A 56,361-nucleotide genomic window follows, 5' to 3' on the forward strand; every position below is an offset into this window, starting at 1 on the left:
CACGCCGGACTCCGGCTTCCTGGGCACCACGAGCTTCACGTACACGGTGTCGGACGGCAACGGCGGCACGGCCACGGGCACCGTCACGGTGACGGTGATCGACACCAACAACCCGCCCACCGCGGCCAACGACAGCCTCACGGTGGCGGAGGACAGCGGCTACACCTCCATCGAGGTCCTGTTCAATGACTCGAGCGATCCGGACACGGGCGAGACGCTGACGGTGACGGCGGTGTCCACTCCGGCGAACGGCTCGGTGCTGTTCACGGCGGAGCGGGTCCGGTTCAAGCCGGATCCGGATTTCACCGGCACCACGAGCTTCACGTACACGGTGTCGGATGGCCGGGGCGGTACGGCCACGGCGACGGTGGATGTCACGGTGACGGCGGTGAACGACGCGCCCGTGAACCTGGTCGCCGGTCCGCAGACGACGTCCGAGGACACGGCGCTGGTCTTCTCCTCGCTGAGGGCCATGGCGGTGTCGGATGTGGATGCGGTGACGGGCGAGCTGCGCGTCACCCTCGAGGCCACGGCGGGCACTCTCACGCTCAGTGGCACCACGGGCCTGACGTTCCTTTCCGGGGACGGGACGGCGGACACGGAGATGTCGTTCTCGGGCACGCTCGCGGACATCAACGCGGCCCTGGTGGATCTCACCTTCACGCCGGACGCGGGCTTCTCGGGTTCGGGCTCCATCACGCTGACGTCCAATGACCAGGGCAACGCGGGCGCTGGTGGTCCGCTGGAAGATACCGACACGGTCAGCATCACCATCGGGGCCGTCAACGACGCGCCGGTGGTGGGCGCGCCGGGACCGCAGACGTTGCCGGAGGATGGCTCCCTCGTGTTCTCCGCGGCTGGAGGCAATGCCTTCTCGGTGTCCGATGAGGACGTGGGCGCCGGGTCGCTGCGTGTGACGCTCTCGGTGTCCCATGGCACGCTCTGGTTGGCGAGCCCCAGCGGGCTGAGCTTCTCGACGGGTGACGGCTCGGACGACGCGGCGGTGACCTTCACCGGTGCGCTCGACGACGTGCGGCGCGCGCTGGAGGGTCTGCGCTTCCAGCCCACGGCCTCGTACAACGGTGCGGCCAGCCTCGTGCTCACCGTGGATGACCAGGGGAACACCGGCAGTGGCGGGGCGAAGTCTGCCAGTGCCACGGTGGACCTCACCGTGACGCCGGTGAACGACCTGCCCACGGCGAACGGTGACGACCTGGTGGTGGATGAGGACAGCGGGGCCACCGTGGTGGACGTGCTGGCCAATGACTCGAGCGCGCCGGACGTGGGCGAGACGCTCACCGTCATCTCCGTCACTTCGCCGGCTCATGGCACGGTGACGTTGACGGGTGGAGTGGTGAGCTACCAGCCGAACGCGAACTACAACGGCTCGGACTCGTTCACGTACACGGTGTCGGATGGCAATGGCGGCACGGCCACGGCCACCGTCACGGTGTCCGTCAACCCGGTCAACGACGCGCCGACGGGGAACGCGGACGTGTTCACGGTGAATGCCGGGCGCGGGACCCTCGTGCTGCCCGTGCTCGCCAATGACTCGAGCGCTCCGGACAGCGGCGAGACGCTCACCGTCACCGCCGTGTCCTCGCCGGCCAGTGGAGGCACGGTGGCGATCTCCTCGGATGGCTCGGCGGTGGAGTTCACGCCGGCCGATGGCTTCGTGGGCACCGTGACCTTCACGTACACGGTGTCGGACGGCATGGGGGGCTCGACCACGGTGGACGTGACCGTGACCGTGCTGCCTCCGGATGCGGATGGCGATGGTCTGACCGACGCGGAGGAGCTCGTGCTGGGCACGGATCCGAACAACCCGGATACGGACGGTGACGGCCTGACGGACGGCATCGAGGCGAAGACGGCGGGCACCGATCCGCTCGACGACGACTCGGATGATGACGGTCTGCTCGACGGCAACGAGGATGCCGATCATGACGGCATCGTGGACGCTGGCGAGACGAATCCGCTCGAGGCCGACACGGATGGTGACGGGCTCTCGGATGGTCTCGAGCTGGGTCTGACGGAGGCGCAGGGTGATGACACGGATCCCTCGCGCTTCACTCCGGACCAGGATCCGAGCACCACCACGGATCCGCTCGACAAGGACACGGACGGTGGAGGTGTGTTCGACGGCATCGAGGATCGCAACCACAACGGCCGTGTCGATGAGCGCGAGCTGGACCCGCGCAACCCCGCGGATGACTCGGATGCGGATGGTGACGGCGTGGACAACGAGAGGGAGCTGGAGCTCGGGCTCGATCCGTTCGACAGCGACAGTGACGACGACGGCGTGCCGGACGGGCTCGATGGTCTCACCGACACCGACCAGGACGGTCTCGTGGACGCGCTCGACGCGGACAGCGACAACGACGGTCTGCTCGATGGGACCGAGCGGGGCGTGACGCTCGCCACGGTGCCGGCGGGGACCAACACCTCCTCGCCCAATTTCCGCGCGGACGACGACCCGTCCACCACCACCGACCCGCGCAAGGCGGACACGGATGGTGACGGCCTCGACGATGGCACCGAGGACGCCGACCACGATGGCCGTGTCGACGCGGCCGAGACGGATCCGAACAAGGCGGATACGGATGGTGACGCGCTCTCCGATGGTGTCGAGGTGAAGGGCCAGAACCCCACCAACCCGCTCGAGGCGGACACGGATGGCGACGGGCTCACCGACGGTGCCGAGGACCGTGACCACAACGGTGCCTTCAACCCGGAGGGCAACGAGACCAACCCGAACGACGCCGACACCGACAAGGGTGGGGCGAGTGACGGTATCGAGGCGCAGGGTGGCAGCAACCCGCTGGACGGCACGGATGACTACATTCTCGCGGGCCACGGTTGCGGCGCCTCGGGCAATGGTCTGGGCGTGCCGCTGGCGATGATGCTGCTCGGTCTGCCGCTGCTGAGGCGCCGCCGGGAGGCCGCTCGCGCGCACGTGAGCGCCGCGGCCGGAATGCTGGTGCTGCTGGCCGTCCTCGCGGCGGCTCCGGCGGCGGCCCAGCGGTTCCCGGGCACGTCCCAGTCCATCGACGTGCAGCAGTACAAGCCGGGCCCTGGTGCGAAGGACGTGCTGGGTGTCTCCAGCGCGCGAGTGGAGCGCCACCTGGGGTGGAACCTGGGGCTGTCGCTGAACTACGCGAAGGATCCGCTCGGCTTCTATGACCCGCGCTCGGACGACTTCGTCTACCAGTTGGTGGAGAACCAGTTCACGGCGGACCTGATGGGCTCCATCTCCCTGTTCGATCGCTTCGAGCTGGGCGTGGCGCTCCCCGTGACGCTCCAGAGCTCGGAGAAGGACCCGGTGGTCGCGCCGCTCTTCTCCGGGGGCGTGACGGGAACGGGTGTGGGCGACCTGCGCCTGGTTCCCAAGGTGCGCCTGCTGTCCACGGACGGGGGGCTGCACCTGGGCCTGTTGGTCCCGGTCATCCTTCCCACCGCGGGAGGCACGGAGTTTCGCGGCGGCAGCGGGGTGGCCGTGCAGCCGAAGCTGCTCGGCGAGTGGGACAACGGCAAGGTGCGCGTGCTGGCCAACGTGGGCCTCAACCTCCGGCGCGAGGAGACCGTCTACAACCTCGACCTGGGCAACGAGCTCGTCTACGGGCTCGGCGCCGAGGTGCCGTTCTCCCTGGGCAAGCACCGGCTGTCCGCCGAGGCCACGCTGGTGGGCGCGTTGGGGCTGCGGGAGACCGAGGTCGAGGAGCGGCCGCTGGAGGTGCTCGCCGCGCTGAAGTACCGCGTGACGGACACGCTCGCGGCCCACGTGGGTGGTGGCCCCGGTCTCACCCACGGATATGGCACGCCGACCTACCGCGTCTTCGCGGGGATCATGTGGACGGCCGGAGCGCGTGCGCAGCCGCGTCCCGAGCCGGTGCCCGAGCCGGTTTCCACGGTTCGTTCCGAGCCGGCTCCCGTGAAGGCCGCTCCGGCGCCGGTCTGCGCGCTGGGCCCGGAGGACAAGGACGGCTTCCAGGATGAGGACGGCTGCGCGGACCCGGACAACGACCAGGACGGTTTCGCGGACACGGCGGACCGCTGCCCGAACGAGCCGGAGACGAAGAACGGCTTCGAGGATGGGGACGGTTGCCCGGACACGCTGCCTCCGCCGCCTCCGGTGGACACGGACGGGGACGGCCTGATGGATCCGGAGGACCGCTGCCCTCAGGCCGCCGAGGACAAGGACGGCTTCGAGGACGGGGACGGCTGCCCGGATCCGGACAACGACAAGGACGGCATCGCGGACGCGGCCGACAAGTGCCCGCTCGAGCCCGAGGTCATCAACGGGGTGAAGGACGAGGATGGTTGCCCGGACAAGGGCAAGGTGAAGGTACTCGTCGAGGGCGACAAGATCGTCATCCTGGACAAGGTCTACTTCGCCACCAGCAAGGACATCATCCTGTCGAAGTCCTTCCCGCTGCTGAAGCAGGTGGCGGCGGTGCTGCGCGCCAACCCGCAGATCGAGCTGGTGCGCGTGGAGGGTCACACGGACAACCAGGGCTCGGACGTGAAGAACCTGGACCTGTCCCGCCGCCGCGCGGCCAACGTGCGCAAGCGCCTCATCGAGCAGGAGGGGATCTCTCCGGACCGGCTGGACTCGGTGGGCTTCGGCGAGGCGAAGCCGGTGGACACCAACGCCACGGCGAAGGGCCGGGAGAACAACCGCCGGGTGGAGTTCACCATCCTCGAGATGAAGGGCATCGAGGTGGAGCGCGAGGCTCCTTGAGTCCAGGAGAAGGTCCAGTGATGAGACCTCATCGCGCGAGTCAAGAGGCGTGATGCACCCACCGCGCCACACTGAAGCGCGGTGGGGCTTCCGCGTAAGTGCCTGTGACGACTTGGTACTGCGACGTAGCGCTACATGTTCGTAGCTGAGAACTTGCCAAAGAGCGCGACTTGCTGAAGATGTCGGTTGCAGGGGCGCGCGCGGGCACGTGCGACCTGCGCCGAAAGAAGGAACCACATGGACCAGTTCGACCAGAACAAGCAGGCCGCAAAGATTCGTGTCGTCGGCGTGGGTGGCGCCGGCTGTAACGCCGTCAACACGATGATCATGGCGAAGCTTGAGCGGGTCGACTTCATTGCCGCGAATACCGATGTGCAGGCGCTCGCGGCGAACAAGGCGCCGGTCCGGCTGCAGATCGGTCAGACCCTGACCAAGGGCCTGGGCGCTGGCGCCAACCCGGAGATGGGCCGCGAGGCCGCGCTCGAGTCGCGCGACCAGATCGCCGCCATGCTCGAGGGCGCGGACATGGTGTTCGTCACCGCCGGCATGGGCGGTGGTACCGGCACGGGCGCCGCGCCCATCATCGCGGACATCGCCAAGAGCCTGGGCTGCCTCACGGTGGGCGTGGTCACCAAGCCGTTCCTCTTCGAGGGCAACAAGCGCCGCAAGCAGGCGGAGCAGGGCCTGGTGGAGCTCAAGGCCGCGGTGGACACCCTCATCACCATCCCCAACCAGCGCCTGCTCACGCTCAGCAACGCGCCCATGCCGCTGCTGGAGACCTTCAAGCGCGCCGACGAGGTGCTCCTCAACGCCGTCCAGGGCATCTCGGACCTCATCCAGTACCACGGCTACATCAACGTGGACTTCGCCGACGTGAAGACCATCATGAGCGACAAGGGCCTGGCGCTCATGGGCACCGGTAACTCCTCCGGCGACAAGCGCGCGCTCAACGCCATGCAGCAGGCCATCTCCAGCCCGCTGCTCGAGGACATCTCCATCGACGGCGCCACCGGCCTGCTCATCAACATCACCGGCGGCCGCGACATGACCCTCCAGGAGGTCAACGAGGCCCTCACGCTGGTGCACGACGCGGCGGACCCGGACGCGGAGATCATCTTCGGCTCGCTCATCGACGACAACATCAGCGACGAGGTGAAGATCACCATCATCGCCACGGGCTTCGTGTCGCGCGATGCGAAGGTGCGTCAGCCGGCTCAGGTGGTGCAGGTGCCCCTTGTTACCCGGCCCTCGCCCGTGTCGCTGAACGTGGCGCGCGAGGAGGTGGCCAGCCTGGTGCCCGCCAAGGCTGGTTCCCGCTCCCTGCCCGCCGTGGACAGCCGCACGCTCTCCAACCGCACCGCGGTGGTGAAGGACGCGGCGCTGCCGCTGGACGAGGATCAGTTCGACATCCCCACGTTCCTGCGCCGCCAGGGCCAGACGGAGATGCCGTAGAGGTGGGCTAGCGCCCCGGGAGGCGGGCCACGCTCGCCGCCCGGTGGTTGCGCCCGGAGAGCGCGTCGCTGCGAGACAGCAGCGTGTCCACCTCGCGGTAGAGCTCGTCGATACGCTCGGGCAGCCGCGGGGCGGGAACCAGTCCGTCGCCGGACAGTTGCTCCAGCAGGGAGCTGGCCCGCTGTAGCAGCTGATGGGCCCGGAGCAGCGCCCGTCCCGCCCGGGTGCCCTGGGGCGAGAAGAGCGTGCCGCCCTGGTAGAGGGTCTCGACGGCCGTTCTGTTGGTGCGAAGGCGCTCGGTGACTCGCGCCCGGTACATCTCCAGCCGCCGCTCGTGGCGAGCGCCCTGGAGATCCACCACTGTTCCTGTCGTGGAGGGCTTCACGGGCAAGGACGCTACGCCATTTACCTACATGCCCGCAACTTCCCGGCTGGCGGCGCGTTGTCTCCTTGTCACGTCGCGGGGCGAGGTTTAGGTTCGCGCGCCTCTAGTGGAGGGGATGCGGGCCATGTTCAAGAAGCTGCTCATCGCGAACCGGGGTGAGATCTCCCGTCGGATCAACGCCGTGGCGAAGGGGATGGGGATTGCCACCGTGGCCGTGTACTCGGACGCGGACGCGGACCTGCCGTTCGTCCGCGAGGCGGACGAGGCGGTGCGCCTGGGGCCCGCTCCCGCCAAGGACAGCTACCTGAACATCGCGGCCATCCTGGAAGCGGCGAAGTCCACGGGCGCCGACGCGGTGCACCCGGGCTATGGCTTCGTGTCGGAGAACGCCGAGTTCGCCACCGCGTGCAAGGCCGCCGGCATCACCTTCGTGGGTCCGCCGCCCGAGGCCATGCTGCGGATGAAGGACAAGAGCCAGGCGCGCAAGCTGGTGGCCGCCGCGGGTGTGCCCGTGGTGCCCGGCACCGAGGACGTGCTCCCGGACGTGCCGTCCGCGCTGGCCGCCGCCGAGAGCATCGGCTACCCGGTGCTCTGCAAGGCCGCCGGTGGTGGGGGGGGCATCGGCATGGCCGCGGCCAACAACCCGGCCGAGCTGGAGAAGGTCTTCCGTCAGTGCACGGACCGCGCGAAGGCCGCCTTCGGCCGCGAGGGCGTCTACATCGAGCGCTACTTCCCGGCGCCGCGTCACATCGAGGTGCAGATTCTCGGTGACCACCACGGGAATCTCATCCACTGCCTGGAGCGCGAGTGCTCCATCCAGCGCCGCCACCAGAAGGTGGTGGAGGAGGCTCCCTCGCCGCTGTTCGCGGACGGGCGCAACGCGGAGCTGTCCCAGAAGCTCTTCACGGCGGCCATCGCCGCGGCCAAGGCCTTCGGCTACGCCAACGCGGGCACGGTGGAGTTCCTCTACTCGGACGGCGGCATCTACTTCATCGAGATGAACGCCCGGCTCCAGGTGGAGCACCCGGTGACGGAGCTGACCACGGGGTTGGATCTCATCGCCTGGCAGCTGCGCATCGCCGCGGGCGAGAAGCTCACCGTGAAGCAGGAGGACGTGAAGCGGCGCGGGGCGGCGCTCGAGTTCCGCATCTACGCGGAGGACCCCGTGAAGTTCTTCCCCTCGCCGGGCCCGCTCAAGGTGTACCAGGCGCCCACGGGCGAGGGCGTGCGCCTGGACTCGGGCTACGCCGAGGGCAACACCGTTACGCCGAACTACGATCCCATGATCGCCAAGCTCATCGTCTCGGGCGCCACGCGCGCCGAGGCCATCGAGCGCTCCATCGCGGCGCTGCGGAACTTCCGCGTCGAGGGCATCAAGACGAACATCCCCCTGCACCTGCGCATCCTGCAGGAGCCGGTCTTCCGCGCGGGAGACCTGAACACGCGCTTCCTGGAGCACCACGCGAAGCCGTAGGCGGACGGGCCGCTCATCTCGCGGCACGCAGATCACACGCAGCACCTTGCGGAGGACACAGCGATGGCGGACGTGGCGGCGCACATCACCGGGACGGTGTGGAAGATCGAGGTGAAGGTCGGTCAGAAGGTCTCCGCGGGCGAGACGCTCGTCATCCTCGAGTCCATGAAGATGGAGATGCCCGTGGAGACGACCGAGGACGGCACCGTGAAGGAGATCCGCTGCAAGGAGTCGCAGCCGGTCAACGAGGGCGACGTCCTCGTGGTGCTCGAGTAGCGGGACGCACGCGGTGCAGCCGTCCGCCCTGCATGTGGAGGACCGGGACGACGGTGTCCGCGTCCTCACGTTGTCCAACCCGGCGCGGCGCAACGCGCTCGATGACAGCCAGGTGGCCCGCCTGGACGAGGCGCTGGCCTCGGCTCCCGGCAAGGTGCGCGCCGTCCTCATCCAGGGCGAGGGCGGTGCCTTCTGCTCGGGCTATGACCTGAACCTGCTGGCGGCGCCCACGGAGGACCGCCTTCCGGACGATGCGCTGATGGCGTGCCTGGCGAGGCTGGAAGCCCTGCCGCTGCCCAGCGTCGCGCTGGTGCGGGGGCCTGCCTTCGGGGCGGGCTTCGATCTGTCGGCCTCGTGTGACTTCCGGGTGGGCGCGGAGGACGCGCTCTTCAGCATGCCTCCGGCCCGGCTGGGCATCGTCTACTCGCCGGACGGACTGATGCGCGCGGCCCGGCTGGTGGGCGTGGCGCGTGCCAAGAACCTCTTCCTCACCGGCCGCCGGCTGGACGCGAAGGACGCGCTGGCCTGGGGCCTGTTGGACGAGTGCCTCCCGGCGGCCGAGGCCGAGGTCCGGGCGCTGGAGCTGTGCCGGACGCTCGCCGGCCAGGCACCGCTGGCGGTGTCGGGGATGAAGGAGACGTTCCGTCTGCTCACGCGGGCGGCCCTGTCCGACGAGGAGCGGGCGCACCTGCGGGAGGTGCGGGCCCGCGCCTTCGCCAGCGAGGATGCCCGGGAGGGCAAGGCGGCGTTCCTGGAGAAACGCACGCCCCGGTTCCGCGGCCAGTGAGGCGGGCCCGCCCGCCGGGGCTCAGGTGTCGCCGAAGAGCTCGCCCATGCGCAGCTGGAGCGCGGAGGCGATCTTGTAGAGCGACGAGATGGAGGCCGAGGACTCGGCGCGCTCGATCTGCGAGAGCAGCGACACGGACAGGCCGGTGCGGCGCGCGAGCTGCTTGAGCGTGAGGTCCTGCGTCTTGCGCGCGTCGCGGATGGTGCGACCGATGGCGCGGTGCAGGTCCGCCTCGGGATCCTGCGACAGGCCCTTCTTGGCCAGCGCGTTGCGCACGGCGCCGAGGAACTGGTCCGGCTCCATGGGCTTCTTCACGTAGTCGCTGGCCTGGTTCTTCAGCGAGGCCACGGCCGTGTCCACCGTCGGGTAGGCGGTGGCCACGATGACGGCGACGTCCGTGTCGTGCTTGCGGATGTGCTCCAGCACCTCGGTGCCGGACATCACCGGCATCATCATGTCCAGGATGACGAGGTGGAAGTCGGCGCTGCGGAGGATCTCCACCGTCTTCGTGGGGTCCGTCGTGGTGACGACGTCATAGCCCTCGCGCATCAGGACGAGCTTGAGGTAGTCGCAGTTGTCCTGCTCATCATCGACCACCAGGATACGAATCTGCACGAACCTTCTCCTCGTGTGAGGGGGGAAGCCCGCAGGCCGGGACTCCGCACACGCCGCGGGGGCGCGGTGTACGCGGGAGCCGTCGGCCTACTTGCCGCCTCCCGGTTGTTTCTGACTCTTGTCGTAGTCAGCGACGAGCTTCCTGACGTTGGGAGCCATCTCGTGATTGGGCGCGAGCCGTAGGAACTCGCGGTAGTACTGAGCGCCTTCGTCCGGGCGGTTGCGCCGGGCCATCACCGTCCCGAGCGCGAGGTAGCACTGGGCATAGGTGGGATCGACACTGACGCACTTGCGGAGGACGGACTCGGCCTCGGGCAGCTGGGCCTTGCGCAACAGCATGTAGCCGTCGTCGAAGAGCTGCTTGGCCTGCTGCTCCGTGCTGGGGCCCTGAGGGGTGGGGCGCGGCGTCGGCTTGGTGCCGGCCACGGGCGTCTTGCCGTTGGTGCCGGCCTTGGCGGCCTCGATGGCGGCGTCCACCTTCTCCTTCAGGGCGGCGTGCTCCTCGGCGAAGGCGAGCGTGCCCTCGGCGGCCTCCAGGAAGGGCAGGGCCTCCTGGTGGCGGCCCTCGTCGAACGCCTTCTGGGCCCGGTCGAGGTTCTGCTTGGACTCCTGCTCCGCCTTGGCCTGATTGAGCAGCTCCTGGGCCTCGGTGGGGCGCTGGCCGTCGGCGTCCTGGATGGACTCGAGCGTCTTCACCGCCGTGTCGAAGTCCCGCGCGTCGATGGAGGCCCGGGCGCTCTTGAGCTGCTCCGTGAAGTCGGGAGCAGCGGGCTCGGTGGGCTCCGGGGCCGGGTTCTGCGGCTGCGGGGTGGCCGGCTGCTTCGGCTCGGGCGTCCGCGTGTCCACGACGGCTGGCGGGGGCGGGGTCACGGGGGTGGACGGCTGCTGGCCGAACACGAACCAGAGTCCACCGCCCACCGCGCCGAGCACCAGCACGCCCACGAGGGCCAGCACGAGCCCCTTCTTCGAGCCCTGGCCGGCGGTGCCCTCGTGCGTGAGTCCCTCGGCGCTCTGGCCGGGGCCGATGAAGCGCAGCTTCACGTGGCCCAGCTCGATGAGGTCACCGTGCGCGAGCGGGGCCTGCGCGTAGCTCTCGCCGTTGACGGCCATGCCGTTGGCCGACTGCATGTCGATGATGCGCCACTCGCCGGTGTCCTCGCGGACGAGCTTCGCGTGCGTGCGCGACAGCGAGCGGTGGTCGATGGTGATGTCGTTGTCGTCGGTGCGGCCGATCCGCATCTCCGTGCGGATGCAGGCGAACTCCTGGCCCTTGAGCTCGGCGCTCACCACCAGCAGGTGCGGGGCCTCTTCGGCGTCCACCGCCGCGACCTTGCGCGGCCGGTTCATCTCCACCTGATCCATGCGGATCACCGCGGTGGAGTGGCGGCGCTGCTCGGCCGAGGGAGGCGTGGGAGCGTCGTCCTCTTCCTGCTCCTGCTCTTCTTCCTCCTCTTCCTCGTGGGCCGGGACGTCCAGCTCCGTCTTGGCCCTGCTCTGGGCTTCGTCCAGGGCGGCCTGGAGGGCCGAGGAGGGCATCCGGATGGTGGGCGCACCCACCTGGGAGGGAGGCGGAGCCGGCGGCTGGGCCTGCGCGGCGGCCTCCTTCTGGAGCGCCAGATCGTAGTCGCCGATCTGGATGAGGTCCCCGTCGGCGACCTGGGTCTGCCCCTGGATGCGCTCGCCGTTGATGCGCACCCCGTTATAGCTACCCAGATCTTCCACCAGCACGTGCCCGTTCTGGCGCACCAAGCGTGCGTGGCGGCGAGATACGTTTCGCTCCGTCAGGCGGATCGTATTCCCCTCCTGGCGGCCGATCGTAATTTCGTCGCGCATGAAGGGGACTACGGTCTTTCGCCCCTCGTCGTCTTCGATGATGAGCTTCAGCACGGGTCGGGTCCCCTTACAGCTATAGCAGAATGCCCCCGGATAGCTCAAGGAGGGCATCCGCCCCAAACGACAGGGCTTTTCCCGCAGGAAGGGGCCTCGGTGGGTCGGTTGTCTATCGGACAGATGGCCGCGAGCCCGGATCAGACCTCCCGCATATAAGGAGGCGGAAGAGGGGGGATGAGCGGCCGGGCACCCGAAGGGCTGGCGGGAGGGGAGCAGGGGATTAGAGTCCGCGCCATGCGGAACAAGCTCGCCCCCCTCCTGTGCGCCGCGGCGGTGGCGCTCCTGTTGGCTCCCCCGGTGATGGCCGAGGACACCGCGGCGGACATCGCCCGCCGGAGCCGGGAGAGGGGAGCCCTCAACCTGCTCGGCCTGCGCGCGGAGTTGAAGCTCAGCACGGTGTTGAAGGACGGCCGGCGCAAGGAGCAGGTGCTCACGTCCACGGCGAAGCGGGTGGGAGGGCGGCTGCATTCGCTCGCGCGCTTCTCGCAGCCGGCGGGGGTGGCGGGCGTGGCGGTGCTCACCGTGGAGGGCGCCCCGGGCGAGCCGGCGGACATCTCCCTGTACCTGCCCAAGCTGAAGCGGGTGCGCAAGGTGGCGAAGGGACAGCGGGGCCAGTCCTTCATGGAGACGGACTTCAACTACGCGGACCTGGGAGGCTCGGGCGGCGAGCGCGACGAGTCGCTGCGGCTGGTGGGCGAGACGAAGGTGTTGGATCGGCTCGCCCATGTGCTGCGCGGGAAGGCCGGGCCGGACTCTCCCTACGGTGAGGTGACGCTCTACGTGGACAAGGAGACGGATGTGCCGGTGAAGGCCGAGTACTCGGACCGCGAGGGCAAGCCGCTCAAGGTGTACCGCGCCGTGCAGCTCAAGAAGTTCAAGGACCGGTTCGTCGCCGCGGAGGCGGTGATGGAGAACCTCCAGACGGGCTCGCGCACGACGCTCGAGGTGCTGAAGCTGGAAGAGGTGCAGCTCGGCGACGAGGCCTTCACCGAGCGGGCCCTGGAGCGAGGGTGAGACACGGGTTGCCCACACTGCTGGCCCTGGTACCCGCGCTCGCGCTGGCGGCCCCACAGGAGGTCGAGCCGCTGCAGGAGTTCTCCTCGGATGCACCCGTGGCGCCCACGGTGACGGTGCGGGGGGATGTGCGGCTGATGGGAGGCGTGGACACCGGCTTCGAGCCGGCCCGCGAGGATGGTCTCGGCGAGCACGTGGTGGACGGGTGGGGGAGGGCGTCGCTCGCCACGGACGTGAAGCTGGGTCCTTCGTTGCGGCTGGTGGTGGAGGGGCGGGCCTTGTGGCGCGGTGGGGCCCAGAAGGGTTTCGAGCGCGCGAAATCCTCCATCGAGCCCTTCGTGGGCGAGGCCTTCCTCGACGTGTACACCCCGTGGGTGGACGTGCGGGTGGGGCAGCAGACGCTGGCCTTCGGGGCGAACCCCTTCTTCGCGCCCACGGACGTGCTCAACCCGCGTGATCTGCGCCAGAGCTTCGTGCAGCTCGAGCCGGAGGATTTGAAGTTGCCCGTCTTCGCCGCGCGGGCGCTCGCCTCGGTGGGGCCGCTGTCCGTTACCGCCGTGTGGGCGCCCTTCTTCTTCGCGGACCGCTACGACGTGTTCGGCCAGGATATGGCGCTGCTGCAGCCGCAGTTGGGTGTGCCGGTGCCCGTCTCCGTGGACCCGTCGGTGGAGGACGGACTGCAGCCGCACCTGTTGGAGACGCAGCGGCCGGGTTTGCCCGGTGATGTGGGCCTGCGCGTCACGGGCGACGTGGGCCGGGTGAAGCTGGGCGGCTCGTGGGTGTGGGCCAACGAGAAGCAGCCCCAGGTGACGTTCGACCCGGAACTGGAGACGCTGCTGCGCGCCCGGGAGCGCGGAGAGCCGGTGGACGCGGCCCTGCTGCTCTCCTTGCAGGACCGGCTGAGCGCGGGCGAGTCGCTCGTCACCGGCCGGTATGCGCGCCAGCATGTGGTGGCCGCCGAGGCGAGCACGTTGGTGGGGTCCGCGCAGCTCGATGTGGACGTGGGCTTCAGCCCCTCGCGGACGTTCTACAGCGACCGGCTGCGCCCGTTGCGCAAGGCCGCGGTGTCGTGGGTGGTGGGGGTGTCACAGGCGGAGGCGTCGGAGCTCGTCTACTCCGTCACCTATACCGGGCTCGCGGTGCCGGACGTGGGCGCGCAGGAGGTGCTCTTCCTGCTGGAGCCGGGCACGGCGCGCGGACGGGAGCGCACGGCCTTCTTCCACCTGCTGGTGGCCGACGTCGGCTATTCGCTGCTGGAGGGACGGCTGCAGGTGGGGATGCGTGGGGCCTTCGAGCCCATCCAGCGCTCCTTCCTCGTGGCGCCGCGCGTGGGCTGGCGCGTGAGCGAGCACGTGCACGTGGGGCTCGCGGCCGAGGTGTACGGTGGCCCGCCCTTCAGTGCCTTCGGCTACTTCAACCGCAACGACCAGGTGCTCGCCTCGCTACGCCTGTCGCTGTAGTGGACATCACCGTGCACTCCAGACCCGCACGGTGAGCCCCAATCCGGCGGACCACTCGTCCATCCGAGAACCCCCCGCATCCGCGTGTGCATGCGCCGCGGAGAGCCGCAGCCACACCGGCTGATCATTCACGGCGATGAGGAGCCGCTCCAGGACTACCTCCTCGCGCGTCCGGAAGCGCATCCCTCCATCGAGCCCCACCACCCACCCGGCGAGCGCCGTGACGCGTGCCGCCCACCACCCGTTCTCCGTCTCGTAGCCCGCGTCGAGCAGGAGCGTGGTGAAGGGGGACAGCTCATGCACCATGCCCTCGCGCGAGCTGCGCAGCGCATGACTCGCCGCCGGCCCCACGCCGAGCCACACCCGGGCCGTGGTCGCGCGCACCGGGTCCAACAACAGCGCGGCGCGCCCCGTCTCCAGCGTCCAGCCCGGCCCCTCCCAGACGCGCCGCTCGTAGTGCCCCAACCGCATCGCCAGGGTGAGGTCGAACGGGAAGGGGATGCGCACGGGACGCGCGGTGGGCACGAGGATGAATCCTTCCTCCAGGTGGCGGCGCAGGTTGCCCTCGTAGAGCGTGGCCGTCAGTCCCAGGCGTGCGGTGCCACTCCGCACCCGGGTGACGAACAGCCGGTGCGTGTTGAGCCAGGGGGTGCCCTTGCTGCGGCTCTTCCACTCGGTGCGCAACAGGATGCCGGCCTGGAGCTCGGGCGTGACCGCTCCCCCCTGTAGGGCGGGTCCGGCTCCGAGGAGCAGCCCGTTGCCCGGGTCGAAGCAGATGGGAAAGGTCTCCCCGGAGGCACTGGCGAGCAGCAGCGCGAGCGTGAGCGCGAGCATTCCGGCCCGTCCTCAGCGAGCGGCGGCCAGGGGCGCGGAGCGGCGGGCGGGTGCCCACAGCGAGAAGCGCAGGCCCGTGTTCGCGGACCACTCCCAGACGGGACGCTCGTCCAGGAGATCCGTGCGCCACTGACCGCGCCCCTCGAGCACGAGGCTCAAGGGCTGATCGTTGATGGCCAGGAGGATGAGCTCGTAGCCGGCGCGCACCCTCAGCCGCTCCGGGTGGTGTGGCCGCCCCTCCACCCGCATATCCAAGAGGAGCTTCTCCACCTCGGCGCCAAAGGTGACGTGGTGGAAGCCATTCGAGTCGAGCGTGATGTTCCCCTCGGCGGCGGCGCCGGGGATGAGCGCGAAGGTGCTGTTCGTGCGGTCGTACTCCAGCGAGGGGCCGGCCCGCACGCGCACGTACGAAGCCAGGTCCCTCGAGTGCCACAGGTCCAGCGTCAGGTGTCCGGAGATGAGGGTATAGAAGATGTGGTCGAGGCCCCCGCGGCGGAGCATCTCCAGACGCAGCACCTCCAGCCATGCTCCCATGTCGAAGTTGAAGTCCCAGCGGCGCGGCTTGCCGAGGAAGGTGGTCACCCGGATGGGCGGCTTGTCCTGCCGGACGTTGGTGTCGTAGCGGAACAGCGTGGCATCGAGCGACGACTGCTCCCCGAGGATCAACTCGGTGTCCAGCACGGTGAAGCGGCGCATCATCCGCTCCCCGTCGGGGACCTCGGCGATGATGCCGAAGTCCAACCGGCCCCGGCTCAGGGCGCGCGGCTCGCCCGTGCGCCACAGCGGTGCCCATGCGCCTCCCAGCCAGACGCGCCGGTGCAGGTCGAAGTTGAACTGCATCACCCGGCCGCGCTCGTCGCGGTACCAGCCGGGAGGCGCCTCGGCGATGGCGGGCACGAAGGTGTAGCCGTCGGCCAGGAGCTGGCGGAGCTCCCCCTGGGGCAGCTCCTGGCAGGACGACGTACGCTCGAGGGGACGTTCACTCTCCGTCCCATCCGCCTCCAGCTCGTTCTGGGGCACGGCGAGGCAGCGCCGGGTGGAGGTATCGCACTGCAGCCGGTAACGGCCCGAGGGCACCTGGGGCGAGGGCCCGAGCGAGGCACACCAGATGGCTCCTCGATAGAGCAGCGAGGGCAGGGGCGACGGCGCGGGGGCGAACGTCACGGTGCTGGCCGGAGCGGCTGACTCCGAGGGGGCTTCAGGGCCCCCGGCCTGCGAGAGCAGGAGGGCGAGGAGCACGGCCGTCATCATGGGCTGGCCTCCGAGGGGGCCCCGCGGCGTGCGGGGAAGGCGGAGCCGTGGGATTCAAGCCGCATGCCTTCCGCCTGGGGACCGGCCTGGCGGGGAGGTGGGGTGTGCACCCGGGTGTGCAGGCTCCGGCACACTGAGCAGCGGACCACACGATATCAGGCCCGGCGGAGGTCGACCGGGGCGGGAGGGGGGGATATAAGGCCGCGACCCACGTCCGGAGCGTGGGCCCATGCGGACGGAGGCGTCTTTCCCCGTGTCGAGCAACGGAGAGCAGCAGCAGGAGCCGCGGACCTTCACCGAGGCCGTCCTCGGCAAGGGCATCCACCAGGAGTCATGGGCGAAGCGCTGGATGGCCCTGGAGCCGACGCTGCGCGTGGCGTTGGCGACAGCCGCCTTCGCGGCGCTGCTCTTCATCCCCTACCTGGGGGCGGTGGGCCTGTGGGATCCCTGGGAGACGCACTACGGCGAGGTGGGCCGCGAGATGGTCCAGCGCCGTGACTACGTGTTCCCCTACTGGGAGAACGCGTGGTTCTTCTCCAAGCCGCCGCTCACCATGTGGATGCAGGCGTTGGGCATGCAGGTGGTGGGCACGCTGCGCACCGAGGGCGCGCTGGGCCTCTACACCGAGTGGGGCATGCGGATGCCCTTCGCCCTGCTGAGCATCGCCGCGGTGTCGCTGCTGTCCCTGGCCGTGGCGCGGGTGGTGAGCCGGCGCGCGGGCCTGGCCACCGGCTTCGTGCTGGCCACCATGCCGCTCTACTTCCTGCTCACCCGGCAGACGGTGACGGACACGCCCTTCGTCACCACGCTGGTGTGCGCCATGGCGTGCGCGATGATCGGCCAGCTGGACGACGACATCACGAAGCACCGCGCCGCGTGGTGGTACGCCTTCTACGTCTTCGCGGGCCTGTCCACCCTGGCCAAGGGTCTGCTGGGCGTGGGCCTGCCGGCCGTCATCCTCGTGCTCTACGCCCTCTTCGCCGTCATCCCCTATGACGCGGCGAGCCTCAACGCGCACCTGCGCTGGCTGCTGGAGGCCCCCTTCCGCGCCGAGGTGCGCGAGGGCAAGCGCCCCATGCCGGTGCTGTGGGCGCAGATGTACAAGATGAAGCTGGGCACCGGCATCCTCGTGTTCTGCGCGGTGGCCGTGCCCTGGTACCTCGTGCTGTGCCTCTTCGATGGCGTGGACGACGAGAGCAAGCTCTTCTGGTACCGCTTCTTCATCCACGATCACCTCAACCGCCTGAGCGCGGGCGTGCACACCACCACGCCGGGTGGCACCTTCATCTACTTCATCGAGCAGGGCGGCTTCGCCATCTTCCCCTGGGTGGCGCTGGTGCCCGGTGCCTTCGCGCTGGTGTCGCGGTTGCGGCCGCGCTCGCGCGACAAGGCGGACCAGCTGGCCCTCATGGCCACGCTGTGGGTGGCCTTCTCCTTCACCCTGCTGGCCTCCTCGGCCACCAAGTTCCACCACTACGTCTTCCCGGTGCTCCCGGGCATGGCCGTCCTCATCGCCCTCTTCGTGGACCGGCTCTGGGAAGAGGGCATCTCCGCCCATGTGATGAGCCTCGTCTTCGGGCTCATCCTCTTCATCCTCGTGGGCCATGACCTGGCCAACAACCCGAAGAACTTCACCGATCTCTTCGTCTACAACTACGACCGGCCCTACCCCAGCGACCTCGTCAACCGGCCCATCGCCATGTTCGTCTCCCGTCCGCTGTGGATGGGCGACCTGCTGACGCTGGTGCTGCTCGCGGTGGGCTCCTGGCTCGCGGTGGGCGCGTTCTCCGACAAGAACAAGTCCTCGGTGTACGAGCGCGGCGTGGCGCTGTTGTGCCTGGCGCTGGGGCTCGCCTGCCTCCTGCCCATGGCCCTGCGCGGCGCCGTGTCCGCCAGCCCCCTGATGGGTGGGGCCCTGTTCCTCGTGGGCGGCTGGGTGGCCTGGCAGGCGTACCGGGCCGGCGAGGAGTCGCGCACCGGGCTGTGGGTGCTCTCCGGGGCCCTGCTGCTGGTGGGGGCCATGAGCCTCGTGCGCACCGTCCGCCTGTCACCGGAGAGCGACTCGCTCCTCAAGTCCCTGTCCCAGCCCATCAACGTGAAGATGGCCATGGGCTTCGTCTTCGCCGTGGCCGGGGGCCTGGCGGTGGTGGCGGCGCTGCAGCGCGCGCGGGTGATGCTGTACGGCACCTTCTGGGCGCTCGCGGCCGGCTTCGCCCTCTGGTTCAACTGGGGCCACTGGGTGGACCTGTCCCACCACTGGACGCAGCGCGACCTCTTCTGGCGCTACTACGCCCAGCGCAAGCCGGACGAGCCCATCACCGCCTTCCTGATGAACTGGCGCGGCGAGACGTTCTACTCGCGCAACCAGGTGAAGCAGATCCGCGAGGCGCCCAAGCTCAAGCCCTTCGTGGACCAGCCCGGCCGCGAGTGGGCCCTGGTGGAGCACAACCGGCTCCCCATGCTCAAGCAGGCCGCGGGCGCCGACAAGACCGTCACCGTCATCGACCGCGACATCAACAACAAGTTCATCCTGGTGAGCATCGATTGAGCGGCATCTCCGTCCAGGGACTGGCCAAGCGTTTCGGTGCGCGCACCGCGGTGGAGGGGCTGGACTTCGACGTCCGCCCCGGCGAGGTATTCGGTCTGCTCGGGCCCAACGGCGCCGGGAAGACGACCACGGTGCGCATGCTCACCGGCCTGCTCCAGCCCTCGGCGGGGGAGGCTCGCGTCTGGGGGCACTCGGTGCGCACGGACGGCGAGGCGCTGCGGCGCGTGGTGGGCCTGCTCACCGAGCAGCCCGGGCTCTATGAGCGGCTGAGCGCCCGCGACAACCTGCGCTTCTTCATGAAGCTGCACGAGCTGGACGAGCGCCAGGTGTGGCCTCGGGCCCGGTCGTACCTGGAGCGCTTCGGGCTGGCGGGCCGCGAGAACGACCCTTGCGGCGGCTTCTCCAAGGGCATGCGGCAGAAGCTGGCCATCGTGCGCACGCTGGTGCACGACCCCAAGGTCATCTTCCTGGACGAGCCCACGAGCGGCCTGGATCCCGAGTCGGCGCGCACGGTGCGCGACGCGGTGGCGGAGCTGGCGGCGGAGGGGCGCACCATCGTCCTGTGCTCGCACAACCTGGCCGAGGTGGAGCGGTTGTGCACGCGGGTGGCGGTGGTGAAGGGGCGGTTGCTGGCCATGGCGCCGGTGAACGAGCTGCGGCGCACGGGCAGCGCGCTGGAGGTGAAGGTGGAGGGCGAAGCCGAGCGCTACGTCCAGGCCCTGTCCGCGCTGCCCTTCGCGCCCAACGTGCTCGCCGAGGGTGCCCGGCTGCGGGTGATGCTGGCGGACGAGGCGCAGGCCCCGGACGTGGTGGCGTGCCTGGTGGGGGCGGGAGCCCGCGTGCGCAGCGCGGTGCCGGCCCAGCGTCCACTCGAGGAGGTCTACCTGGAGCTCATCCGCGAGGGGAGGGTGTGAGCATGGCGTTCCGTTCCCGGCGCGCGCTGGCCGTCTTCTGGAAGGACTTCCTGGATCTGCGCAGGAACCCGGTGCTGCTGCTGGGCATGGCGGCGCTGCCCCTGGTGCTGGTGGTGGTGCCCATCATCGTCGTCTGGACGTACGTGCGGGATCCGAACGACAGCAACCTCCGGGTGATCGCCCTCTACTACGACCCGACCCTGCCCCTGAACGCCAACGCCGGGCGCTTCCTGGTGGAGCGCACGCTGCTGGACTGGTTCGGCATGTTCCTGGTGATGCCGGTGTTCGTCCCCATCCTCATCTCCTCGCAGAGCGTGGCGGGGGAGAAGGAGCGGCGCACCCTGGAGCCGCTGCTGGCCTCGCCGGTGACGGCGATGGAGCTGGTGGCGGGCAAGAGCCTGGCCTCGCTGGTGCCGGCGCTGATCATCACCTGGATGGCCTTCGTGCTGCTGTGCGTCGGAGTGGACGTGGTGGCGTGGCCGCTGGGCCAGGGGCCGATGCTGCCCAACACGCTGTGGCTCTTCGGCATCCTCGTGCTGGCGCCGCTCTTCGCCTTCTTCGGCAACGGGGTGGCGGTGCTCATCTCCGCGCGCGTCGCCGAGGCCCGCACCGCGCAACAGATCGCCGCGCTCATCGTGCTCCCGCTCGTGGGGCTGGTGGCCGGCCAGGTGGCGGGCTTCCTGCACGCCGGGCCGGTGTACTACGCGGTGCAGGGCGGGGTGGTGCTGCTGCTGGACGTGGCCCTGCTGTGGGCGAGTGTCCGCCTGCTGGACCGGGAGCGGTTGATCAGCCGCTGGGGGTAGCCGGGCGGACAAGGGAATGCCGGGTTGACTGGCCAAGGGTGCGGAACCTCTGGCATGTTCCCAGGACAAGCCGGGGGTAGGGCGATCAGCGGGCATGCAATAGGCCCGGTCGCTATGCGTTGGAAGGGTAGGCGGCGTGGCTCCCGGTAGTCGACGCGGTCTCTGGAGGCGACGAAAGCACGATGGGATTCTTCGGTACGATCAAGGACGAGGCGAAGCGTAACTTCATCGCGCGCGCTGACGAGGCGAAGGGCGAGATTGTCTACAAGTATCCGGAGAAGAACATCCGGATGCTCACCCAGCTCACCGTCGATGCGGACGAGATCGCACTCTTCGTCAAGGACGGGAAGGTGGAGGGCAAGCTGGGGCCGGGGCGGCACCAGTTGGACACCAGCAACATCCCGTTCCTGTCGCGGCTGGTGGAGGGGTTCACCGGCGGCAACATGTTCATGGCCGAGGTCTTCTTCGTCTCCACGCGCGAGTTCACGGGCGTGAAGTTCGGCGGCCCCATCGGTGACGTGCGCGATCCGGAGACGGGGCTGGGCATTGGCACCATGGTGTACGGCGACTTTTCCGTCCGGGTGACGGAGCCGGAGAAGCTCGTGGTGGGCCTGGTGGGCATGGGCCGCACCAGCAACGCGGACTTCCTGGGCTGGTTCAAGAACCAGGTGCTCAAGGTGACGCGTGACCGTATCGCCGAGCTGCTGGTGAAGAAGCGCTGGCCGCTGCTGGACGTGACGAGCGGCGCGTACACCGAGGAGATCGAGAACGAGGTGATCGCCGGCCTGAAGCCGCACGTGGACACCTACGGCATGACCGTGGTGCGGATGGGCAACTTCCACGTCAGCATCAAGGAGGAGGACGAGGCGACGCTGAAGAAGCTGTCGAAGGACGTGGCGTACTCGCGTCTGGCGGGCGGCTTCCAGCAGTACGCGCAGGGCCAGGCGATGCTGGGCGCGGCCGAGGGCATGGCCAAGGGCGGCGACGGCAGCGGCGCCGGGGCCGGGCTGCAGGGCATGGGGATGGGCATGGGCTTCGGCATGGCCCAGATGTTCACGAACCAGCAGCAGCAGAATCAGCAGCAGCAGCACCAGCAGCAGCAGCAGCCGCCTCCCGCGGCGGCGGCGCCGGCGGACACGCGTACCCCGGCGCAGCGGCTGAAGGAGCTGAAGGAGTTGAAGGACGCGGGCGTGCTGTCGGACGACGAGTACAACGCCAAGCGCGCGGAGCTGATGAAGCTGCTGTAGCCCCGGCTGTCGGTGCCCCACTTGCCCCAAAATCCCCTCTCCCCCCGGGAGAGGGACGGGGTGAGGGTGCCGGAAACCCCGAGTTGTCCCCCGAGGCCTCCGTCCGTGATTCCGGGCGGAGGCCTTCGTGTTCCTACCGCCGGGACTTGTGCCCGTGCCCCGTACGGAAGCCGTCCTTCTTCCTGGGGGCCGAGGCCTTGCTCTTCTTCGAGGCGCGGGCCTGGCGGGACTCGGGCTTGCGGACCTTCGAGGCCTTCGACTTCGCCGGGCGAGTGGCCGCCGGAGTGGGCTGGGGGGCGGAGACGGGGGTGGGCGTCACGGGCGTGGCCGGAGGGGGCTCGGCGGCGGGGGCCTGCTCGGGGGGCGCCGGGGTGTTCTCGGGAGAGGCCGGGGCCGTGGGCTCAGGGGCCGCGGGCGTGGCCGAGCCCTCATCGCGGGCATCCAGCTTGATGGGGACGCCCAGGGTGGTGCCCAGCCGCAGCAGCAGCACGTCCGGGGAAATACTCTTCTCGCCCATGCTCTCGGCCACCTCGCGCGCGGAGAGCGCGTTGCCGTGGGCCCACAGCGCCTGGAGGAACTTCCCGGCGTCCGGCTCGTGCCACCAGGACGGGCCGAAGCGCGCCTTGAGCTGGCCCTGCAACTGGCCCGCGAGGAACCACGCGCGGAAGTTGTCCGCGGACTGGAAGAAGTCCTCCTGCTCCATGAGGTAGCGCGCCACGTCGTCCTTCGTCGCGGGCATCTCGTCCACGCGCTCGAGCATGGCCTTGTACAGCTCGCGGGCGTCCACGCCCTCCTCCTGCCGGTGCAGCGCGAGCTGGTACAGCAGCCGGCCCGCGGCGCGGCGGATGAGGAACAGCTTGTGGGCGCTCGTGGCCGCCAGGTACGTGGCCCGGTCCTTCCCCGTCAGCCCCGCGTGCTCCTCCAGCCACACCGGGTCCTCCGTCAGGTCCTCGAAGAGGGCCGCGTACGCCTCGGTGACGGTGGGGTTGCCCAGCTTGGCCAGCTCGAAGCGCGGCTCCTTCGTGTACGCGTAGTGCAGCGTGTGGCCGAACTCGTGCAACAGCCGCGACTGCTCCAGCGCGCCGTCCACGGGCCGCACCGACAGCCGCACGTCCCCGGGCACCTCGATGCCCAGCGACAGCGGACGCGGATTCTTGCGCTTCACGCCCTCGCGCGCGTCGATGCGCACGTTCTTCATGCCGCCCAGGTCGATGCCCATCCCCGACAGGGTGCCGTGCGCGCGCAGCAGCAGCTCGCCCTTGGGGAAGAAGCCATCCACCTCACGCGGGCGGAACAGCCGCGGCAGATCCGCCCGGGTGAGGTTCGTGAAGGGCATCCCCAGCTCGCGCTGGGCCAGCCGCTCCATCACGTCCTTGTAGGGCGCCTCGGTGGCCTGAAGCACCTCCTCGGCCAGCAGGGCCAGCCGGCCCAGGTCCGCCTGCCTCAGCTCACCGCCAAAGGCCTCGTACGAGGGATAACCCAGCTCGCGGACCAGCTCCTCCGTGCGCTGCTCGCGCCGCTGGATGAGCGGGTCGAGCCGCACCAGGGCGGGCGTGGCGGCGGTGTAGAGGGCCTGGCGCTTCGGCGCGCTGCGCTCGTTGGCCAGCAACCGCTCCAGCTCGCTCCAGCGCACCTCGCGGCCGTCCACCTGGAAGGTCAGTGACGCCTCCAGGTTGGCGATGGCGTCGTTCACCTCGGCGAGCTGCTGCGACAGGTACTCGCCCGCGAAGTGCGACTGGAGCGCGGTGAGGGCGCGCAGCTCGCGCGGCTCCGTGGTGCGCTGGCGCAGCCGGTCGATCTTCCGGATGTTGTCGAGGCTGAACAGCGTCTCCTTGCCCACGTACGTGGAGGCCACGTCCGCGCGGGCGCCCTCGGACCAGTAGCTCCACACGAGCAGGTCCTGCGCCTTGAGCAGGGCCGCCGCGTCGGAGGCGAGCCGCGCCACCTCGGCGGCGAGCTGCTGCTCCTCGGTGAGGGGGGGAGGCGCCTTGGGCGTGGTGACGCACCCACCGAGGGTGCTGAGGCTGAGGGTCAGGAGGAGTGCGGGAAGCCTTGGGCGCATGGGACGCGCAATGTAACTTCCGCGGCGCTCATGCCCAATCCAGTACAGTGGCGCTCGGCCGCCGGCCGGCAGGCGCTCTACGGAGCCCTCCGCCGTTTCTTCACCCAGCTCGGCTACCTCGAGGTGGACACCCCGCTGCTCATCCCCACCCCGGGGATGGAGCCCCACATCACCGCCTTCGAGGCCCCCTTCGTCCCCGAAACGGACGTGGGCCAGCGCCGCCCCCTCTACCTGCACACCAGCCCCGAGTACGCCATGAAGCGGCTGCTCGCCGATGGCGCTGGGCCCATCTTCCAGATTTGCAAGGTATTCAGAAATGGGGAGGTCTCGAGGACCCACAACCCCGAGTTCACCCTGCTGGAGTTCTACCGGCCCCGGGCGGACTACCACGCCATCATGGCGGACCTGGAGGGGGCGCTGGCGGAGGCGGACCAGGCGGTGGGGGGTGATGGCTTCTTCCGCCGCACGCCCTACGAGCGGCTGTCCGTGCGGGACGCGGTGCTGCGGGAGACGGGCGTGGACCTCCGGGCCTGTGCGGACGGGCCCTCGCTGAAGCGGGCGGCGGAGGCGGCCGGGGTGCGCACGGGGGATGCCACCAGCTTCGACGATGTCTTCTTCCACCTCTTCCTGCAGAAGGTGGAGGGGAAGCTGGGGTGGGAGCGGCCGACCTACCTGACGGAGTACCCCGCCTCCATGGCCTCGCTGGCGCGGCTCAAGCCAGGGGACCCGGCGGTGGCCGAGCGCACGGAGCTGTACGCCCGGGGGCTGGAACTGGCCAACGGCTTCTCCGAGCTGACGGACGCGGTGGAGCAGCGTGCCCGCCTGGTCGAGGAACAGGAGTTCCGGCGCCATGCGGGCCGGGCCGTGTATCCACTGGACGAGCGGTTCCTCGACGCGGTAGGCCGCATGCCACCCTCGGCGGGGATCGCCGTGGGGTTGGATCGTATCCTGATGCTGTTGCTGGGCGTGGAGTCCATCTCGGATGTCCTGCTGTTCCCGGCACACGAGTTCGTCTGAGAAGTGACATGGCCACCAAGAAGCCGCAGACCCACAGTTTCCAGGCCCACCCCTGGCACGGCATTTCCCCTGGCGACGAGGTCCCCGAGGTCGTCACCACGTACATCGAGATGGTGCCCACCGACACGGTGAAGTACGAGCTCGACAAGGACTCGGGCATCCTGCGCCTGGACCGGCCGCAGCAGTTCTCCAGCCAGTGCCCCACGCTCTACGGCTTCATCCCGCAGACGTACTGCGACGAGCTGGTGGCGAAGCGCTGCGCCGAGCGCACCGGGAACAAGGGCATCAAGGGTGATGGAGATCCGCTCGACATCTGCGTGCTGACGGAGAAGGTGATTCCGAGCGGCGCGCTGCTGGTGCGCGCGGTGCCGGTGGGCGGCTTCCGCATGGTCGATGGCAACGAGGCGGACGACAAGATCATCGCCGTGCTGGAGTCGGACCTCGTCTACGGGGCGCTGCAGCACGTGGCGCAACTGCCGACCACGCTCATCGAGCGCCTCAAGCACTACTTCCTCACGTACAAGCAGATTCCCAGCCAGGCCAAGCGCTCGGTGGAGATCGTCGAGATGTACGATCGGAGCGAGGCGCACGAGGTCATCATGCGCAGCATGAAGGACTACCAGCGCGTGTACGGCCAGGGCACGCCCGCGCGTAAGCCGCGCGGCCGCAAGGGATAGGCGTGATTTGCCCACGGTGACGGGGCGGGATAGAAGCCCCGCCCCATGCGATTCCCCGTCCGCGTCCTCGTTGCCTTGTTGAGCAGTGCTTCCCTGTGGGGTTGTGAGCAGGCGAAGACGGAGCCCTCGTTCGACTACGGGCCCAAGCGCGGGCTCGTGGCGCAACTGCGGAACGCGCTCGAGAAGGAGCCCTGCGACAGGACGAAGGCGGTGCAGTACACCCAGACCGTGTTCTCCGCCGGGGATTGGCGAGGAAGCATCCAGTTCACCGACGGCTTCATCTCGCGGTGCGGGAAGTTTCCCCAGCTCCGGTCCATCACCTACTCGGCGCACATGCAGCTGAGCGAGTTCGACCTCGCCATCCGGGATGCCACGGAGCTCATCGACAGCGCTCCGGGCAACGCGGGGTACTGGGTGTGGCGCGCCATGGCCCACCAGTCCCTGCAGAAGTCCGAGCAGGCCCTGGCGGACTTCCAGCAGGCCTTCCGCCTCCAGCCGGAGCAGTTCCAGGTGGCCAATCAGCTGGCCACCGCTTACGAGCGGCTGGACCGGCCGTGTGACGGCCACCTCGTGCTGCTGGAGCACCGGCAGTCGAACATCGAGTCCCTCGGAAGGCCCGAGGTGACGAATCGGATCAAGCAGCTGGCGGCCATGGGCTGCGAGCTCGGGAAGGGCAGGGCGGTGGTGCCGGTCAGCAAGACGGGCACCCTGTGGGTGGAGCCGCTGGTCGATGGCAAGCGGGGCCGGTTCATCCTGGACACCGGGGCGAACCTGGTGGCCGTCTCGCGGGCGTTCGCGGACCAGCTCGGGTTGAAGCTCGAGGGGGCCCGGACGATGTCGTTCCGCACGGCCAATGGCCTCATCCAGGCTCCGGTGGTCCGGGTTCCGAGCATCGCGCTCCAGGGCGCCCGGGCCGAGAACGTCGAGGTGGCCGTCATGTCCACCCTGCCTCCGGAAGTGGATGGACTGCTGGGGCTCGGCTTCCTGGCGCGCTTCGAGATGAGGCTCGACACCAAGGCGGGACGGTTCGAGCTCTCGGAGCGCAGGCGTTAACGCACCTCGAGCAGCCGCACGCGTTTGTAGAGACGGCGATCGAGCGGCATCCGCAGGTCCGTGAGCTTCATCTCCGCGTCGAACTCGATGCTGAGGGTGGGCACGGGCGGGCTGATGGAGATGATGAGCTCGATCTGCCACAGGCTCACCAGTTGCGTGCGGCCCTGGAGGGCCTCGGGCGGTGGCACGGGGAACCTCGCGGCGGCGGCGCGGATGTCGGCTACTGCCTCCCGGTCTATCTGGAGGTCATTGCTGGGCGTGACGAGCTCCACGCTGAGCAGCTGTCCCCCGGTGTCCTGCACCACGCGCACCGTGGCGCGGCGGCTGGAGCGGAACTGCTCCTTCATCTGCCGGCGCAGCGTGCGGCGCGTTTCGAGTGATGGGTCTCCTCCCGGTGGCAGCCGGTCGTAGGCCTCCGGCGTATCGGCGTCGAGCGCCGAGCCCGTGTTCGCGTAGGCCGCCGCTCTGTCCGACCAGACCCGCATCCACTCCGCGGAATTGCCGCGGGTTTGATCGAGGAAGCCCTTGATGCCCTTGGCGCTGACGGCGCGCTCGGCATCCCAGTTCTTCAGCAGCGATTTGCCCAGCTCGGAGTAGTACGGGTGCACGAGCCCCCGGTCCACCTTCCCCCGGCGCACCCCCTCCATGACCATGTCGGCTACGCGCTCCTCCGGCGTGGCGGGAACGGGCACGCCGGCGTCTGGGATGTCGACTCCTCTGTCCGGGCTCCACGACAGCGAGGGCGAGGGCAGGAGCCGGGACGCCCCCAGGCGCGGCCCCTCGGCCCGTGGCCCGTCCGAGCGCGGAATGTCACTCACCGGAGGGCTCTCGGTAACCGTGGGCGGAGGCTCGGCGGGAGTGGGCGGAGGCGAGGCCGGTGGTTTCGGAGCCTGCGCAATGGCTGGTGGAGGACGGCGGGGCGGCTTCGGCGGCGGGCGGCTCGGGGGCAGGGGCTTCGGAGGCTCAGGGGGTGGGGCCACCTCCACCTCGACGAACTGGAGCGTCGCCGGGGCGGGAGGCGGACGGCGCTGCTCCGCGAGCGGCGAACGCCGGACCTCCATCCACAGCCACACCCCGGCGTGCAGGCCGAGGCTGAGGAGGAGCGCGAGCAACAGTCGGCGGCGGGAGTCCGGCATGCCTGGACCGATTCAACCACCTCGACGCCCATTTGGTTAGAGTGGGCGTCCTGGAGGCAACACCATGGGAAGTTCGCTGCTCGCGACGGACGGCTACAAGTTCAGCATGGCGGAGGCTGGCTGGCCGCTTCGCCGGGAGACTTTCTATTACTCGCACCGTAAGGGCGGGCAGCAGGTGGTGCCGCTGGACCTCGAGTCCTATGTGCGCAACCTGCTCCCGGAGCCGACCGAGAGCGACTACGTCTACCTGGCTCGCAACAGCTACGAGATGGGTGCCGGTTTCAAGGCCGCCATCCAGCGCAAGGACAAGCTGACCATCCGCGCCCTGCCGAAGGGCGCCCGCTTCTACGCGCGCGAGCCCGTGTTCACGGTGACGGGGACCTCGGCGCTGGTGTCGTGGCTGGAGCCGCTGCTGCTCCAGCTCAACTTCCGCATCCAGATCGCCACCCAGGCGCTGGCGGACCGCGAGGCGCTGGCGAAGGCGCTCGCCGTCGTGTCGTGCGAGGAGGAGAAGCGCATCGCCCTGGAGACGCTGGACGCGGTGGGCGTGAAGCCCGTACCCATCTCCGTGGACCCAGAGGGCTACCACGTGCGCGTGGTGGCCGTGGTGCGCGAGTTGGTGAACGCGGTGCAGGACCCGAGCCGCATCTTCGAGGTGGGTCTGCGCGCGGCCACGTGCCTGGAGCAGCATGAGCTCGCCCTGCGCGCCTGCAAGGAGGCCGGGGTGATGCGCACCAGCAACGTGTACCTGGCGCAGAAGCTGGGGATGATTCCCGTGGGCACCATGGGGCACGAGCACGTGCAGCGCTATGGCTCGGACGAGGCGGCCTTCCGCGCCATCCGCGAGCGGCGGCCCGAGCGCTCCAGCTACCTGCTGGACACCTACGACACGGTGACCTCGGGTCTGCCCACGGCCTTTCGACTCGTCCACGAGGATCCCGGGGCGGGGGACTCCATCCGCTTCGACTCGGGTGACAAGAAGAAGCAGTACGTGTTCGCCGTGTCCCGGGCGAAGGAGGAGGGCATCAAGCCGGTGTTCATCCTCGAGGACGGGCTGGACGCGCAGGCCACGCGCGAGTTCGAGGAGCTGCGGAGCCAGTACGGCTGGGAGTCCTCGAAGCAGTTCTACGGCTATGGCGGCTTCATCGTGGCGCGCACCATGGCGTGCCCCTACACGCGAGACCGGGTGGCGGCGGTGTACAAGCTGTCGCGCACGGGCCACGTGCCGACCATGAAATTCGGCAACGAGCTGGCCGAGGGCAAGCAGAGCATCCCGGGCGTCCCGGTGGTATTCCGTCGCCGGAGTGGCTCGGGCCCCATCGGCCTCATCGGACAGGAGGGCGAGCCGGTTCCCGAGGGCTACGAACTGCTCTCCGGTGCCACGTCCGAGACCGCCGCCTCCATCCCCGCTCCGGGCGAGGGGGATCAGCGCGTCGCGTACACGCCGGCCACGCAGGCGCTCGTGGACGAGCTGCGCCACCGTCACTTCCCTCGGGGCGCCGCACAGCAAGCCTGAGCTTCCCTGGAGAACGCCATGCCGTTGCCCCTTCCCGAGTTCCATGACGACGAGCGCGTGGGCACGCTGTACCTCGAGCGTGCCGCGCGGGTGACCGACGAGGCCCGCCGCTACGCGTTGGCCCACCATGTGACGCCCGCGCGCGAGGACCGGCTGCGCATCGCCGCCTTCGGTATCGACGTGCAGGTGGCCTTCTGCCAGCCCGAGGCGAGCCTCTTCGTCCCGGGCGCAGTGGAGGACTCGCAGCGTACGTTGCGCTGGCTGTACGCGAACCTGGACCGCATCACCGGGCTGGTGTTCTCCCTAGACACCCACCGCGTCTTCCAGGTGTTCCACCCCGCGTGGTGGCAGGACGCCGAGGGCCGGAATCCCCCGCCCATGACGGTGATTACGTCCGCGGACCTTCGCTCGGGGAAGTGGCGGGCCACGCGCCACCCGGAGGAGAGCCTCGCCTACTGCGAGCGCCTGGAGGCCACGGGCAAGTATGTGCTGACGGTGTGGCCGTACCACGCGCTGCTCGGCGGGCTGAGCCACGCCCTGCTGCCCGCGATGATGGAGGCGAGCCTCTTCCACGCGGTGGCTCGCGACACGCAGACGCGCTTCGAGGTGAAGGGCGAGGAGCCGCTCACGGAGAACTACTCGGTGTTGTCTCCCGAGGTGACGGAGTTGCCCGGGCGCAAGGTGGGCGAGTTCAACCAGAAGCTCTTCGACCACCTGCTGACGTTCGACCGCGTGTACGTCTTCGGGCAGGCGAAGTCGCACTGCGTGCTGTCGACGCTGATGGACCTGCGGAAGCACATCGAGGCCACGGACCACTCGAAGATGGGGCGCATCCACATCCTCGAGGACGCGATGAGCCCCGTGCCCGCGCCCCCGTTGGATCCGCTGCCTCCCGGTCTGGATTTCCCTCGCGTGGCCAACGAGGCGATGCGGACGTTCCAGGAGGCCGGGATGAAGGTGGTCCGGACCACCGACCCGCTGGCCCCGTGAGGCTCAGAGGCTGAACTCGGCGAAGGGCTGCCGGCACGCGGGCCCCGCCGCCACCCACATCGTGCGGCGCGCCGGTGCCATCACCACCGTGGCCGCCGTCTCGCGTGGCATGGCCCCGGGGGCTGGCGGAGTGTCGTGCAGGCAGATGCGGCCCTCGGGCGTGCCGTGGTCCGTGAGCATCTGTTTCACCGTCTCGGGCGTGTGTTGGCCGTGGCCGGTGGCCACCAGCTCCGAGATTCGCTCCCGGCGCCCGAAGGTGCAGGGGACGTAGTGGTGGGTGACGTCCCGCTCGCGGAAGCGCTCGGACTGGTAGTGGTTGGCGTGGACGAGCACTCCTCGCTCCGGTTTCAGCAGGACGTGGTCGTCGTACGTGCTCTCGATGCCCACCACGTGTCCCTGTGCGTCCGCCAGGTGGTAGTAGCCGAAGCCCCTCGCCGTCGTGACGAGTACCTCCAGCGCCGCGGACAGGCTCGGCTGGCGCATCGCCCTGGGCAGGTACACGGACAGCGGCACCAGCGAGGCACACGGCCGCGGCTCCACGATCGTGAGGTTGGCGCAGTTGCCCACCCCGTCACTGTTGAGGTGGTAGTACGGCGAGCCGTCCAGGCACAGCGAGAGCTGCTCGCGCCCGTCCGCGTGGCGGATACGGAGCAGGTCCATCCGCGCGCCCGGGTTCCAGTCGATCGTCTGTCCGAGCAGCGCCTGCCCATCCTTCGTGGCCTCGCCCGTGAGGGCCACGGACGTGCACATGCCGCCGATCTGCGCGTAGTTGATGGCCAGCTCCAGCGTGCATTGGAGCGCGAAGGTCTCCTCGTAGGATAGGCCCGTGCTCTCGGCCTGTCCCCGGATGCGCTCGAGCGCCTCCGGGTCGAAGGCGCGCACGTTGGCCTCCAGCTTCATCGCCGCGCGCACCACGTCCTCCCGCGAAGCCCCCAGCGGGCTCATGGACAGGGCCAGGAAGAGATTCTCCGCCGAGGCGCGCAGGCTCTCGCGGCATGCCTCGCCCCACTGGTGTCCTATCTGTCGCGGCGTCCCACGGCACTCGATGACCCGAAGCGTCTGCGTCGTCATGGGATTCAAGGTACGCGGTGGGGTGGTGCCTCGCTTGAACGAATGCGACGCGTGATGCCTCCTCTGATCCAAGCTGGGCAGATACTGGGTGTGAGCGACTGCCCAGCAGGCGGGCAGACGCAATGCATTGCGCTTGATCGCGGTACTGCCCCAGCAGTCCCCAGGGCAGTTCAACAGCCTCTAAAGCCGCCGACGCTCTCAGAGCAACTTGGGTTGTACCGAAGGAGTGGCATTCAGAACGAGCTTGGTAGGGCGTTTCAGCGCGTCCTCAATAGCGAAAAACATGTCGTCATTAGGTGTCAAAGGCACTGGTTCAGCAAAAGCACGCGCGAGAGCCAAATTGCCATCGGTGGGCAAATCGAACACGAAAACGCGCCGACCCAAGCTGCGGGCGTCCTCCGCGCCAGCCCAAGTTCCGCTCTGCGTGAGCTTGCCGTTCGACCTACTCTCCTTCAAGCCAGTTTGCGCGACGAGCACAAAGTCCGCGAGGGCTACAATCAAACGGTTGCGCATCATCGCGAAGCGCCCCTGCCAGCGTGACTTCGGATGGAGCTCAGAGAGAAGGGCTACTTGCCCTTCGAGCAGGGCATGATTCCGTTTGCGGACGAGCGACAATGTTGCTTTGTCGAGTAGCCCCTGCGGGAGCACCGATATAACTTCCCCGCCTGCCTCAAGCGCGGACTCCTCAGCTGTTTGGTCGATACCGCGAGCATTACCGCTCACGAGCACATATCCCTGGCGCGCGAAAAAGGCGGCGGCACGACGCGCAGTGTCGAGGGCTTCAGGGCTGGCGTCTCGTGAGCCGATGATGGCGATCGTTCGGCGTGCATTCAGCAATTCCTCACGGCCTGCGAGATACAGCGCGATGGGAGTGCGTTTGGTTAGGGCACGCTTGAAACGTTTGGGGTATGCGGGATCGCGGCCAGGTAGAACGCGCATGCCTTGCGCCTCAAGTTCCTCAAGAATAAATGCTTCCTGAGCGCTGGCTTCGAATGCCTGTAAAACAGTGTCACGTAGGTCGGCCGCTACGCCAGGGTATCCACCCTCCACCCAAGCGGTGAGATTCGCAACATCCCCGTCGAGCGTTTTTGCAGCATTGAGAACTGCCATGCGCTCGTTAGGGGTAATGCGGGCGTGGGCAAGGAGGTGCCAGTAGAGGGGTTCGCTCATGCGTCATTGAGGCGGGTTTTGGCGATTACCACAGCGTGCAAGGTGCCCGCCCCCGCCTTCCTCAATACTTTACCAGCTTCGCCAAGCGAAATTCCGGTATCACACACATCATCGAGTACGACCATGCTTTTGCCCTGAACATTCGCAATGGCGGAGAACACGTTACGCAGGTTCTGCCGCTTCGCCTCGCGCGAATCGAATCCTTTCTGTGCCTGCGTGGCGCGGAGCTTTCCAAGGGTTGAAATAAGAGGCTTACCTAGCTTTTTCGCCACCCGGTTCGCAAAGCGTTCGACCAAACTGCCGCTTTCTGTCGGAGGCATAAATGTCACCGCATGGATGCTCGCGAGAGGCAAGCGCGTCCGCACAAGGCGCACGACAGCGTCCACCAATTCCTCGGGGAAGTCCCCACGCCCTTCGTATTTACTGGCGTGGATGAGTTCTCCAATGCGCGTTCCGCCGTAGTAATCTACTGCGAACCCCGAGGCGAACACCAATTCTCCACCCTGCACGTTCTTGATGCCGAGCTTCGGAAACTCAGTGAATTGCTGCGCACTCTGCAACACGGCATTGGTTAATAGCAGGGGGCTTGTTTGCACACAGCGGTCGCAGCGTCCGCACACACCAGGATCGGGGTCGCCGAGGAACTGCGTGAAGAATCGCATACGGCAACTCGTATGCTCGGCGTATCCCTGCATGACGCCCAGTTCATGTATGCGGCGGTCGTGGGATTCGTTGATATTTAGACCGCGAATACTCACGGGTTTGAGCAGACGGTAGTAACGGTCCTTGTCCTTTGCTACGGCACCATCAAGTAAGAGATCGGTTAGCACGCGCTTGACGATGCTTTCGACCAAGCCGCATTGCATCGTCAATTCCTTCTGACGGCTCGGCTGCGCCTTTAGAGCTGCAATTACTCGCTCGTAGTGCTCCTCGCGTGGCTTACTGCTGGCGATAAAGTGTTGCTGTATCTTGGCGTCTTCGGCCTTGTGCACAAGCACGACATCCGCTGGATGCGCATCACGTCCCGCACGCCCAACTTCTTGATAGTAATGGAGGGGCGATCCGGGGAATTCCGCGTGGATGACGAAGCGTACGTCCGGCTTGTCCACGCCCATCCCCAGCGCGTTCGTTGCGACTACCACTTTCAGATCGTTTGCCATGAACCGCCGCTCGACCTCTGGGCGGTCGGGGCGGTTCCCGTGGTAGTGTTCGGCATTGATACCTTGCTCGCGCAGGAACTCCGCAAGCGCTTCGGTCTGCGCCTGCGTCGCTGCGTACACTATCCCTGTCCCCAAGAATGAACGTACCAGTGTCGCGACGGCTGCATACTTCTCCGCCTCGTTGCCGACTTTCACGACGCGCAAGCCGAGGTTCGGACGCACGAGCGAACCGCGCATTACGCGCGTTCCTTGCCCAATCTGGCGCAGAATATCCTTTTCCACGCCGGGAGTTGCGGTCGCTGTTACTGCAAGTACGGGCACGGTCTTCGGTAAGAGCTGTACCACGCGTGCAATGCGCCTGTAGTCAGGGCGAAAGTCATGGCCCCACACCGAAATGCAGTGCGCCTCGTCCACCACGAGCGCTTTGATGGGGAGGCGCGGCACAAATTCCTCCCACAACTCGTTTTCGATGCGCTCAGGTGCGATTAGCAGAAGATCCACCTCGCTGCGGGCTGCGCGCTCAAGGATTTCGCGGTGCACCATTCGCCGCGAGTCAAGATCGTCTGCCTCTCCCTGATCAGAGTTGATGTACTCGGCGCGCAACCCGAACCCGCGTGCCTTCTCAATCTGGTCGCGCATAAGGGCTCGTAAGGGCGAAAACACTACTGTGAGGCCTCGTACGCGAGCGACGAACTGATACACGAGGCTCTTGCCCCAACCGGTGGGTTGGATGAGAAGAAGGCGTTCGCCCGATAACACCGAACGGATGGCATCCTCCTGGCCGGGCTTGAACGAGTGCAGCTTGAACTGCTCGCGCAGGATGCGGTGTAGATCGACGGGAGGCATCACCTAATAAGTAGGAGACAGAAGGGAGTGTTCGTCAAGTAGAATCACCCAAGCCGAAGCGAGGGCTGCTCCTGTATCGCAGAGGACGTTGGACTACCTTGGAAGTCCACCAAGAAACCTCAGCTCTAGCTGCATCATCTTGTGCCTAATCGCCTGCTGAGTGGGCGCTATATCCGGAGCCTGCTCGCCCCATTTCAACACCCTTTCGGTTATGTTGGCGGAAGTCGCTCGGGGTCCGGCCCGTCAGCTCCCGGAAGTCCCTCGTCATGTGCGCGTGGTCGGCGTAGCCGATCCGGTGCGCCACCTCGGACAGCGAGCGGCTGGGATGCTCACGCAGCGCGGACAAGGCCTCCTGGAGCCGCACGATGCGTGTGTACGTCCTCGGCGAGAAGCCAACCCGCTCCTTGAAGGCCCGCTGCAGCGTGCGCGTACTGAGGTGGAGTGCTTCCGCCAGGGCGCCCGGGCGCAGCGGCTCCGGCCGGGCGAGCAGGTGGCGCAGTGCCCGGTCGAAGCTGTCTCCGGGCGGGTAGGGCACCCGGCTCAACAGCGAGGTGAGCTCCTCGCGCATCCGCTCCGGTGAGCCCGCGGCCAGCAGCCGTTCGCCGAGTGCGTCCACGGAAAGGCCCGCCACCTCGCGCAGCTCCACGAACCCGTTGACCAGCTCCGAGGGGCTGGCGTCCACGAGCCCGGGCATCGCCCCCGGGTGGAAGTGCACAACGAGGTAGCCATGGCCCGCGCGCGAGGGGACATGGATGGTGTGCGTCAGCGGTCCGTAGAGCACGGCCCGGCAGCGCTCGTCCGACAGCTCGAGGAGTAGGTCCACGTTGGCGTCGGGGACCACCTCGTGCACGTGGGAGACGGAGGCCACCGGCGGTACCCACATCAGGAACTCCACCCGCTCCGCCAGCGAGGCGGGAGCGGGCATCCAATGCGTCCACCGAGAGGGCGGCGTCGTGGCGGGCATGACCGGAATATAGTCCCGGGCCCGGCCCATGACCTCCCTGGACAAGAAGACCCGAGGACGCACCTCGCACGGGCGCTTGCGAGCACTCGACGTGTACCTGCTCCACCGGGAGCGAGACCTGCTGCTCCGGAGCGAGGGCCCCTGGGCGCGGGCCGCCTTCGTGGACGTCGGTTTCGGCGAGCACCCGTGGACCACGCTCGAGAGCGCCGAGGCCTTCCGCGAGCTCCACCCGGAACTCCCCGTGGTGGGCGTGGAGCTGGAGTCTTCCCGCGTGGAGGCCGCCCAGGCCCATGCCGATGCGCTCACCGGCTTCCGGCAGGGCGGCTTCGAGCTGCCCTTGCTGCCCGGAGAGAGCGTCCGCCTCATCCGCGCCATGAACCTGCTGCGCGGCTACCGCCCCGAGGAGGTGCCCGGCATCCACCAGAAGCTGGGTGGGGCGCTGCTCGAAGGGGGGCTGCTCGTCGAGGGCAGCACGGACACACCCGGGGCCGTGCTGGTGACGCACCTGCTGCGGCGCGTCTCCGAGGGGCTCGCGCGCGAGGCCCTGCTGTTCCACACCGACTTCAGCCGGGGCTTCGCGCCCGTGCTCTTCCGCGACTGGATGCCCCGGGACTTCCGCCGCCGGGTGAAGCCCGGAGAGCCCATCCACACCTTCTTCGCGGACTGGACGGCCGTGTGGCAGGAAGCTCGCGAGGCGGGCCACACCGAGCCCCCCGAGGCCTTCCGGCACTCCGTCCTCCGGCTGGCGTCGCGGGTCGAGGGCCTTGTCACGGACGCGTGGCTGCTCGACCACGGCTATCTGCTCTGGAAGCCACCGGGCGGTGTCTTCCCATGACTCCAACCCGGGGCCATCGTCTCCGGCGCGAATGCGGGTAGAATTCCTGGTTGTCCGGAGAGGAAGTCCCCCTTAAATGCCCCCCACCGTGGCCTCGAATCGCTCCGTCCTCTGGTTGCTGCTCGCCGTCCTCTCCCTTTCCTCCGTGCCGGCGTGGGCCCAGGCCTACGACGGCGCACGCCGGGAAGAGGTGGACGCCGGTGTCCATACTCCGGTGCTGACGAAGGCACCCGAGCTCATTCAGACCGTGGAAGCCGTCTACCCGCCCGAGGCCGCCGCGGCCGGGAAGACGGCCTCCGTGGAGATGCTCGTCACCATCGACGAGAAGGGCCAGGTGTCCGACGTCCAGGTGGTGACACCCGTGGGCGATGGCTTCGACGAGGCGGCGATCGCCGCGGTGCGGCAGTTCCAGTTCTCCCCGGCCGAGGTGGATGGCGCGCCCGCCCCCATCCAAATCCAGTACGTCTACAACTTCGTCCTCCAGCCGCCGAAGGTGGAGGAGTCCGCTCCGCCGCCCCCGCCCGAGGCCACCCTCACCGGACAGCTCCTGGCGCGCGGCAGCCGCTCGCGCGTGGGCGGTGCCACCGTGCGCTGTGGCGATGACCCGGAGGCCCCCGAGGCGCTCTCGGACGAGGATGGACGCTTCACCCTCAAGGTGACGCCCGGCACCTGTGACGTGCGCGTGGTGGCCAACGACTTCCACCTCTTCACCACCAAGGAGGAGCTCGCCCCCAACGAGACGACCGAGGTCATCTTCTACCTGATGCCCAAGGCCCCGGGTTACGAGACGGTGGTGCGCGGTGCGCGCGAGAAGAAGGAAGTGGTGCGCCGCACCCTGGAGCGCCAGGAGCTGCAGAAGGTGCCGGGCTCCTTTGGCGACCCCATCCGCGTCATCCAGAACCTGCCCGGCGTGGCGCGTGCTCCCGCCATCGCCGGCCAGCTCATCGTGCGCGGAGCGTCGCCGGACCAGACGCTCACCTTCTTCGACGGTGTAGAGGTGCCGCTGCTCTACCACCTGGGTGGTGGGCCCTCGGTGCTCAACGCCGAGTTCATCGACCGGGTGGACTTCTATCCGGGCGGTTTCGGCTCGCGCTACGGCCGGGCCATCGGCGGCGCGGTGGACGTGGCCACGCGCAAGGGCTCCTCCGACACCCTGCACGGCTCGGTGAAGGTGGATCTGCTGGACTCGGGCTTCTTCCTCGAGGCCCCCGTCACCGAGGGCATCTCCATCGCCGGTGCGGCGCGCCGCTCGTACGTGGACGTGCTCCTGCCGGTGGTGCTGCCCGATGACCCCGAGGGCGGCACGCTGCTCGTGCTGCCGCGCTACTGGGACTACCAGGTGCGCGTGGACTTCGGCGCGAAGCGGGGCAGCGAGCCGGGTCCCGGCGGACGTCACTCCGGTTACGTGATGGCCTTCGGCTCGGATGACCTGCTCAACGTGGTGGCCTCGGGAGGCGGGCGCAACCGCGACATCACCGTGGACGCGCGCACGCTCTTCCACCGCGTGAAGGGCGACTGGACGTACCGCCATGGCAACTTCACCTCGGTGTTCACCCCGTACGCGGGCTATGACCTGGGGAGCTTCGGCTTCGGCGAGACGAAGCTGGATGCGAGCATCTGGTCGCTCGGAGCGCGCGAGGATCTGGCCCTGGAGCTCCTTCCCTGGCTCACCGCGCGCGGTGGCGCGGACGTGCGGTTCGAGCACCTGGTGGGCGAGGGGCGGGTCCCCTTCCTCGGTGGCATCCAGTACCCGGCCTTCCCCGGCGGCGAGCCCAAGGTGGAGCTGCAGGACATCCGGCGCGTGGCCAACACCTTCGACGGCGCGCTCTACGCCGAGCTGGACATGAAGGTCGGGCCGGTGACGGTGACGCCCGGTCTGCGCGCCACCTACGCCCGCATCTACGGGCAGGACCGCTTCGCCTATGACCCCCGGCTCTGGATGCGCGTGCAGCCCACGGAGAAGACGGCCATCAAGGGCAGCCTCGGCCTCTACAGCCAGCCGCCGGAGGCCTTCAACCTGGAGCCCGCGCCGCTGGGCAACCCGGCCCTCACCCACGAGCGCTCCTTCCAGTCGAGCCTGGGCGTGGAGCAGCAGCTCACCGACATCATCAGCGTGGACGTCACCGGCTACTACAACCGGCGCTACGACCTGGTCGTCTCCCCGGGAGATACGGTGCGCAACGAGGACGGCACGCTCACGCGCTTCCAGTACTCCAACCGCGGCCTGGGGCGCGCCTACGGCATGGAGGTGATGCTGCGGCACGCGGTGACGCGCGACTTCTTCGGCTGGCTGGCCTACACCCTCAACCGCTCCGAGCAGCGGCGCGTGGGCAGCAACGATTACCGCCTGACCACGTGGGACCAGACGCACATCCTCACCGCGGTGGCCAGCTACCGGCTGCCCTATGGCTTCGAGCTGGGCGCGCGCATGCGCTACGTCACCGGCCGGCCCACCACGCCGCTGCAGCACACGTTCGACCGCTACGACGTGGACCGCAACAACTTCACCGGCACCTTCGGGCCCACCAACTCCATCCGCTTCCAGCCCTTCCACCAGTTGGATCTGCGGCTGGACAAGAACTGGATCTTCCAGAGCTGGACGCTCAACGCCTACATCGATGTGCAGAACGTCTACAACGCCTCCAACGTGGAGGCGACCTTCTACGACTACCGTGTCCGCGAGCAGTTCGAGGTGCCTGGCATCCCGATCCTTCCGGTCGTCGGCGTCAAGGGGAGCTTCTGAGTCATGCGCCACCTGTCCGCCCTGCTGGGCCTGCTCCTGTGCGCCGCCTGTGTGGGGCCCGAGGACACTCCGTCGAACGTGAAGGATCTGCGCGTGCTCGCGATGCGGTTGGATCCGCCCGAGCTGCTCGCCGAGACGTGCTCCACCGACCCTGCGGTGCTCGCCGACACGCTGGTGCGTCCGGTGCGCCTCACCGCGCTCATTCCAGACCCTGCCGGCGAGGGCCGCGACCTGGACTACACGCTGTGGACCTGTTCCTCGCAGGACGATGACACCTGCCGCGAGGACCGCGTGGAGCTGGCGCGCGGGGTGACGAAGGGCGGCGAGCTGGTGGTGGACCTGTTCCCGGGGCCGGGCACGTCGCGGCTGGGGGACGGTACCTTCCTGGTGCAGCGGATTCTCGAGAAGGACCTCTACAACGGCCTGGGCGGCGTGCGGATGCCGCTGGTGCTGTGGGTGCGCGGCGGGAGCGAGCAGATCTACGCGCAGAAGCTGATGGTGTACGGCTGCCGCTTCTTCCCGGAGATGCAGGCCAACGTGCAGCCGGAGCTGCCGGACCTGGTGCTGGCGGGCGAGCCGTGGGTGGCGGGCGTGCCGCGCGAGCTGTCCGGCCCGGGCCCCTTCGAGGTGACGGTGCCGGACCTCACCGGGAGGGAGGAGGCGTACGTGGTGCCCTCCTTCGAGCTGAAGCCGGTGAATCTCCAGGAGGCGTGGGAGGTGGCGTGGCACGCCTCGCTGGGGTCCTTCTCTCCCAACACGACGGGCGGGGCGGACCTCGGCGGTGGGGTGGCGCGGCACCGGGTGGAGTGGACGCCTCCGCGCAACGCGCAGGCCCAGGAGGTGCGCTTCTGGATGGTGGTGCGTGACGGCCGCGGCGGCATGTCCTGGCTGGAGCGCACGGTGAAGTACACGCCGTGAGCGGTGGCCCCTGGGCCTCGCGTGCTCAGGGGGTCGCCGTCAGTGAGAGCTCCTGGCGCCGCACCTCCGGCTCCAGGATGGTCGCGCGTTGGAGGTGCGCCTCCTCGGGGACGAGGACGTCTACCGTCGCCGGGCGGCCCACCACGCACCGGCGTGGCGCAGGGCCTCGGCATGGGAGACACCCGGTGGGGCGAGCGCGGACACTTCGACGACCTCGTCGAAGGGAGCGCCGTCCGTGCCGGGCGCGATGGCTCCCGCGAACATCACCGTGTGTTTGCCGAGCGCCCGCGCCTCCTTCGCCAGCGAGCCAGGGCCCTTGCCGAGCGCCGTCTGCCGATCGAAGCGTCCCTCTCCGGTGAGCACGGCCTGCGCGGCGGCGAGCCGCTCGGACAGCCGGAGCGTCCGGGCCACCAGCTCATACCCTGAGACGACCTTCCCTCCGGCCAGGGCCAGCAGCCCATAGCCGAAGCCTCCCGCCGCCCCCGCTCCAGGCGTCTGGGCGAGTCCAGGGGCGACGACCTCGGCGAGCCGCGCCAGGGCCGACTCCAGCTCGGCGACCGCGGCCTCGTCCGCGCCCTTCTGGGGCCCGAAGAGGTACGAGGCTCCGTCCGGCCCCAGCAGCGGCGCGGTGACATCCGTGGCCACCAGCAGCTCCACCTTCGAGAGCCGTGGATGCTGTCCGCTCGTGTCCACCCGTGCGAGCCGCTTCAGCGCGGCCCCGCCCGGAGGCAGTGGCGCCCCTCGAGCATCGAGGAACCGGAACCCGAGCGCCATGAGCGCCCCCGTTCCCCCATCATTCGTGGCGCTGCCCCCGAGCCCGAGGATGAGCCGCTCGCAACCCCGCTCCAGCGCCGCGCGCATCAGCTCGCCGGTGCCTTCGGTGGAGGCGCGCCGTGGGTCTCGCTCACCCGGCGCGAGCAGGGTCAGCCCGGAGGCCGCTGCCATCTCGATGACGGCCGTGCGCCCCGAGTCCAGCAGCCCGTAGGTGGCTCGCACGGGCGCGCCGAGCGGCCCCGGGACGGTGCACGTCACCCGCTCGCCACCCACGCCCGCGAGCAACGCGTCCACCGTGCCCGGCCCACCGTCCGCGAGCGGCGCCACGTCCAACTCCACGCCGGGCGCGCCCCGACGCAACCCCTCGGCCAGGGCGGCGGCGGCCTCGGCGGCGGTGAGGGTCCCCTTGAACTCCTGGGGGGCGACGAGCCAACGGCTCACGGCGTGGGTTCCGCCGTGCGCACCTCGGACGAGGGCTTCGGGGTGAGCTGAGGCACGTCGGTCCTCAGCTTGGAAGCCCGGGGCACGTCGGTCTTCGGCTCGGAGGACCGGGCCTCGGGCGGATGGACGATGATGTTCCCCCGGGGCGTGCCCCGGGCGACGCACTGGTAGCGCAGCTTGTCCTCGACGCACTCCTCGAAGGGGTCGCACTCGCCGCGGCAGGGGAGGGGATCGCAGTAGCCCGTGGACTCGTTGCAGGTGGTCCCCACGGGGCACGCGGCGTAGCACCCTCCCTGGGCGCGCGAGATCGCGGACGCGCCGAGCGCCACGCCCGTGTTCAACGCGGCACCGAGCAGACCGCCGCTGGCAGTCGTGGCACAGCCGGACAGGAAGAGGACGAGGGACACGACGGCGCTGCGCCACGGCATGGGGCTCATGATTGCTCCTCGCGGAGAGATGCCTCCGCGTGCCACTCGAGGATGGGGCGGGGTCCGGTCAACGATGGCAGCAGTCGCTGGGAGACGCGCTCCAGCCGCAGCAGCAGGGCGGTCACCGTGTCCGCTGGCTGACGCGTGGGGCCCCGGATGCGCTCGCAGAAGAAGGTGCGGCAGCCGAACGGGCGCTCCGCGTACACGGTGCAGCGCTTGCCCGCGGCGTCCAGGTAGGGACAGCCGCCGTCCTCCCTCGGGGGCGGCAGCGGATGGTGGCGGGCCAGCATCAGCCACTCGGGGTACCACAGCCAGGGCTGCCGCTTCGTCGTCGAGAGCTGGCAGCACTCGCCGCTCGCCGGGCACGAGAAGGGCGCGTACGCCGCATCCGCCTGCCGGTAGATGGCGCGCAGCTCCCGCAGGGCCCGCGCCTCCTCGCGCGAGCCCGGGGCCGTGGGGACCTCGTCCGTATCGTCTTCCCAGTCGGGGTGTCGCATGGCTTGCGCGATGGGAATCATCCCACCGGGACGGGCCGGCTCACAACACGCGGAGGACGAAGCACTTCAGGTAGCGCGTCTCGCGCAGGTTGAGCAGTACCGGGTGGTCCTTGCCCGCGCCGCGCTTCTCGATGATCTGCACCCGCCGCTTCGCGTCCGCCGCCGCCGAGGCCAGCATGTCCTCGAAGCCCTGCTCGTCGATGTGGTACGTGCAGCTCGCGGAGATGAGGTAGCCGCCCGGCCGCAAGAGCTGCATGGCGCGCAGGTTGATCTCCTTGTACCCGCGCAGGGCGCCCTCGATGGCGTCCTTGTTCTTCGCGAACGAGGGCGGATCCAGGACGATGGTGTCGAAGCGCCGGCCCTCGTCCACGGCGTCGCGCAGGAAGTCGAAGGCGTTGGCCACCACCACGTCCACGTTGGGCAGCTTGTTGGCGGCCGCGTTCTCGCGCAGCTGGGCCGCCGCCTGCTCGGAGATCTCCACGGCGGTGACCTTCTGGGCCCGCGTGGCGAGCTGCAGCGCGAAGCCCCCCACGTACGAGAAGCAGTCGAGCGCCTCGCCGAAGGCGTACTGCGAGGCCATGACGTGGTTCTCCCGCTGGTCCAGGAACGAGCCCGTCTTCTGGCCCTCGAGCAGGTCCGCGCGCACGCGCACGAGCCCCTCGTCATAGGGCACCGGTCCGGGCTGGGTGCCGTACAGCACGCCCTTCTCCTGGGGCAGGCCCTCCAGCACTCGCACGCCCACGTCCGAGCGGTTGACGATGGCGCGCGGCTTGAACAGCTCCACGAGCAGGTCGGTGAGGAGCTGCTTGCGCTGCTCGGTGCCGGGGATGAGGAACTGCACGCTCAGGTAGTCGCCGTAGCGGTCCACCACGAGGCCGGGGATCAAATCGGCCTCACCGTGTATCACGCGGTAGGTGTTCTCCCCGGGCAGGGCGCGGCGGCGCATCGCGTCGGCCTGGGCCAGGCGCTGGCGGAAGAAGTCGGTGTCCACCGGCACGTCCTCGTAGGAGAGCCAGCGCAGCGAAATCTTGGAGTGCTTCGAATAGAAGGCCTTGCCGAGGAACCAGCCGCGGGCGTCCACGACGCGCACCACCTCGCCCCCCTGGAGGGCGGGGTCGCCGTTGAGGTCGGCGCGGTAGATCCACGGGTGGCCGGCCTGCCAGCGCTCGACGCCCCGGCGGACGAGCGAGACCTGGGGGAGCCCGTCCTGGCCGATGTCCGGGGTGGACCGGTCCGGGGCGGGCTTCTCCGGGCGCTGGGGGGGGCGCTTGTTGCGGCCGGGGGGGCCACCGGGGCGGCGATCGTGACGGGGTCCTGGGGTTGGCTTGGGCATGGCTGGTGCGGCGTATACTCCAAACCGCGTGAGATACGACCTGCTCCTTCAATCCATGGTCCCGGGGACGCCTTTCGACAGCGCCCGGGTGGACGCCCTCCTGGAAGCCCGGGGGGCGAAGGCCCAGCCGGGCGGTGGGCGGACCTGGCTGCTGGAAAACGGCGCGGTGGAGGTGCACCCGCTGCGCGAGGGGGGCCAGTGGGTGGCCACGGAGGTGCGCATCCCCCTGGAGCACCAGAGCGAGCTCGTCCGCGAGGTGGTCTCCAAGGGGGCGGAGCTGGCCCGGGAGGCGGAGGTCCGGTTCTTCGATCCGCAGTTGGGGCGCGAGCTCAACGCCCACGACGATGGGGTGGTGGCGGACCAGTACGAGCGCACCGCGCGCTACGCGGGGGAGATGCTCGGGGTGGGCTCGGCCATGCCCGTCGACACGTCCACGAGCGAGGGCTTCCAGCCGACGACGAGGTTCGTGGTCGGGGCCGTGGTCTTCTTCACGCTGCTGTACCTGCTGGTCAGCTGGATGAACACGCAGCTCGGAGGCTGAAAAAAGAGGAGGGGCCTCCGCGCGTTCCTCCGGGCGCTGGCGGGCTCCAGGCGTTAGGTTGGGCAGGTGTTCAAGTACCTTCTGCTGGCGTTCACGGTCGTCCCCTTCATCGAGCTGTACCTGCTGCTGGCCATAGGCCGCGAGGTGGGTTTCTGGCCCACGGTGGCCGGGGTGCTGGTCACGGGTGTGGTCGGTGCCTGGCTGGCCAAGAAGGAGGGCTTGCGGGTGCTCCGCCGCTGGCAGGAGTCGCTGGCGCAGGGCCGCATGCCGGACGAGGGCCTGGTGGGTGGGGTGCTCGTCCTGGTGGGTGGGGTGCTGCTGGTGTCGCCGGGGGTGTTCACCGACGTCGTCGGGCTCTTGCTGCTGTTCCCGCCGACGCGCCGGCTCGTGGCCGCGCTGGTGCGCCGGAGACTCGAGCGCCGCATGGCGGAGGGCACGCTGCGCGTGACGACCTTCCAGTCAGATTCCTTCGCTGGAGGAAATCCCTTCGAGCCGCGAGTCACACGGCCGCGAATCCACCAGAGACCGGGGAACGAAACGGACGCGGAGTTCACCGAGGAATAGAGGAGTACGGGCGCACCTTTCCCCTCGCCCCCCGGGAGAGGGACGGGGTGAGGGTGCCCGTCCCCGTCCTGCTGCCGGTGCATCAAAGGACGCGCTGGTACTCGCGGACCCAGAACTTCATCACGCCCTCGCAAATATCCTCCAACCGCTGGCACTCGAGCTCACGGGGCTTGTCCATCTCGAGGTTCGCGTCCACCAGCAGCTCCTTCCGGGCGTTCCACAGCTCGAGGCGGACGTGGGTGGCATCCGTGCGAGAGGCGCGGGCATACAGCCTCAAGCGCTTGTTGCGGTGCTCGAAGTCCAGCGAGAGCGGCTCCGGCTGGGAGGGTGACAGTGAGTAGACGCCCGTCACGGCGGGCACCTGGAGCAACAGCTGCACGGGGGGCTGGTGCTCGACGGGAGTCTCCATCGCGAGCGAGTGCTGGCCGGTGATGCGCACGGCCATGAAGTCCAGGGTCTGGGGGTGCTGAGGGGAGACGGGGGTGACGGTGAGCAGCTTCCGCGAGCCCTCGATACGGGCGATGACGCCCTCCCGGTTGCGGATGTCGCCGGAGCAGCGCTTCTCGTCAGCGCAGTCGACGGAGAGGCGCCAGTCGGCGCGGGCATCGGGGCAGTCCTTGGGGACGTCGAGCTGGACCTGGGCCTTGGGGGTGAGGACGAGGCTCTGGGTGCTCGGGGTGCGGCAGACGAAGTCCACGTCCACGGCGAGCGCGGTCACCTTGACGGGAGGGGTGGGGGACTCCTTCTTCGGATTCTGGGTCTCATCCGCTGAGAGCAGCAGAGCGAGCACGAGGGCGGAGAACATGCCCCTGGTCTAACCCACTTGGGGACCCTGGACGAGCGGGTGACGGAAGTACCGCTGAACGACAGAGCCGCATCTCCGGACGTCCAGAAGGCGTCGCGGGCTCCGGTCGCCCATGGTGCCGGGAAAATCTTTGCCCATGTTGGGAAGCACCGCCCTCACGGAGTGCTCCATGCCGAACGTTCTCCCCCGCAGCGCTTCCCTCGTGCTCCCCCTGCTCGCGCTCATCGTGGGCCTTGCCTCCGGATGCATCATCACGGACTACCACGGTGAGTGCGGGGACGAGCACCACTCCTGTGCCGACGACTCGGATTGCCACTCCAACCAGTACTGCATGCGCGGGATGTGTGAGGACACTCCGCTGGATTCCAAGTCCTGCACCACCTCGCGGGACTGCGCTTCCGGAGACACCTGCGTCAATGGCGTGTGCAACCACGCGTGCTCTCGTGACTCGGACTGCGGCCGGGGTGCATGGTGTGATGGTTACTACTGCCGCTCGAGGACGGGTGACGGTGGTACCCGGCCTCCTCCTGGGGACGCGGGCACGCCGCCGTCTCCCGGGGACGCGGGCACGCCGGGCAACTGCGTGCGCAACACGGACTGTGCCTCGGGCAGCTACTGCATCAACGGCGCCTGCATCCGCGGCTGCTCCTACGACTCACAGTGCGCCTCCACGGAGACGTGCGCGAGTGGCCTGTGCCGTCCGCGCCCGTCCCCCGCGTGCACCAGCGCGGCGCAGTGCGCCACCGGCTCCGATTGCGTGGACGGTGCATGCCGCTCGCCCTGCACCTCCAGCACCACGTGCCCCAGCGGCTCCGTGTGCGGGATTGGATACTGCATGCCCTCGTCCACCCCGAGCAGCGGCAAGGCGTGCTCCGTCAACTGCGACTGCCCCTCGGGCGAGCGCTGCGTGGAAGGCGTCTGCCGCATCTGAGCCCGCGTCTCAGCGGCCCCCGGCGCGAGGCGCCACCATGCGCCAGCAGCGGTGGATCTCCTCGCGCTGGAAGTCCTCGGGGATGGAGCCGGGAGTGAGCTCCTCCACGGCCTCGTAGCCGCGGACGGCGGTGTCCTTCAGCTCGAAGCCGAGGAAGTTGGTGGAGAAGTAGAGGACGCCGCCGGGGTTCATCAGCTCCCGGATGCCCTCCAGCATGCGCACGTGGTCGCGCTGCACGTTGAAGGTGCCCTGCATCTTCTTCGAGGTGGAGAAGGAGGGCGGATCGCACACCACCAGATCGAAGGTCTGCTCGGGGTCCTGGCGCTGGTCCTGGACCCAGGCCATGGCATCGGCGCGCAGCAGGGCGTGGCGCGGGTCCGACAGCCCGTTGAGCGCGAGGTTCTCCTCTGCCCAGTCCAGGTAGGTGTTGGACAGGTCCACACTGAGGGTGCGGGAAGCCCCGCCCGCGGCGGCGTAGACGGTGAAGGCGCCCGTGTAGCAGAAGAGGTTGAGGAAGCTCTTCCCCTTCGCCTCGTCACGCACCTGCGCGCGCGTGAGCCGGTGGTCCATGAAGAGGCCGGTGTCCAGGTAGTCGCCGAGGTTCACCCAGAACTTCAGCCCCTGCTCCTCCACCACGAGGCGCTCGGTGCCCTCGCCGACCCGGCCGTACTGCGAGCGGCCCCAGGGCTGGGGCAGGTGCGTCTTCACGTGGACGCGCTCGGGGGGCACCTCCAGCACGGTGGTTACGGCGGCGAGCACCTCGGCCCGCTGCTCCTCCAGGCTCTTGAGGGCCCGGCGGCGGGGGTACTCCACCAGGTGCACCCGGTCCGCGTAGAGGTCCACCGCGTAGGTGTACTCGGGGACGTCCCGGTCGTACACGCGGAAGGCGGTGAGCCCGCGAGCCTTGGCCCACTTGCGAAAGTGCTTCACGTTCTTGCGCAGGCGGTTCTCGAACATCCCCACCGCCGTTTCGCTGCCCTGCGTCATGACTGCCCTGTCCTCTCCCGTACGACCGCGGCCCTCTCTTCTCCGACTCCCCGCCGTGGGGCAAGTCTTCCGGACGGGCGGCCGGGCCCGGCTGACACTCCCGGGGGGAAGGGGAGTGTGATAGGCCCCCGGCCATGCGCTTCGACACCCTCGCCATCCATGCCGGCCAGGAGCCGGATCCCACGACGGGCGCCATCATGACGCCGGTCTACCTGACCTCCACCTACGTCCAGGCGGGCCCCGGGGAGCACAAGGGCTTCGAGTACAGCCGGACCCAGAACCCCACCCGCAACGCGCTCCAGGACTGTCTGGCGGCGCTCGAGGGGGCGAAGCATGGCCTCGCGTTCGCCTCGGGTCTGGCGGGCTCGGACATGCTGATGCACATGCTGGAGTCCGGGGACCACGTGGTGGTGTCCGACGATGTGTACGGCGGCACCTTCCGCATCTTCGACAAGGTCTTCCGGCGCCACGGCCTGAACTTCTCCTGGGTGGACCTGTCCAACCCGGACAACTTCGAGAAGGCCATCACCCCGAAGACGAAGATGGTGTGGGTGGAGTCGCCCACCAACCCGATGCTCAAGCTGATCGACCTGGCGCGCATCGCGGAGACGGCGAAGAAGCGGAACATCCTCTCGGTGTGCGACAACACGTTCATGACGCCGTACTTCCAGCGTCCGATGGACCTGGGCTTCGACGTGGTGACGCACTCGACGACGAAGTACATCAACGGCCACAGCGACGTGGTCGGCGGCTTCGTGTGCACCAGCAACGAGGAGCTGGCGCAGAAGATGTACTTCCTGCAGAACGCAGTGGGCGGCGTGCCGGGCCCCATGGACTGCTTCCTGGTGCTGCGCGGTGTGAAGACGCTGGGCGTGCGCATGGAGCGCCACGCGCAGAACGCGCTGAAGGTGGCCCAGTTCCTCGCCACGCACCCGAAGGTGCAGAAGGTCACCTACCCGGGCCTGGAGAGCCATCCGCAGCACGCGCTGGCGCGCAAGCAGATGAAGGGCTTCGGCGGCATGATGACCTTCGACATCAAGGGCGGGCTGGAGGCGGCGCGCAAGTTCCTCAAGACGGTGAAGATCTTCGCGTGCGCCGAGTCGCTCGGTGGCGTGGAGTCGCTCATCGAGCACCCGGCCATCATGACGCACGCGTCGGTGCCCAAGGAGACGCGCGAGCAACTGGGCATCTCGGACGGGCTCATCCGGCTGTCGGTGGGCATCGAGGACGCGCAGGACCTCGTGGATGACCTGAAGCAGGCGCTCGACGTGGCCTGAGCCGGGTCCGAATCCCGGGACGAGGGCCTCACGCTCCAGGGTCACGGAGCGGAGGCCCTTCGTATTTGACGCGCGGTGAAGCGCCGGGAATGACCAGTCTCTCGTACTCCGAGGTTCCTTCCACTGAATTGACCAGGGAGGGGGCCTCTTTGATAAACCGAGCCGCCCACCTGATCGCGAGCCCCCGCGTGGCCGGTGTGTGCCGTGGCTCTGTTTTCATCCTTACCCGTCAGTAGTCCAGGTCCTGGACCGTCCAGGAACGCCCCATGCCCTCCGCTCGAACCCGGACGCCCTTCTTCTCCGCGCTCGCCCTCGCTTCCCTCCTGGGGAGCGCGGCGTGCAACAAGCCACCCGAAGCGCCTCCTTCGGCCGCTCCTCCCGCCGTGGAGGTGGGAGCGATCACGTTGCAACCCTCGAGCATTCCGGTGCTCGATGAATTGCCGGGGCGCATCGCTCCGATGAGGAGCGCCGAGGTGCGTCCGCGCGTGTCCGGCATCATCGTCGAGCGCGTCTTCCGGCAGGGCGGCAGCGTGAAGGCGGGAGAGGTGCTCTTCAAGCTCGACGCGTCGATGTACGAGGTCGAGCGCGCCAGCGCGAAGGCCGTCTTGGCGAGGGCCGAGGTGACGGCCTCGGAGGCCCTCCAGCAGGCGCAACGGGGCGAGAAGCTCCTGGCCGACGGCGTCGTCACCCAGGAGCAGCACGAGACGCTCCAGGCGGCCCTCCGGCGTGCCGAGGCCGATGTGGCGGCGGCCAAGGCGGCGCTGCGCCGCGCGGAGCTCAACCTGGAGTACACGACGATCCGCGCGCCCATCGGGGGAAGGATCGGCCGGGCCCTGGTGACGGAAGGCGCGCTCGTGAGCGCGGGAGATCCCACGGCGCTCGCGCTCATCCAGCAGTTGGATCCGGTCTACGTGGACTTCACCCAGCCCGCGATGGAGCTCCGCCGCCTGCGCCAGGCCCTCAAGGACGGGCACGTCCAGGGCGGTTCCTCCGAGCAGGCGAACATCCAGCTGATCCTCGACGATGGTGCTCTCTATGAGAAGGCGGGGCGGCTGCTCTTCTCGGACGTCTCGGTGGATCCCGGCAGTGGCCAGGTGACGCTGCGCGGGGAGTTCCCCAATCCGGACGCGGAGCTCCTTCCTGGCATGTACGTGAGGGGACGCGTCGAGCAGGGCACCCTGAGCGAGGCGCTCGTCGTGCCCCAGCAGGCCATCCAGCGCGACAACACGGGCAAGTCCCAGGTCTTCGTGGTCGCGGGCAATGGCACCGCCGAGGTGCGCCCGGTGCGCGTCTCCCGCACCTACCAGGAGCAGGCGGTGATCCAGGAAGGCCTGAAGGCGGGTGAGCAGGTCATCGTCGAGGGCTTCCAGAAGTTCGGCGCGGGCTCACCGGTCAAGCCCGTGGCCTGGCGCACGACTGGCGCTGGCATCCAACCCTCCCAGCCCCGATAGGGCCTACCGCCATGCCTCGTTTCTTCATCGACAGGCCCATCTTCGCCTGGGTCATCGCGCTGTTCATCATCATGGGGGGCGTGCTCGCCATCCCCAATCTGCCGGTGTCTCAGTACCCCAACGTGGCGCCGCCGCAGCTCACCCTCTCGACCTACTACCCGGGCGCGTCGCCCGAGGACATCTACCAGAGCGTCACGCGCATCATCGAGGAGGAGCTCAACGGCACGAAGTCGTTGCTCTACTTCGAGTCGACCAGTGAAGCGACGGGAGCCATCACCATCACCGCGACCTTCGAGCCGGGGACGGACCCCGCCATGGCCGCCGTCGAGCTCCAGAACCGTGTCAAACGGGTCGAGCCCCGGTTGCCGCTGGTCGTGATGCAGCAGGGCCTGCAGATCGACGAGGCGGGCAGTGGCTTCCTCATGCTGGTGACGGTGCGCTCCAAGGACGGTTCCCTCGACGAGCTGGCCCTGGGGGATTACGTGGCGCGCAACGTGGTCAATGAGTTGCGGCGCATCCCGGGCGTGGGCCGGGCGCAGCCCTTCTCCTTCGAGCGCGCCATGCGCGTCTGGGTGGATCCCCTCCGGCTGCGGGGGGTGGGTCTCACCACCCAGGACGTGATGAACGCCATTCGCGCGCAGAACGCCCAGGTCGCGGCGGGCTCGCTCGGCGCCCCCCCGGACCGGCGACCCAGAAGGTCGCGGCGACCGTGCTGGTGAAGGGCCAGTTGACCTCGCCGGAGGAGTTCGGCGCCATCCTGCTTCGCGCGAACGCGGATGGCTCCTCCGTGCGCCTGCGGGACGTGGCCCGCGTGGAGCTGGGCGGGCAGAACTATTCCATCTCCTCACGGCTCAATGGCCAGCCGAGCGCGGCCATCGGTATCCAGTTGTCTCCCACGGGCAATGCCCTCGCGACCTCGACGGCGATCCGCGAGAAGATGGAGGAGCTGTCCCGGTTCTTCCCGGAGGGCATCGAATACGACATTCCCTATGACACGGCCCCCTTCGTGGGAGTGTCCATCGAGAAGGTCCTCCACACGCTCGCCGAGGCGGTGCTGCTGGTCTTCCTGGTGATGTTCCTGTTCCTCCAGAACATCCGCTACACGCTCATCCCCACCATCGTGGTCCCCATCGCCCTGCTCGGCACCTGCGGGGTGCTGTACGCGATGGGCTTCTCCATCAACGTGCTCACCATGTTCGCCATGGTGCTGGCGATCGGCATCCTCGTGGATGACGCCATCGTGGTGATCGAGAACGTGGAGCGCATCATGAGCGAGGAGGGCCTGTCTCCGCGCGAAGCCACGCAGAAGGCCATGAAGCAGATCACCGGAGCCGTCATTGGCATCACCCTGGTGCTCAGCGCTGTCTTCGTGCCCATGGGCTTCTTCCCCGGCTCGGTGGGCGTCATCTACAAGCAGTTCTCGCTGACCATGGTGGTGTCCATCCTGTTCTCGGCGCTGCTCGCCCTGTCCCTGACGCCGGCGCTCTGCGCGAGCTTCCTGAAGCCCGTCACCCGGGGGCATGCGCACGCGAGCACGGGGTTCTTCGGCTGGTTCAACCGCGGCTTCGAGCGGACGTCCCACGCCTATCGTGGGTTCGTGGGCCGCACCCTGCACCGGGTCGGCCGCTTCATGCTCATCTACGTCGCGGTGTTCGTGGCCCTCGGCTGGCTGTTCGTCCGGCTCCCCTCGTCCTTCATCCCGAGTGAGGACAAGGGCTTCCTCATCCTCGGGGTGCAGGGGCCAGCGGAGGCCACGGTCAACCGGACGCTGGACGCCGTGGTGCAGATGGAGAAGACGCTGCAGGCGGAGCCGGGGGTGGAGCGGGTGGTGGCCATCCTGGGTTTCAGCTTCTACGGCCAGGGCCAGAACGCGGCCTTGAGCTTCGCGACGCTGAAGCCCTGGTCGGAGCGAGGCGCGGAGGACAGCGCCAATGCCATCGCCGGGCGGGTGAACGGGGCGCTCTCGGCGGTGCGGGATGCCTTCATCTTCGCGTTCGCGCCTCCGCCCATCGAGGGCCTGGGAACCACGGGGGGCTTCTCCTTCCGGTTGGAGGACCGGGCGGGCCTGGGACAGGAGGCGCTCGCCGCCGCGAGGAATCAACTGGTGGCGGCCGCCGCCCAGAGTCCCATCCTCTCCGGCGTGGCGTTCGAGGGTCTGGAGAACTCGCCGCAGGTCGAGCTCCGCATCGATCGCGAGAAGGCCAGTGCGCTCGGAATCACGTTCGCCGACATCAACGAGACGCTCTCCACGAACCTGGGCTCGGCCTACTCCAGTGACTTTCCCAACGCGGGCCGGATGCAGCGGGTGATCGTCCAGGCGGAGGGAAGCCGGCGCATGCAGACGGAGGATGTGCTCGCGCTCAACGTGCGCAACCGCGAGGGGACCCTGGTGCCCTTGTCCACCTTCGCCACGGTGGACTGGCGGATGGGGCCCTCCCAGGTGATCGGCTACAACGGTTACCCCTCGGCCCGCATCGGCGGCAACGCGGCTCCCGGCCGTTCGAGCGGTGAAGCCATCCAGGAGATGGAGCGCCTGGCGAGCCAGCTTCCACGCGGGTTTGGTTTCGACTGGAGCGGGCAATCCCTGCAGGAAATCCAGTCGGGCTCGCAGGCTCCGTTCCTGATCGCCCTGTCGTTGTTGTTCGTGTTCCTGTGCCTGGCCGCGCTCTATGAGAGCTGGTCCATTCCCCTGGCCGTGTTGCTCGTCGTTCCCCTGGGAGTGCTCGGCTCGGTGCTGGCCGTCATGCTCCGGGGAATGGAAAACGATGTGTATTTCAAGGTCGGACTCATCACGATCATTGGCCTGTCGGCGAAGAACGCCATTCTGATCATCGAGTTCGCCCAGGAGCTCCGGGCACAGGGCAATCCGCTGCTGGACGCGGTGCTCGAGGCCGCGCAGTTGCGCTTCCGTCCCATTCTCATGACGTCGCTGGCCTTCACGCTGGGCGTGGTTCCGCTGGCCATCGCGAATGGGCCCGGCGCCGCCAGCCAGCGAGCCATTGGAACGGGAGTGCTCGGGGGAATGCTGTCCGCCACGGTGCTGGCGGTGATCTTCGTGCCGGTCTTCTACGTCTTCATCATGAGGCTGCTCAGCCCGCGGACCGTGACAACCGGAGAGGCGAGTCTCCCAGAAGCCACGAATTGAACCATCACCCCGCCGCCCAATTTCCCCCGCCCAATTTCCCCTCTCCCTCCGGGAGAGGGACGGGGTGAGGGTATCGGAAGTACCCGGGTTCGAATCCCGGCCGAGGGCCTCGCGCTTCCGTGTCTGGGAGCGGAGGCCCTTGGTGTTTCAGAACGGCGTCTGGCGGATGTAGTCGGAAGCCCCGCCCATCCGGGGATCATACAACCCGGAGGAGAGCTCGACCGGAAGCTCCACGTTCAGCTTCTCCTCACTCTGCTCGTTGGCGCCCGCCTTCAGCGGGGTGGTGACGGTCAGCTCGAAGGCACCCACGTTGTTGCTCTCATTGCTCTCGGAGACCACTCCATCCACGTCGGCGACCAGCAGGATGGTGTAGTTGCCCGGAGAAATGGAGGTGAACGTGATGGGCGTGGGCGACAGAGAGGAAGTGCCCGAGCCGGCCGCCACGGAAACCCCTCCGATGTAGGCCAGTGGGTTGTAGCTGGCATCGGCGAGGAAGAGGCCCACCGTGGAGGCGCTGCTCGCGGGGCACTGCGTGTACACATCGAACGAGATGTTGGTGGTGCCGCCGGGCTGGATGGATGCAGGGCTGAGCGTGCCCGCGGTGAAGAAGAAGTCGGGCTGCTTGGTGGTGCCCATCTGCGAGGCCGAGGACGAGACGATGTTGTTCACGTCCACCCGGCCCAGCACATACCAGGTCTGCGGCTGACAGGCCGCGACGATGCTCTGCCACAGCGAATACGTATTCGACGGCAGGCCAGATGCGGAGATGAAGCGCGTCTGCGTGCCCGTGGGCGGGCTGAAGGTCCCGTAGATGTTGGGGTTGAGCGTAATCTGGAAGGAGGCGAGCTGATAGACGCCGGTGCTGCCGGTCGGACTGGTCGACATGTAGAAGGTGACCTGGGCCGAGGCCAGCCCTGCCTTGCTACCCGTCATGGTGTAGTTGATGTTGAACCCGCTGCTGATGGGATTCGCCACGGTGGAGGGGACGCTGACGGTGAGCATCTGTACCTGCGCCGAGGAGGAACCGGCCGCGAGCAAGAAAAGGATTAGGAACGGAGCAGTGGCTTTCTTTGTCATGATGCCAGTGAACCTAACGAATCGAGTCTAAGCAGTCAAAATGGAAAAACCGGTCACGATCTCCACGGTTTGCCGCCACTGGGGGGACGGGGTTGAATGGTGTGCGTGGCCCCTGAACGCCCCAGCCAGAAGGAGGATGAGGAGGATCTGGCGGCGTTCGAGCTTCCGTTCTTCCAGCGCCTCGTCGTGCAGCTCTGGGCGATGGTGCTCGGGCTCATCACCCGGCTGACGGACGCGGTGTTGCTGGTGGGGCGTCCCGCGCTGGTGCGGCCCTACGTGGGACTGTGGCTCGCCGAGCGGCTGCGCTCGCCCTACCGGGCCCGGCGTTCCTTCGAGGTGGTGCTCGCGCTCCGGTCCACGGGCCAGCGCATGCGCGAGCTCATCTACGGGGAGACGCCCCTCATGTCGGCGCTCTGGGTGTTCCGGCGCGCCGGTGTGGGCCCGGGCAGCCGGGTGGTGGACCTGGGGGCGGGGCGGGGGCGGGTGCTGCTCGCGGCGCGGTGGCTCGGGGCCGAGGCGAGGGGCGTGGAGCTGCTCGCCGAGCATGTGACGCGCATGGCGCACTGGCTGGCTCCCGCCGGCATCACGCTCGTGCAGGGGGACGCGGCCCAGACGGACCTGTCGGACGCCACCCACGTCTTCACCAACTGGCTGGCGCTCACCCCGGAGACGAAGGCCCGGTTCGTGGAGCGTTTGCGCACCTGTGCGCCCGGCACGCGCGTGCTCACGGTGCTGCACCCCATCGAGGCGGAGGACTTCGTGCGCCTGTCGAGCCACCGGGTCCTCTTCACCTGGGGCCTCGAGCGCGTGTGGATCCACGAGTACCGGCCCTTGACGGGGAAGCCCACCCCTCCGACGTCCTGACTCCTTCGACGTGTTGCTCTGCCGTGAGGAGTGGGGGCAGGGGTCGGGTGTTGGAGCACCTCCTTCCATCCTTCTTACACGCCTTGGAGAGGGCGAAGGCGCGCAGTGCTTCACGGTGAGTGCAACCCGGGTTGTCGTGGCGGTGAGGCCAGGAGTGCTGGGTCCGGGTCGGCGCTGGCCGCTTACCTCTGAGGTGCGAGACACTGGCCACTGCTGTTCCTGGTCGTCCACGGGCCGGAGGAGCCAGACATGAAGCAGAGAGTTACGCATGTCCTCTACCTGCTACTGGTGGTGCTCTTGCTCCCGTCCGTACCGGTGAGAGCCGAAGCGGGGCTGCCGGTGTTGGAGCCGGTGGGGGTGAGCGGATACCAGGGGGAGGAGGGGCAAGGGCTGAGGCTGACCTTCAAGAGGCTGAGGCCGAACCCGGCACTGGCGCTGTGGAGGGTGGGGGAGGCGCGGGAGGTGGTGGCTGTGCTGGAAGGAGAATTCAAGGAGGCGAAGCCGAAGCCAGGGCCGCGTCTGCTGCCGGAGGCGCACACGCGGGCAATGGCGGGCCTTGTGCCTGCGCCGGATACCCAGCCGTCGGCGTTGGAGAGGCGGGTGAGGGAGGAGTACGAGGCGCTGCTGGGGCCCGCGCTGGTGGAACTGCCGGACTCGCTGGAGAGTGCCAGGTGGTTTCAGGCGCTGAAGCTCTCGCCACACTACATGGGGGCGGGGGTGAGGGAGGCTGCGCTGGAGTTGTTCGGCTCGCCCGCGGTGCTGTTGTCGGTGGGAACGTCCATGGTGCTGTACATGATGGCGTGGGCGGCGCCCGAGCCTGCATTGAAACACCTCTATTCCTTGGAATGGGGGTGACTTCGGTGACGTTGCCTGGGACTTCGTGGTCTCCTTCCTCGGGCGAGGGCCGCCTTGATTCGCCGATCGAGCGCGGGGGTCAGCCGGAAGCAGAAAGAGCCCTTCGGCAGGTCGCGCTCGGGCGTGAGGACGTGGGTCTTCACCCAGTAGCGCACCGTACTCTCGGAGACTCCGTACTTCTCGATGAGTCCACGGGTGGTGTAACGGCCATCAGGGAGGCGCGCTGGCAGCTGCGGACGGCCAGAGACGCCCGGCTGCTTTGCTGGTCTGTAGCCATGGCTCTGCGCCTTGGCCAGCAGCGCTTCCAGTTCGGGCGTCATCTCGAACCAGAAGGGACCTTTCTTCTTGTCGCGCACCGGCGTGATACGCCCTCGCCTCACCCAGTAGCGGACCATCGGAGCCGATACCCCGTAGTGCGCTATCAGGCCATGCATGGAATAACGTCCTTGCTCATCTCGCTCGGGCAAGGGCCCAGCCCGCCCTCCAGGACCATGTCCTGCTCGGATGTCATGTTCCCGGCGAAGCGCCCCCACCGTCGAACT

46 protein-coding genes and 1 pseudogene are annotated in these 56,361 nt (G+C 68.6%); 28 read left to right on the forward strand and 19 right to left on the reverse strand.

Translation table 11 applies throughout. The features are described from left to right. Together Q664_RS56255 and ftsZ are read left to right on the forward strand one after the other, a co-directional pair. The coding region (locus tag Q664_RS56255; protein WP_043393313.1) for a tandem-95 repeat protein at positions 1-4,741 on the forward strand (4,741 nt) is incomplete at its 5' end. A gap of 237 nt (positions 4,742-4,978) precedes the next feature. Beyond that, positions 4,979-6,193, forward strand: coding sequence for a cell division protein FtsZ (ftsZ, locus tag Q664_RS11055; protein ID WP_043393316.1), 1,215 nt, complete (start codon positions 4,979-4,981; stop codon positions 6,191-6,193). Positions 6,194-6,200: 7 nt separating this feature from the next. Here ftsZ and Q664_RS11060 read toward each other — a convergent pair whose 3' ends face one another. After that, positions 6,201-6,578: a hypothetical protein gene (locus Q664_RS11060; RefSeq protein ID WP_235216650.1), complete on the reverse strand. Its 378-nt coding sequence runs from the start codon at positions 6,576-6,578 to the stop codon at positions 6,201-6,203. Positions 6,579-6,702: 124 nt separating this feature from the next. On the opposite strand from Q664_RS11060, the gene Q664_RS11065 reads away from it, so the two are divergent. From Q664_RS11065 to Q664_RS11075, 3 genes are all read left to right on the forward strand, one after another. Beyond that, positions 6,703-8,052: an acetyl-CoA carboxylase biotin carboxylase subunit gene (locus tag Q664_RS11065; RefSeq protein ID WP_043393406.1), complete on the forward strand. Its 1,350-nt coding sequence runs from the start codon at positions 6,703-6,705 to the stop codon at positions 8,050-8,052. Between the two features lie 63 nt (positions 8,053-8,115). Next, positions 8,116-8,328 (forward strand): biotin/lipoyl-binding carrier protein, encoded by a 213-nt coding sequence (locus Q664_RS11070; RefSeq protein WP_043393321.1) that lies wholly within the window; start codon positions 8,116-8,118, stop codon positions 8,326-8,328. A gap of 13 nt (positions 8,329-8,341) precedes the next feature. Further along, a complete protein-coding gene (locus Q664_RS11075) occupies positions 8,342-9,115 on the forward strand; it encodes an enoyl-CoA hydratase/isomerase family protein (RefSeq protein ID WP_043393324.1) in 774 nt (257 codons plus the stop codon). Between the two features lie 21 nt (positions 9,116-9,136). On the opposite strand, the gene Q664_RS11080 is transcribed toward Q664_RS11075, so the two are convergent. Together Q664_RS11080 and Q664_RS11085 are read right to left on the reverse strand one after the other, a co-directional pair. Further along, positions 9,137-9,730, reverse strand: a complete 594-nt coding sequence (locus Q664_RS11080) for a response regulator (RefSeq protein WP_043393326.1) — start codon at positions 9,728-9,730, stop codon at positions 9,137-9,139. Positions 9,731-9,817: 87 nt separating this feature from the next. Continuing rightward, complete coding sequence (locus Q664_RS11085; RefSeq protein ID WP_235216651.1) at positions 9,818-11,563, reverse strand: FHA domain-containing protein; 1,746 nt, start codon at positions 11,561-11,563, stop codon at positions 9,818-9,820. 291 nt (positions 11,564-11,854) lie between these two features. Between Q664_RS11085 and Q664_RS11090 the strand changes: the two genes are divergently transcribed. Beyond that, complete coding sequence (locus Q664_RS11090) at positions 11,855-12,634, forward strand: outer membrane lipoprotein-sorting protein (protein ID WP_043393332.1); 780 nt, start codon at positions 11,855-11,857, stop codon at positions 12,632-12,634. Then, the gene (locus Q664_RS11095) at positions 12,631-14,094 is read left to right on the forward strand and encodes a hypothetical protein (protein WP_152622029.1); all 1,464 of its coding nucleotides are present in this window, start codon (positions 12,631-12,633) and stop codon (positions 14,092-14,094) included. The genes Q664_RS11090 and Q664_RS11095 overlap by 4 nt, the downstream gene beginning before the upstream one ends. A gap of 6 nt (positions 14,095-14,100) precedes the next feature. Here Q664_RS11095 and Q664_RS11100 read toward each other — a convergent pair whose 3' ends face one another. Further along, positions 14,101-14,928 carry a hypothetical protein gene (locus Q664_RS11100; protein ID WP_043393340.1) on the reverse strand — a complete coding sequence of 276 codons (828 nt, stop codon included), beginning with the start codon at positions 14,926-14,928 and terminating at the stop codon, positions 14,101-14,103. A gap of 12 nt (positions 14,929-14,940) precedes the next feature. Continuing rightward, positions 14,941-16,179: a hypothetical protein gene (locus Q664_RS11105; RefSeq protein ID WP_063934680.1), complete on the reverse strand. Its 1,239-nt coding sequence runs from the start codon at positions 16,177-16,179 to the stop codon at positions 14,941-14,943. A gap of 253 nt (positions 16,180-16,432) precedes the next feature. On the opposite strand from Q664_RS11105, the gene Q664_RS11110 reads away from it, so the two are divergent. From Q664_RS11110 to Q664_RS11125, 4 genes are all read left to right on the forward strand, one after another. After that, entirely contained in the window at positions 16,433-18,727 is a 2,295-nt protein-coding gene (locus tag Q664_RS11110; RefSeq protein ID WP_043393411.1) for an ArnT family glycosyltransferase, read from the forward strand. Beyond that, complete coding sequence (locus Q664_RS11115) at positions 18,724-19,641, forward strand: ABC transporter ATP-binding protein (protein WP_043393342.1); 918 nt, start codon at positions 18,724-18,726, stop codon at positions 19,639-19,641. The genes Q664_RS11110 and Q664_RS11115 overlap by 4 nt, the downstream gene beginning before the upstream one ends. Before the next feature lie 2 nt (positions 19,642-19,643). Then, the gene (locus Q664_RS11120) at positions 19,644-20,444 is read left to right on the forward strand and encodes an ABC transporter permease subunit (protein WP_043393345.1); all 801 of its coding nucleotides are present in this window, start codon (positions 19,644-19,646) and stop codon (positions 20,442-20,444) included. A gap of 182 nt (positions 20,445-20,626) precedes the next feature. After that, on the forward strand, positions 20,627-21,691 hold the full coding sequence (locus Q664_RS11125) for an SPFH domain-containing protein (protein WP_043393348.1): 1,065 nt from the start codon (positions 20,627-20,629) through the stop codon (positions 21,689-21,691). Positions 21,692-21,824: 133 nt separating this feature from the next. On the opposite strand, the gene Q664_RS11130 is transcribed toward Q664_RS11125, so the two are convergent. Then, a complete protein-coding gene (locus Q664_RS11130; RefSeq protein WP_235216652.1) occupies positions 21,825-23,753 on the reverse strand; it encodes a chromosome segregation protein SMC in 1,929 nt (642 codons plus the stop codon). Positions 23,754-23,783: 30 nt separating this feature from the next. On the opposite strand from Q664_RS11130, the gene epmA reads away from it, so the two are divergent. The 3 genes from epmA to Q664_RS51920 are packed head-to-tail and all read left to right on the forward strand — an operon-like array spanning position 23,784 to position 26,500. Beyond that, complete coding sequence (gene epmA, locus Q664_RS11135) at positions 23,784-24,770, forward strand: EF-P lysine aminoacylase EpmA (RefSeq protein WP_043393350.1); 987 nt, start codon at positions 23,784-23,786, stop codon at positions 24,768-24,770. A gap of 8 nt (positions 24,771-24,778) precedes the next feature. Continuing rightward, positions 24,779-25,447 (forward strand): inorganic pyrophosphatase, encoded by a 669-nt coding sequence (locus Q664_RS11140; RefSeq protein WP_043393353.1) that lies wholly within the window; start codon positions 24,779-24,781, stop codon positions 25,445-25,447. Between the two features lie 45 nt (positions 25,448-25,492). Then, positions 25,493-26,500, forward strand: a complete 1,008-nt coding sequence (locus Q664_RS51920) for a retropepsin-like aspartic protease (protein ID WP_052517957.1) — start codon at positions 25,493-25,495, stop codon at positions 26,498-26,500. Here Q664_RS51920 and Q664_RS11150 read toward each other — a convergent pair. Continuing rightward, positions 26,497-27,636, reverse strand: a complete 1,140-nt coding sequence (locus Q664_RS11150; protein ID WP_043393355.1) for a TonB C-terminal domain-containing protein — start codon at positions 27,634-27,636, stop codon at positions 26,497-26,499. The genes Q664_RS51920 and Q664_RS11150 overlap by 4 nt on opposite strands. A 64-nt stretch (positions 27,637-27,700) precedes the next feature. Between Q664_RS11150 and Q664_RS11155 the strand changes: the two genes are divergently transcribed. Further along, on the forward strand, positions 27,701-29,152 hold the full coding sequence (locus tag Q664_RS11155; protein WP_043393357.1) for a nicotinate phosphoribosyltransferase: 1,452 nt from the start codon (positions 27,701-27,703) through the stop codon (positions 29,150-29,152). 18 nt (positions 29,153-29,170) lie between these two features. After that, a complete protein-coding gene (locus Q664_RS11160) occupies positions 29,171-30,142 on the forward strand; it encodes a hypothetical protein (RefSeq protein ID WP_043393359.1) in 972 nt (323 codons plus the stop codon). A gap of 3 nt (positions 30,143-30,145) precedes the next feature. Here Q664_RS11160 and Q664_RS11165 read toward each other — a convergent pair whose 3' ends face one another. The 4 genes from Q664_RS11165 to Q664_RS11180 form a co-directional block, all read right to left on the reverse strand. Further along, on the reverse strand, positions 30,146-31,213 hold the full coding sequence (locus tag Q664_RS11165) for a C45 family autoproteolytic acyltransferase/hydrolase (RefSeq protein WP_043393361.1): 1,068 nt from the start codon (positions 31,211-31,213) through the stop codon (positions 30,146-30,148). Positions 31,214-31,411: 198 nt separating this feature from the next. Further along, positions 31,412-32,383, reverse strand: a complete 972-nt coding sequence (locus Q664_RS54690; protein ID WP_084609734.1) for a DNA-processing protein DprA — start codon at positions 32,381-32,383, stop codon at positions 31,412-31,414. Beyond that, entirely contained in the window at positions 32,380-34,389 is a 2,010-nt protein-coding gene (locus tag Q664_RS11175; RefSeq protein ID WP_043393366.1) for a RecQ family ATP-dependent DNA helicase, read from the reverse strand. Before Q664_RS11175 ends, Q664_RS54690 begins: the two co-directional genes overlap by 4 nt. A gap of 145 nt (positions 34,390-34,534) precedes the next feature. Beyond that, a complete protein-coding gene (locus Q664_RS11180) occupies positions 34,535-35,314 on the reverse strand; it encodes an AraC family transcriptional regulator (protein ID WP_043393369.1) in 780 nt (259 codons plus the stop codon). Positions 35,315-35,381: 67 nt separating this feature from the next. On the opposite strand from Q664_RS11180, the gene Q664_RS11185 reads away from it, so the two are divergent. The 3 genes from Q664_RS11185 to Q664_RS11195 all read left to right on the forward strand — a co-directional run bounded on the left by Q664_RS11185 (position 35,382) and on the right by Q664_RS11195 (position 39,849). Continuing rightward, positions 35,382-36,188 carry a hypothetical protein gene (locus Q664_RS11185; protein WP_043393371.1) on the forward strand — a complete coding sequence of 269 codons (807 nt, stop codon included), beginning with the start codon at positions 35,382-35,384 and terminating at the stop codon, positions 36,186-36,188. 76 nt (positions 36,189-36,264) lie between these two features. Further along, positions 36,265-38,931: a TonB family protein gene (locus Q664_RS11190; RefSeq protein ID WP_075207406.1), complete on the forward strand. Its 2,667-nt coding sequence runs from the start codon at positions 36,265-36,267 to the stop codon at positions 38,929-38,931. A 3-nt stretch (positions 38,932-38,934) separates the two neighbouring features. Continuing rightward, a complete protein-coding gene (locus Q664_RS11195; protein WP_043393374.1) occupies positions 38,935-39,849 on the forward strand; it encodes a hypothetical protein in 915 nt (304 codons plus the stop codon). A gap of 120 nt (positions 39,850-39,969) precedes the next feature. Here Q664_RS11195 and Q664_RS11200 read toward each other — a convergent pair whose 3' ends face one another. From Q664_RS11200 to Q664_RS11215, 4 genes are read right to left on the reverse strand one after another with little or no spacing between them, the layout of a single operon-like run. Beyond that, positions 39,970-41,064 carry a glycerate kinase gene (locus Q664_RS11200; protein ID WP_043393376.1) on the reverse strand — a complete coding sequence of 365 codons (1,095 nt, stop codon included), beginning with the start codon at positions 41,062-41,064 and terminating at the stop codon, positions 39,970-39,972. Next, positions 41,061-41,501, reverse strand: a complete 441-nt coding sequence (locus tag Q664_RS51925) for a hypothetical protein (RefSeq protein ID WP_052517958.1) — start codon at positions 41,499-41,501, stop codon at positions 41,061-41,063. Before Q664_RS51925 ends, Q664_RS11200 begins: the two co-directional genes overlap by 4 nt. Continuing rightward, on the reverse strand, positions 41,498-41,989 hold the full coding sequence (locus Q664_RS11210; protein ID WP_043393424.1) for a YkgJ family cysteine cluster protein: 492 nt from the start codon (positions 41,987-41,989) through the stop codon (positions 41,498-41,500). The genes Q664_RS51925 and Q664_RS11210 overlap by 4 nt, the downstream gene beginning before the upstream one ends. A gap of 40 nt (positions 41,990-42,029) precedes the next feature. Continuing rightward, complete coding sequence (locus Q664_RS11215; RefSeq protein ID WP_084609738.1) at positions 42,030-43,322, reverse strand: class I SAM-dependent rRNA methyltransferase; 1,293 nt, start codon at positions 43,320-43,322, stop codon at positions 42,030-42,032. A 28-nt stretch (positions 43,323-43,350) separates the two neighbouring features. On the opposite strand from Q664_RS11215, the gene Q664_RS11220 reads away from it, so the two are divergent. Next, positions 43,351-43,863, forward strand: coding sequence for a hypothetical protein (locus Q664_RS11220; protein ID WP_084609740.1), 513 nt, complete (start codon positions 43,351-43,353; stop codon positions 43,861-43,863). A gap of 66 nt (positions 43,864-43,929) precedes the next feature. Continuing rightward, on the forward strand, positions 43,930-44,427 hold the full coding sequence (locus tag Q664_RS11225) for an FxsA family protein (protein WP_043393380.1): 498 nt from the start codon (positions 43,930-43,932) through the stop codon (positions 44,425-44,427). An 82-nt stretch (positions 44,428-44,509) separates the two neighbouring features. Here Q664_RS11225 and Q664_RS11230 read toward each other — a convergent pair whose 3' ends face one another. Then, positions 44,510-45,232 carry a hypothetical protein gene (locus Q664_RS11230; RefSeq protein WP_043393383.1) on the reverse strand — a complete coding sequence of 241 codons (723 nt, stop codon included), beginning with the start codon at positions 45,230-45,232 and terminating at the stop codon, positions 44,510-44,512. A 169-nt stretch (positions 45,233-45,401) separates the two neighbouring features. Between Q664_RS11230 and Q664_RS57575 the strand changes: the two genes are divergently transcribed. Beyond that, positions 45,402-46,163: a DUF7107 domain-containing protein gene (locus Q664_RS57575; protein WP_160174383.1), complete on the forward strand. Its 762-nt coding sequence runs from the start codon at positions 45,402-45,404 to the stop codon at positions 46,161-46,163. Between the two features lie 9 nt (positions 46,164-46,172). Here Q664_RS57575 and Q664_RS11245 read toward each other — a convergent pair whose 3' ends face one another. After that, on the reverse strand, positions 46,173-47,150 hold the full coding sequence (locus Q664_RS11245) for a class I SAM-dependent methyltransferase (RefSeq protein WP_043393391.1): 978 nt from the start codon (positions 47,148-47,150) through the stop codon (positions 46,173-46,175). Positions 47,151-47,284: 134 nt separating this feature from the next. On the opposite strand from Q664_RS11245, the gene Q664_RS11250 reads away from it, so the two are divergent. The 4 genes from Q664_RS11250 to Q664_RS11260 all read left to right on the forward strand — a co-directional run bounded on the left by Q664_RS11250 (position 47,285) and on the right by Q664_RS11260 (position 53,023). Next, positions 47,285-48,427, forward strand: coding sequence for a cystathionine gamma-synthase (locus tag Q664_RS11250; protein ID WP_043393394.1), 1,143 nt, complete (start codon positions 47,285-47,287; stop codon positions 48,425-48,427). Between the two features lie 266 nt (positions 48,428-48,693). Beyond that, positions 48,694-49,878 carry an efflux RND transporter periplasmic adaptor subunit gene (locus Q664_RS11255; RefSeq protein ID WP_043393397.1) on the forward strand — a complete coding sequence of 395 codons (1,185 nt, stop codon included), beginning with the start codon at positions 48,694-48,696 and terminating at the stop codon, positions 49,876-49,878. A gap of 11 nt (positions 49,879-49,889) precedes the next feature. Next, positions 49,890-50,597 (forward strand): efflux RND transporter permease subunit, encoded by a 708-nt coding sequence (locus tag Q664_RS62625; RefSeq protein ID WP_326938690.1) that lies wholly within the window; start codon positions 49,890-49,892, stop codon positions 50,595-50,597. Beyond that, complete coding sequence (locus Q664_RS11260; protein WP_326938691.1) at positions 50,588-53,023, forward strand: efflux RND transporter permease subunit; 2,436 nt, start codon at positions 50,588-50,590, stop codon at positions 53,021-53,023. Before Q664_RS62625 ends, Q664_RS11260 begins: the two co-directional genes overlap by 10 nt. A gap of 147 nt (positions 53,024-53,170) precedes the next feature. Here Q664_RS11260 and Q664_RS11265 read toward each other — a convergent pair whose 3' ends face one another. Continuing rightward, positions 53,171-54,061, reverse strand: coding sequence for a CARDB domain-containing protein (locus Q664_RS11265; protein ID WP_043393400.1), 891 nt, complete (start codon positions 54,059-54,061; stop codon positions 53,171-53,173). A gap of 144 nt (positions 54,062-54,205) precedes the next feature. On the opposite strand from Q664_RS11265, the gene Q664_RS11270 reads away from it, so the two are divergent. Both Q664_RS11270 and Q664_RS11275 read left to right on the forward strand, forming a co-directional pair. Beyond that, entirely contained in the window at positions 54,206-54,964 is a 759-nt protein-coding gene (locus tag Q664_RS11270; RefSeq protein WP_235216653.1) for a class I SAM-dependent methyltransferase, read from the forward strand. Positions 54,965-55,213: 249 nt separating this feature from the next. After that, a pseudogene (locus tag Q664_RS11275) lies at positions 55,214-55,789 on the forward strand (AHH domain-containing protein); the annotation flags it as partial. An 8-nt stretch (positions 55,790-55,797) separates the two neighbouring features. Here Q664_RS11275 and Q664_RS57580 read toward each other — a convergent pair. Continuing rightward, on the reverse strand, positions 55,798-56,175 hold the full coding sequence (locus tag Q664_RS57580; protein ID WP_235216654.1) for a hypothetical protein: 378 nt from the start codon (positions 56,173-56,175) through the stop codon (positions 55,798-55,800). Positions 56,176-56,361 lie beyond the last annotated feature (186 nt).

The organism is Archangium violaceum Cb vi76 (genome assembly GCF_000733295.1).
In the GTDB taxonomy this organism is placed as follows: Bacteria; Myxococcota; Myxococcia; order Myxococcales; family Myxococcaceae; genus Archangium; species Archangium violaceum.

Bases quoted from the DNA above. Each gene is read 5' to 3' on its own strand.
- ftsZ (WP_043393316.1), top strand. From the start codon at position 4,979: ATGGACCAGTTCGACCAGAACAAGCAGGCCGCAAAGATTCGTGTCGTC.
- Q664_RS11065 (WP_043393406.1), top strand. From the start codon at position 6,703: ATGTTCAAGAAGCTGCTCATCGCGAACCGGGGTGAGATCTCCCGTCGG.
- Q664_RS11070 (WP_043393321.1), top strand. From the start codon at position 8,116: ATGGCGGACGTGGCGGCGCACATCACCGGGACGGTGTGGAAGATCGAG.
- Q664_RS11085 (WP_235216651.1), bottom strand. From the start codon at position 11,563: ATGCGCGACGAAATTACGATCGGCCGCCAGGAGGGGAATACGATCCGC.
- Q664_RS11090 (WP_043393332.1), top strand. From the start codon at position 11,855: ATGCGGAACAAGCTCGCCCCCCTCCTGTGCGCCGCGGCGGTGGCGCTC.
- Q664_RS11100 (WP_043393340.1), bottom strand. From the start codon at position 14,928: ATGCTCGCGCTCACGCTCGCGCTGCTGCTCGCCAGTGCCTCCGGGGAG.
- Q664_RS11105 (WP_063934680.1), bottom strand. From the start codon at position 16,179: ATGATGACGGCCGTGCTCCTCGCCCTCCTGCTCTCGCAGGCCGGGGGC.
- Q664_RS11120 (WP_043393345.1), top strand. From the start codon at position 19,644: ATGGCGTTCCGTTCCCGGCGCGCGCTGGCCGTCTTCTGGAAGGACTTC.
- Q664_RS11125 (WP_043393348.1), top strand. From the start codon at position 20,627: ATGGGATTCTTCGGTACGATCAAGGACGAGGCGAAGCGTAACTTCATC.
- Q664_RS11130 (WP_235216652.1), bottom strand. From the start codon at position 23,753: ATGCGCCCAAGGCTTCCCGCACTCCTCCTGACCCTCAGCCTCAGCACC.
- epmA (WP_043393350.1), top strand. From the start codon at position 23,784: ATGCCCAATCCAGTACAGTGGCGCTCGGCCGCCGGCCGGCAGGCGCTC.
- Q664_RS11140 (WP_043393353.1), top strand. From the start codon at position 24,779: ATGGCCACCAAGAAGCCGCAGACCCACAGTTTCCAGGCCCACCCCTGG.
- Q664_RS51920 (WP_052517957.1), top strand. From the start codon at position 25,493: ATGCGATTCCCCGTCCGCGTCCTCGTTGCCTTGTTGAGCAGTGCTTCC.
- Q664_RS11150 (WP_043393355.1), bottom strand. From the start codon at position 27,636: ATGCCGGACTCCCGCCGCCGACTGTTGCTCGCGCTCCTCCTCAGCCTC.
- Q664_RS11155 (WP_043393357.1), top strand. From the start codon at position 27,701: ATGGGAAGTTCGCTGCTCGCGACGGACGGCTACAAGTTCAGCATGGCG.
- Q664_RS11160 (WP_043393359.1), top strand. From the start codon at position 29,171: ATGCCGTTGCCCCTTCCCGAGTTCCATGACGACGAGCGCGTGGGCACG.
- Q664_RS11165 (WP_043393361.1), bottom strand. From the start codon at position 31,213: ATGACGACGCAGACGCTTCGGGTCATCGAGTGCCGTGGGACGCCGCGA.
- Q664_RS54690 (WP_084609734.1), bottom strand. From the start codon at position 32,383: ATGAGCGAACCCCTCTACTGGCACCTCCTTGCCCACGCCCGCATTACC.
- Q664_RS11175 (WP_043393366.1), bottom strand. From the start codon at position 34,389: ATGCCTCCCGTCGATCTACACCGCATCCTGCGCGAGCAGTTCAAGCTG.
- Q664_RS11180 (WP_043393369.1), bottom strand. From the start codon at position 35,314: ATGCCCGCTCCCGCCTCGCTGGCGGAGCGGGTGGAGTTCCTGATGTGG.
- Q664_RS11185 (WP_043393371.1), top strand. From the start codon at position 35,382: ATGACCTCCCTGGACAAGAAGACCCGAGGACGCACCTCGCACGGGCGC.
- Q664_RS11190 (WP_075207406.1), top strand. From the start codon at position 36,265: ATGCCCCCCACCGTGGCCTCGAATCGCTCCGTCCTCTGGTTGCTGCTC.
- Q664_RS11195 (WP_043393374.1), top strand. From the start codon at position 38,935: ATGCGCCACCTGTCCGCCCTGCTGGGCCTGCTCCTGTGCGCCGCCTGT.
- Q664_RS51925 (WP_052517958.1), bottom strand. From the start codon at position 41,501: ATGAGCCCCATGCCGTGGCGCAGCGCCGTCGTGTCCCTCGTCCTCTTC.
- Q664_RS11210 (WP_043393424.1), bottom strand. From the start codon at position 41,989: ATGCGACACCCCGACTGGGAAGACGATACGGACGAGGTCCCCACGGCC.
- Q664_RS11215 (WP_084609738.1), bottom strand. From the start codon at position 43,322: ATGCCCAAGCCAACCCCAGGACCCCGTCACGATCGCCGCCCCGGTGGC.
- Q664_RS11230 (WP_043393383.1), bottom strand. From the start codon at position 45,232: ATGTTCTCCGCCCTCGTGCTCGCTCTGCTGCTCTCAGCGGATGAGACC.
- Q664_RS57575 (WP_160174383.1), top strand. From the start codon at position 45,402: ATGCCGAACGTTCTCCCCCGCAGCGCTTCCCTCGTGCTCCCCCTGCTC.
- Q664_RS11245 (WP_043393391.1), bottom strand. From the start codon at position 47,150: ATGACGCAGGGCAGCGAAACGGCGGTGGGGATGTTCGAGAACCGCCTG.
- Q664_RS11250 (WP_043393394.1), top strand. From the start codon at position 47,285: ATGCGCTTCGACACCCTCGCCATCCATGCCGGCCAGGAGCCGGATCCC.
- Q664_RS11255 (WP_043393397.1), top strand. From the start codon at position 48,694: ATGCCCTCCGCTCGAACCCGGACGCCCTTCTTCTCCGCGCTCGCCCTC.
- Q664_RS62625 (WP_326938690.1), top strand. From the start codon at position 49,890: ATGCCTCGTTTCTTCATCGACAGGCCCATCTTCGCCTGGGTCATCGCG.